Origin of the sequence: Methylobacterium sp. J-076, from assembly GCF_022829405.1 — a bacterium.
Lineage (GTDB): Bacteria > Pseudomonadota > Alphaproteobacteria > Rhizobiales > Beijerinckiaceae > Methylobacterium.
In genome coordinates, this window is the sequence record NZ_JAKSXW010000140.1 from 1 (window position 1) to 56082 (window position 56082).

The 56082-nt window shown below is 70.9% G+C and carries 48 protein-coding genes, 1 tRNA gene and 1 pseudogene; 21 read left to right on the forward strand and 29 right to left on the reverse strand.

The window, feature by feature from the left end; all coding sequences use genetic code 11:
* Positions 1-181 (reverse strand): annotated as a pseudogene (locus MKK53_RS18270) (sugar transporter); the annotation flags it as partial.
* A 386-nt stretch (positions 182-567) separates the two neighbouring features.
* On the opposite strand from MKK53_RS18270, the gene MKK53_RS18275 reads away from it, so the two are divergent.
* On the forward strand, positions 568-1911 hold the full coding sequence (locus MKK53_RS18275) for a capsule biosynthesis protein (RefSeq protein WP_243930135.1): 1344 nt from the start codon (positions 568-570) through the stop codon (positions 1909-1911).
* A gap of 69 nt (positions 1912-1980) precedes the next feature.
* Here the strand turns inward: MKK53_RS18275 and MKK53_RS18280 are convergent, their stop codons facing one another.
* Positions 1981-3957, reverse strand: coding sequence for a capsular polysaccharide biosynthesis protein (locus MKK53_RS18280; protein WP_279599131.1), 1977 nt, complete (start codon positions 3955-3957; stop codon positions 1981-1983).
* A gap of 390 nt (positions 3958-4347) precedes the next feature.
* On the opposite strand from MKK53_RS18280, the gene MKK53_RS18285 reads away from it, so the two are divergent.
* Positions 4348-5106 carry an SDR family NAD(P)-dependent oxidoreductase gene (locus MKK53_RS18285; protein ID WP_243930136.1) on the forward strand — a complete coding sequence of 253 codons (759 nt, stop codon included), beginning with the start codon at positions 4348-4350 and terminating at the stop codon, positions 5104-5106.
* Entirely contained in the window at positions 5103-5957 is an 855-nt protein-coding gene (locus MKK53_RS18290; protein WP_243930137.1) for a formyltransferase family protein, read from the forward strand. The genes MKK53_RS18285 and MKK53_RS18290 overlap by 4 nt, the downstream gene beginning before the upstream one ends.
* A gap of 94 nt (positions 5958-6051) precedes the next feature.
* Here the strand turns inward: MKK53_RS18290 and MKK53_RS18295 are convergent, their stop codons facing one another.
* Positions 6052-7452, reverse strand: coding sequence for an amino acid permease (locus MKK53_RS18295; protein ID WP_243930138.1), 1401 nt, complete (start codon positions 7450-7452; stop codon positions 6052-6054).
* A 324-nt stretch (positions 7453-7776) separates the two neighbouring features.
* Here MKK53_RS18295 and rpsO point away from each other — a divergent pair, with 324 nt between their 5' ends.
* From rpsO to MKK53_RS18315, 4 genes are all read left to right on the forward strand, one after another.
* Entirely contained in the window at positions 7777-8046 is a 270-nt protein-coding gene (rpsO, locus tag MKK53_RS18300) for a 30S ribosomal protein S15 (protein WP_243930139.1), read from the forward strand.
* Between the two features lie 197 nt (positions 8047-8243).
* The gene (gene pnp, locus MKK53_RS18305) at positions 8244-10472 is read left to right on the forward strand and encodes a polyribonucleotide nucleotidyltransferase (RefSeq protein WP_243930140.1); all 2229 of its coding nucleotides are present in this window, start codon (positions 8244-8246) and stop codon (positions 10470-10472) included.
* 147 nt (positions 10473-10619) lie between these two features.
* The gene (locus tag MKK53_RS18310) at positions 10620-11264 is read left to right on the forward strand and encodes a glutathione S-transferase family protein (protein ID WP_243930141.1); all 645 of its coding nucleotides are present in this window, start codon (positions 10620-10622) and stop codon (positions 11262-11264) included.
* A gap of 73 nt (positions 11265-11337) precedes the next feature.
* Positions 11338-11559, forward strand: a complete 222-nt coding sequence (locus tag MKK53_RS18315; RefSeq protein ID WP_243930142.1) for a YgaP-like transmembrane domain — start codon at positions 11338-11340, stop codon at positions 11557-11559.
* 69 nt (positions 11560-11628) lie between these two features.
* Here MKK53_RS18315 and MKK53_RS18320 read toward each other — a convergent pair whose 3' ends face one another.
* Entirely contained in the window at positions 11629-11892 is a 264-nt protein-coding gene (locus tag MKK53_RS18320) for a GlsB/YeaQ/YmgE family stress response membrane protein (protein WP_243930143.1), read from the reverse strand.
* Positions 11893-12107: 215 nt separating this feature from the next.
* Between MKK53_RS18320 and MKK53_RS18325 the strand changes: the two genes are divergently transcribed.
* The gene (locus tag MKK53_RS18325; protein ID WP_243930144.1) at positions 12108-12464 is read left to right on the forward strand and encodes a RidA family protein; all 357 of its coding nucleotides are present in this window, start codon (positions 12108-12110) and stop codon (positions 12462-12464) included.
* 2 nt (positions 12465-12466) lie between these two features.
* Positions 12467-13597: a polyamine ABC transporter substrate-binding protein gene (locus MKK53_RS18330; protein ID WP_243930145.1), complete on the forward strand. Its 1131-nt coding sequence runs from the start codon at positions 12467-12469 to the stop codon at positions 13595-13597.
* Positions 13598-13761: 164 nt separating this feature from the next.
* On the opposite strand, the gene MKK53_RS18335 is transcribed toward MKK53_RS18330, so the two are convergent.
* Positions 13762-14169: a DUF3597 domain-containing protein gene (locus tag MKK53_RS18335; RefSeq protein WP_243930146.1), complete on the reverse strand. Its 408-nt coding sequence runs from the start codon at positions 14167-14169 to the stop codon at positions 13762-13764.
* A gap of 748 nt (positions 14170-14917) precedes the next feature.
* Here MKK53_RS18335 and MKK53_RS18340 point away from each other — a divergent pair.
* Positions 14918-15001, forward strand: a tRNA-Tyr gene (locus MKK53_RS18340).
* Positions 15002-15089: 88 nt separating this feature from the next.
* Here the strand turns inward: MKK53_RS18340 and ruvC are convergent.
* Positions 15090-15725, reverse strand: coding sequence for a crossover junction endodeoxyribonuclease RuvC (gene ruvC, locus MKK53_RS18345; protein ID WP_243930212.1), 636 nt, complete (start codon positions 15723-15725; stop codon positions 15090-15092).
* Positions 15726-15832: 107 nt separating this feature from the next.
* On the opposite strand from ruvC, the gene MKK53_RS18350 reads away from it, so the two are divergent.
* Positions 15833-16408: a peroxidase-related enzyme gene (locus tag MKK53_RS18350; RefSeq protein ID WP_243930147.1), complete on the forward strand. Its 576-nt coding sequence runs from the start codon at positions 15833-15835 to the stop codon at positions 16406-16408.
* A gap of 4 nt (positions 16409-16412) precedes the next feature.
* Here MKK53_RS18350 and MKK53_RS18355 read toward each other — a convergent pair whose 3' ends face one another.
* On the reverse strand, positions 16413-16733 hold the full coding sequence (locus MKK53_RS18355) for a YnfA family protein (RefSeq protein WP_243930148.1): 321 nt from the start codon (positions 16731-16733) through the stop codon (positions 16413-16415).
* Between the two features lie 127 nt (positions 16734-16860).
* On the opposite strand from MKK53_RS18355, the gene MKK53_RS18360 reads away from it, so the two are divergent.
* Both MKK53_RS18360 and MKK53_RS18365 read left to right on the forward strand, forming a co-directional pair.
* Positions 16861-17256, forward strand: coding sequence for a cupin domain-containing protein (locus MKK53_RS18360; RefSeq protein WP_243930149.1), 396 nt, complete (start codon positions 16861-16863; stop codon positions 17254-17256).
* Positions 17257-17302: 46 nt separating this feature from the next.
* On the forward strand, positions 17303-18292 hold the full coding sequence (locus MKK53_RS18365) for a tyrosine recombinase XerC (protein ID WP_243930150.1): 990 nt from the start codon (positions 17303-17305) through the stop codon (positions 18290-18292).
* 48 nt (positions 18293-18340) lie between these two features.
* On the opposite strand, the gene lpdA is transcribed toward MKK53_RS18365, so the two are convergent.
* The 11 genes from lpdA to gloB form a co-directional block, all read right to left on the reverse strand.
* Positions 18341-19741 carry a dihydrolipoyl dehydrogenase gene (gene lpdA / locus MKK53_RS18370; protein WP_243930151.1) on the reverse strand — a complete coding sequence of 467 codons (1401 nt, stop codon included), beginning with the start codon at positions 19739-19741 and terminating at the stop codon, positions 18341-18343.
* 64 nt (positions 19742-19805) lie between these two features.
* Positions 19806-20561 (reverse strand): SDR family oxidoreductase, encoded by a 756-nt coding sequence (locus MKK53_RS18375; protein ID WP_243930152.1) that lies wholly within the window; start codon positions 20559-20561, stop codon positions 19806-19808.
* A 22-nt stretch (positions 20562-20583) separates the two neighbouring features.
* Positions 20584-20874 (reverse strand): DUF2442 domain-containing protein, encoded by a 291-nt coding sequence (locus MKK53_RS18380; RefSeq protein ID WP_243930153.1) that lies wholly within the window; start codon positions 20872-20874, stop codon positions 20584-20586.
* Positions 20871-21122, reverse strand: coding sequence for a DUF4160 domain-containing protein (locus MKK53_RS18385; protein WP_243930154.1), 252 nt, complete (start codon positions 21120-21122; stop codon positions 20871-20873). The genes MKK53_RS18380 and MKK53_RS18385 overlap by 4 nt, the downstream gene beginning before the upstream one ends.
* Before the next feature lie 37 nt (positions 21123-21159).
* Positions 21160-22473 carry a 2-oxoglutarate dehydrogenase complex dihydrolipoyllysine-residue succinyltransferase gene (gene odhB / locus MKK53_RS18390; RefSeq protein WP_243930155.1) on the reverse strand — a complete coding sequence of 438 codons (1314 nt, stop codon included), beginning with the start codon at positions 22471-22473 and terminating at the stop codon, positions 21160-21162.
* A gap of 116 nt (positions 22474-22589) precedes the next feature.
* The gene (locus tag MKK53_RS18395; protein WP_243930156.1) at positions 22590-25592 is read right to left on the reverse strand and encodes a 2-oxoglutarate dehydrogenase E1 component; all 3003 of its coding nucleotides are present in this window, start codon (positions 25590-25592) and stop codon (positions 22590-22592) included.
* Positions 25593-25729: 137 nt separating this feature from the next.
* A complete protein-coding gene (gene sucD / locus MKK53_RS18400; protein WP_243930157.1) occupies positions 25730-26614 on the reverse strand; it encodes a succinate--CoA ligase subunit alpha in 885 nt (294 codons plus the stop codon).
* 2 nt (positions 26615-26616) lie between these two features.
* A complete protein-coding gene (gene sucC / locus MKK53_RS18405) occupies positions 26617-27813 on the reverse strand; it encodes an ADP-forming succinate--CoA ligase subunit beta (protein ID WP_243930158.1) in 1197 nt (398 codons plus the stop codon).
* A 166-nt stretch (positions 27814-27979) separates the two neighbouring features.
* Complete coding sequence (mdh, locus tag MKK53_RS18410) at positions 27980-28942, reverse strand: malate dehydrogenase (RefSeq protein ID WP_243930159.1); 963 nt, start codon at positions 28940-28942, stop codon at positions 27980-27982.
* A 460-nt stretch (positions 28943-29402) separates the two neighbouring features.
* On the reverse strand, positions 29403-29978 hold the full coding sequence (locus MKK53_RS18415; RefSeq protein WP_313901567.1) for a TetR family transcriptional regulator: 576 nt from the start codon (positions 29976-29978) through the stop codon (positions 29403-29405).
* A 352-nt stretch (positions 29979-30330) separates the two neighbouring features.
* A complete protein-coding gene (gene gloB, locus MKK53_RS18420; protein WP_243930161.1) occupies positions 30331-31101 on the reverse strand; it encodes a hydroxyacylglutathione hydrolase in 771 nt (256 codons plus the stop codon).
* 212 nt (positions 31102-31313) lie between these two features.
* Between gloB and MKK53_RS18425 the strand changes: the two genes are divergently transcribed.
* On the forward strand, positions 31314-32048 hold the full coding sequence (locus MKK53_RS18425) for a class I SAM-dependent methyltransferase (protein WP_243930162.1): 735 nt from the start codon (positions 31314-31316) through the stop codon (positions 32046-32048).
* Here the strand turns inward: MKK53_RS18425 and MKK53_RS18430 are convergent, their stop codons facing one another.
* The gene (locus MKK53_RS18430) at positions 32049-33047 is read right to left on the reverse strand and encodes a hypothetical protein (protein WP_243930163.1); all 999 of its coding nucleotides are present in this window, start codon (positions 33045-33047) and stop codon (positions 32049-32051) included.
* 319 nt (positions 33048-33366) lie between these two features.
* Here MKK53_RS18430 and MKK53_RS18435 point away from each other — a divergent pair, with 319 nt between their 5' ends.
* Positions 33367-33528, forward strand: coding sequence for a hypothetical protein (locus MKK53_RS18435; RefSeq protein ID WP_243930164.1), 162 nt, complete (start codon positions 33367-33369; stop codon positions 33526-33528).
* Between the two features lie 127 nt (positions 33529-33655).
* Here the strand turns inward: MKK53_RS18435 and MKK53_RS18440 are convergent, their stop codons facing one another.
* The 4 genes from MKK53_RS18440 to MKK53_RS18455 form a co-directional block, all read right to left on the reverse strand.
* Positions 33656-34708, reverse strand: coding sequence for a cytochrome-c peroxidase (locus tag MKK53_RS18440; protein WP_243930165.1), 1053 nt, complete (start codon positions 34706-34708; stop codon positions 33656-33658).
* 90 nt (positions 34709-34798) lie between these two features.
* On the reverse strand, positions 34799-36943 hold the full coding sequence (gene pbpC / locus MKK53_RS18445) for a penicillin-binding protein 1C (protein WP_409564364.1): 2145 nt from the start codon (positions 36941-36943) through the stop codon (positions 34799-34801).
* Between the two features lie 85 nt (positions 36944-37028).
* Positions 37029-40451, reverse strand: coding sequence for an acyl-[ACP]--phospholipid O-acyltransferase (locus MKK53_RS18450; protein ID WP_243930166.1), 3423 nt, complete (start codon positions 40449-40451; stop codon positions 37029-37031).
* Between the two features lie 80 nt (positions 40452-40531).
* Positions 40532-40795, reverse strand: a complete 264-nt coding sequence (locus tag MKK53_RS18455; protein ID WP_243930167.1) for a hypothetical protein — start codon at positions 40793-40795, stop codon at positions 40532-40534.
* Positions 40796-41000: 205 nt separating this feature from the next.
* On the opposite strand from MKK53_RS18455, the gene MKK53_RS18460 reads away from it, so the two are divergent.
* Entirely contained in the window at positions 41001-41912 is a 912-nt protein-coding gene (locus tag MKK53_RS18460; RefSeq protein ID WP_243930168.1) for an MBL fold metallo-hydrolase, read from the forward strand.
* Here the strand turns inward: MKK53_RS18460 and MKK53_RS18465 are convergent.
* Genes MKK53_RS18465 through nthA form a run of 3 tightly spaced genes read right to left on the reverse strand, consistent with a single transcriptional unit; the run spans position 41909 to position 43547 of the window.
* Positions 41909-42238: a nitrile hydratase accessory protein gene (locus tag MKK53_RS18465; RefSeq protein WP_243930169.1), complete on the reverse strand. Its 330-nt coding sequence runs from the start codon at positions 42236-42238 to the stop codon at positions 41909-41911. The genes MKK53_RS18460 and MKK53_RS18465 overlap by 4 nt on opposite strands.
* Positions 42235-42894 (reverse strand): nitrile hydratase subunit beta, encoded by a 660-nt coding sequence (gene nthB / locus MKK53_RS18470; protein WP_243930170.1) that lies wholly within the window; start codon positions 42892-42894, stop codon positions 42235-42237. The genes MKK53_RS18465 and nthB overlap by 4 nt, the downstream gene beginning before the upstream one ends.
* A complete protein-coding gene (gene nthA / locus MKK53_RS18475) occupies positions 42891-43547 on the reverse strand; it encodes a nitrile hydratase subunit alpha (RefSeq protein ID WP_243930171.1) in 657 nt (218 codons plus the stop codon). Before nthA ends, nthB begins: the two co-directional genes overlap by 4 nt.
* Positions 43548-43731: 184 nt before the next feature.
* Here nthA and MKK53_RS18480 point away from each other — a divergent pair, with 184 nt between their 5' ends.
* On the forward strand, positions 43732-44445 hold the full coding sequence (locus MKK53_RS18480) for a sigma-70 family RNA polymerase sigma factor (RefSeq protein ID WP_409564362.1): 714 nt from the start codon (positions 43732-43734) through the stop codon (positions 44443-44445).
* A gap of 61 nt (positions 44446-44506) precedes the next feature.
* Here MKK53_RS18480 and MKK53_RS18485 read toward each other — a convergent pair whose 3' ends face one another.
* Together MKK53_RS18485 and MKK53_RS18490 are read right to left on the reverse strand one after the other, a co-directional pair.
* Positions 44507-45892 carry an amidase gene (locus MKK53_RS18485; RefSeq protein WP_243930173.1) on the reverse strand — a complete coding sequence of 462 codons (1386 nt, stop codon included), beginning with the start codon at positions 45890-45892 and terminating at the stop codon, positions 44507-44509.
* Positions 45889-47511 (reverse strand): ABC transporter substrate-binding protein, encoded by a 1623-nt coding sequence (locus tag MKK53_RS18490; protein WP_243930174.1) that lies wholly within the window; start codon positions 47509-47511, stop codon positions 45889-45891. The genes MKK53_RS18485 and MKK53_RS18490 overlap by 4 nt, the downstream gene beginning before the upstream one ends.
* 202 nt (positions 47512-47713) lie before the next feature.
* Here MKK53_RS18490 and MKK53_RS18495 point away from each other — a divergent pair, with 202 nt between their 5' ends.
* Genes MKK53_RS18495 through MKK53_RS18510 form a run of 4 tightly spaced genes read left to right on the forward strand, consistent with a single transcriptional unit; the run spans position 47714 to position 54249 of the window.
* Entirely contained in the window at positions 47714-49258 is a 1545-nt protein-coding gene (locus tag MKK53_RS18495) for an acetolactate synthase large subunit (protein ID WP_243930214.1), read from the forward strand.
* A complete protein-coding gene (locus MKK53_RS18500) occupies positions 49255-51600 on the forward strand; it encodes a penicillin acylase family protein (protein WP_243930175.1) in 2346 nt (781 codons plus the stop codon). The genes MKK53_RS18495 and MKK53_RS18500 overlap by 4 nt, the downstream gene beginning before the upstream one ends.
* Before the next feature lie 40 nt (positions 51601-51640).
* The gene (locus tag MKK53_RS18505; RefSeq protein ID WP_243930176.1) at positions 51641-53122 is read left to right on the forward strand and encodes a M81 family metallopeptidase; all 1482 of its coding nucleotides are present in this window, start codon (positions 51641-51643) and stop codon (positions 53120-53122) included.
* Entirely contained in the window at positions 53119-54249 is a 1131-nt protein-coding gene (locus MKK53_RS18510) for a M20/M25/M40 family metallo-hydrolase (protein ID WP_243930177.1), read from the forward strand. Before MKK53_RS18505 ends, MKK53_RS18510 begins: the two co-directional genes overlap by 4 nt.
* Before the next feature lie 118 nt (positions 54250-54367).
* On the opposite strand, the gene MKK53_RS18515 is transcribed toward MKK53_RS18510, so the two are convergent.
* A complete protein-coding gene (locus MKK53_RS18515; RefSeq protein WP_243930178.1) occupies positions 54368-55774 on the reverse strand; it encodes an amidase family protein in 1407 nt (468 codons plus the stop codon).
* Positions 55775-56082: the final 308 nt, after the last annotated feature.

Here is a 56082-nt window from a genome sequence, read left to right on the forward strand (position 1 = left end):
CGGCGGGGGTGACGTCGATGATCTCGTAGCGGGCCAGCAGGCCGCCGCCGGCCTCGGGCACCTCCGCCCCCGCCTGGATCGCCGTGGCCGTCGGTCCCGCCGCGGGCAGGAGCGTGCAGCCCGACAACGCCGCCGCGGCGATGCAGGCCGACGAGACGGCAAGGTTGCCCAAACGCATCATCCAGAAATCCGTTGTGCCGGGCCCGTCGACGCGGCCCGCCGACCCATAAGCGGTCGTGAAGACTGCTATCAGCTTAACGGTGAATTGAGGCCGGTTCGAGGATCGCAACTCATTGGCCGGACGAGCGTGCCCTCTCGGCAACAATGCCGCCCGACCCACCGCCCTTTCGTCCCGCGACCATCATGCTGCCGCGTTTTCCGCGCCAGGACGGAGACAGGAATGCGGTGGCGACCGGCGCGACGACGCGTCGACCCCGCCCAGACGGTGCGCGATCGGAAAGTGTTGCTTTCATGGCATTGATCCCCGCTCACGGCTCTGTAGCCTCTCCCCTGGACGACGATGCCGCGCGCAGCCTTCGCGACGCCGGCCGGATGGGCGGCGGTGACATGAGCAACGAGCGCAGCGCGCCTCCGAAGGCCGGCCAGCGTCAGGCCGGGCGGCAGGTCTTCCTGTTCCTGCAGGGGCCGATCACCCCGTATTTCGCGCATACCGCCGACGCCCTCGAGGCGCGCGGCCACCGTTGCCTGCGGGTCAACCTGTGCTTCGGCGACACGCTGTTCTGGCGCCGCCCCGGCGCCGTCAACTACCGCGGCCGCCGGGAGAACTGGCCCGCCTTCATCGCCGATCTGATCGACCGCGAAGGCGTGACCGACCTGATGCTCCTCGGCGAGCAGCGCTTCTACCACAAGGTGGCGATCGCGGCGGCCAAGGCCCGGAACCTCAACGTCACCGTCACCGATTTCGGGTACCTCCGGCCGGACTGGATCACCCTGGAGCGGGACGGCATGTCGGGGGACAGCTGCTTCCCCCGCGATCCCGAGGCGGTGATGGCGCTGGCCGAGGGCCTGCCCGAGCCGGACCTGGAGCCGCGCTTCAAGGACAGCTTCAAGACCCAGGTGTTATGGGACATCGCCTACCACATGCTCACCAACTGGCTGTGGTTCCTGTTCCCGTTCTACCGGTCCCACCAGCTCTACCACCCGGCGCTGGTCTATATCGGCACGGGCCTGCACATCCTGCGGGCGAAGTTCAGCACGCCGAAGGTCGATCGCTACGTCGACACGCTGAAGGCGGAGAAGGCCCCGTACTACGTGCTGCCCCTGCAGATGGAGAACGACTTCCAGCTCAGGGCCTATTCGCCGTTCTTCGACTTCAAGGCGCCGATCCACACGGTGGTCGCCTCCTTCGCCAAGCACGCCCCGGCCAATACCCGCCTCCTCATCAAGGCCCATCCCCTCGATCCGGGCATGCGCAACTGGGCGCGGATCGTGCGGCGCTCGGCGGCCAAGCACAACGTGTCCGGCCGGGTGGACTTCGTGGACGGCGGCAACCTCGCGATGATGCTCGATGCCTCGAAGGGCTGCATCACGGTCAACAGCACGGTGGGCCTCTGGGCCATGCGCGTGGCGGTGCCGACGATCACCCTCGGCACGGCGGTCTACGACATCGAGGGCCTGACCTTCCAGGGATCCCTCGACCGGTTCTGGACGGAGGCGCGCCCGCCCCGGAAGGACCTCTGGCACGCCTTCGTGCGGGCCATCGTCGGCCACATCCAGATCCGCGGCGTGTACTACGCCAAGGAAGGCCTCGCCGCGGCCGTCCAGGCGACGGCCTCCCGCCTCGACCTGACCGAGGGCGCGTGGCTGGAGATGCGCTCCCGCGCCCGGCGCAGCGCACCGGCCGGGGAGCCCGCCCTCCCCGAGCACGGCTTCGGCCTCCAGAACGTCTGAAAGACCGGGCCCGCCGAGGGGAGATCCCTCCGGCGGGATCCCCCCGCGGTAATCCCCGCGGGGGGACGGCTACCGCCGCCTGAGCAGGTGCCGCGAGGCCAGCGACCAGACCTGCTTCATCGCCGCCTCCACGGTCGGCTCCCGGCGCGTCAACCCCGCATCGCCCTCGGCCAGGCGCTGGATGATCAACTCCGGCGGGCAGGGCAGGCCGGTGCGCGGATCGACGTAGTGCGGGTAGACGATGAGCGCCGCGGCGACCAATTCGTCGAGGGTGATCCTCCGGGTTCGGCGCGGGCAGGCGGGGCTCTCGGTGAGGCCCCAGCCGGCGTAGAACGGCAGCCCGTGGGTGGTGACGCTCTTGCCCCGCAGCAGCGCCTCGAAGCCGATCAGCGACGAGATCGTCTCGACATGGTCGCTCGCGTCGATGGCGTCGGCCGCCGAGACGTCGCGCAGGACGATGTCGGCCAGCGCCGAGACCGCCTCCGGCGGGACCCGGCCGGGGCGCAGGCCCGCCTCCACGTCCGGATGCGGCTTGAAGGCGATCACGGCGTCCGGGTGGCGCTCGCGGGCGAGGCGCAGGAGGTCGGCGTTCCGGGTCACCGTCGCCGCGCAGAGCTTGACCGAGGCGTCGTTCTCCACCTGCCCGGCGACGAGCACCACCCGGCCCGGCCGCGGCATCGGCGGCAGGGCCGCGGCGCCGACATTGTACTTGCTGAGCCGGGCCTCCACGACCGCCACCCGCAGGCGCTGCGCCCGCTCCAGCACGTCGGCGGGAAAGCCGCCCCGCTCCAGCAGGGTCTCCAGGTCGCTGGGCGCCGTGGCGTCGTAGTAGATGCCGGTGGCGTCGACCACGTGCGAGGCGCCGGGCCGCAGGGCGACGCCGAGCCCGATGGAGCGGATGAACCCGTCCTCCATGCGCAGCAGAGGCACCTGCGCCTTGCCGCAGGCCCGCGCGAGGTTCAGCGGCGCGCGGCTCGCCCAGGCCACCACCCGCTCATAGCGGGCGATCTCGGCGGGCTTCGGATCGTGGCGCGGCGCGGCGATGGCGGGCACCCGGCCTGGCGAGGCCAGGGCCTGGGCCAGCCAGCGCCGCTTCCACGACGCGAAGCCGATGCACAGCGTCCGGGGGGCGTTGGCGCGCTGCTCCTCGACGATGAGGCGCAGGATCGCCGCCGCCTCCTCGAACCGGCAGCTCTCGCCGCCATAGGGTTCGAAGTAGCGCGAACAGATGAGGTAGGCGCCCGCGAAGACCTCGGCGGGGGTGCGTGCCCGGGTCCGGCGGATGGGGTCCAGCCGGTCGTCGGTGAAGCCCCAGCCGGCGTAGAACGGCACGCCGAAGCAGGCGACCGGGCGCCCGGCCAGGGCCGCCTCGAACCCGATATGGCTCGTGACGACGTAGAGCCGGTCCGCCGCCTCGATGGCCGACCACGCCTCGACGGGCTGCGTGACGACCTGCGCGCCCGATGCCTCGATCTCGGCCCTGGCGAGGTGGCCGCCGGTGCCCGGCCGGGCGGCCGGATCCATCACGACCACCCGGTCCGCCTCCGGGTGCTCGGCGGCGGCGGCGGCGAGCATGGTCGAGAACGCCGTCTCGCTGGCGAGGCCGAAGCCGATGGTCGGGTCCCTCGGCACCTGATCCACGATGACCACGAGGGGCCGGGTGCGGTCGCGCGTGGCCAGGAGAGCCGCGAGGTCGGCCCGGCGGGGGTCGTTGTCCAGGCTCAGGCGCGCCTTGCGCAGGAGGGCGATGCCGGCCTCGGCGCGGGTGAGGATCTCGTCGCTCTCCCAGCCGCCTTCCTGCAGCATCGTCTCCAGTTCGCTGCGCGCCGTGGCGTCGTAATAGATGCCGAGCCCGTCGATGATGGAGCTCAGCGGCCGCAGCGTGCGCGCGCCGGGCAGGCGGAGGAAGCCCTCGTCCCAGCGGTCGGCATGGCCGACCCGGCGGGAGACCGGCTCGCTTCCCAGGCGCCGCACCGGACGGCCCCCGGGCATCTCACGCTCCGAGAGTGTCCGCGGCCACAGGCGCTTGAGCTTGCCACCTTCCATCCGAATGTCATCCATCTCCGGAGCTGAGAGAGCCTTGCCTGCCGAGGGGACGTGCGGCTCGAAACGGCGGGTGCGGGGGAAACCGAGACCGGTGCCGCGCGACCCGAATGTGTCGCCGTCGGGCATAGCACCAGAGCGGCCCGCGCCGAAATCGGCTTCCCCTCCGGCGGGGAGCACTCTACGAGGCCCGCGGCGGGGGGCGTTCCATATCGCCGTCACAGCGTCAAGCGAAGCGGAGGCGACCACCGGCCCGGCCGGCGGCGGGCTCGTGCGGGGAAGGTCGGGCGCGCCGCGCGCCGGAGACGGGAAGGCGGGGATGATGGCGGGACCAATCAGTGCAGGGCCGGGCGGCGTTTGCCCCGCCGCGGCCCGCCGCCGGATCGTCGCCCGGTGAGGACGATCGTCATCACGGGGGCATCGAGCGGGATCGGCGCCGCCCTCGCCCGCCACTACGCCGCGGCCGGCACCCGCCTCATCCTCGTGGCGCGCAACGCGACGCGCCTCGAACGCGTGGCCGAGGAATGCCGCGCCCGGGGCGCCATCGCCGAGGCGGCGCAGGGCGACACCCGCGACCGGGCGGCGATCCGCACGCTCCTGCGTGAGGTGGATGCCCGCACGCCCATCGACCTCGTGGTGGTCAACGCGGCGATCAACGGCGGCGGGCGCGAGGGCCGGGTCGAGACCGAGGAGACCGCCTTCGAGACCGCCGACACCAATTACACCGGCTCGCTCAACGTGATGCTGCCGGCGCTGAGCCTGATGCTCGAACGGGGCCGGGGGCAGATCGCGCTGATGTCGTCATTGGCCGCCTACGCGCCGCTGGCCGACGCCCCGACCTATAGCGGGGCCAAGGCGGCCCTCGTCGCCCACGGCCTCGCCCTGCGCCAGAAGGTCCGCCCCCTCGGCGTGAAGATCAGCGTGGTGACGCCGGGCTACGTGAAGACGCCGATGGGCGGCGAGCTGAAGGGGTGGCGTCCCCTGGAGATGAGCGCCGACCGGGCGGCCGTGGTCATCGCCCGGGGCCTCGCCCGCGACCGCGACGTGGTCTCCTTCCCCCTGCCGCTGGCCGTCCTGGCCCGTTCGGTGCTGCTGTTGCCCGAATGGGTGCGGCGGATCAGCCTGTCGGCTTTCCGGTTCAACAAACGGTGACGGCTTTGCGGATCGCCCTCCTCGTCCTCGAGGCCCTGCCGAACGCGAGGGTCGTGCGGCGGCTCGTCGCCGACCGGGCGCACGAGATCGTCCTCGTCGGCCTCTCCAACGCCGAGCGCCCGTCGAGCGGCGGCCTGACGGGGCAGGTGCGCCGCCACCTCTCCCGCTCGGGGGTGGGGATCCTGCCCTATCTGGCGGTGAATTTCGGCCTGCCGGACCTGCTGAGGCCCCTCGCCCCCCTCACCCAGATGGCGACCGGGAGCGGCGACCTCCCCGAGGCGACGCCCCTCGCCACCCTCTGCCAGCGGCTCGGAATCCGCACCGCGAAGGTGGACGACGTGAACGGGCCCGAGATGCACCGCGCCCTGCGGGAGGCCGCCCCGGACCTGATCCTCACCTACCATTTCGACCAGATCCTGAAGCCGGAGACCATCGCCCTGGCCCGGCTCGGCGGAATCAACGGCCATCCGGGGCTCCTGCCCCGCCACAGGGGGCCGGTGCCGACGATCCACGCTTTGGCGGACGGGCCCGAGACCTTCGGCATGACCCTCCACCGGCTGGCGGCGGCCATCGATGCGGGGGCGATCCTCGATCAGGAGGCGGTGCGCCTGCCCGCCGACGTGACGGCGACCCGCGCCGCGGTGATGCTGCACGCCCACGGGCGGGGGATGCTCGACCGGCTGCTCGACACGGTCGCCGCCACGGGCGCGCTGCCCGAGGGCAGGATGGCCGACGTGCTGCCCTACTGCCCGTTCCCCGACCGGGCGATGCTGGCCGGCCTCCGCCGCCGGGGCCTCCGGCTCACCGATGCGGCGGACCTCGCGGCGGCGGCGAAGCTGTCGCTGCGGTAGGGGCGGCCTCCGTCGTCCCCTCCCCGACTTCGCGGGCGGAGCGACGCCAGGCATGGTGGCGGGCGCCCCCGAACTCGGCGGGTGCGCGTCGGGTTCAGTCCGGTCGTGCTATCCCGCTCCGGCCGACGGCGCGCCTGCGCCCGTATCCGTAAAAGATCGCCAGCCCGATCCCGAGCCACGCGGCCAGCCGAAGCCACGTCTCCGGCGGCAGGGAGGCCATCAGGGCGAGGCAGGCCAGGAGGCCGAGCCCGGCCACGAGGTCGGCGGCCGGCACCCGGAACGGGCGCCTCCGGTCGGGCTGGGTCCGCCGGAGGATCGACACGCTCGCGCAGACGAGGCCGAAGGCCAGCAGGGTGCCGATGCTGACCAGTTCGCCGAGGACGTCGATGGGCACGAGGCCCGCCACCACGGCGGTGCAGAGCCCGATGGCCCACTGGCTTGCGGCCGGCACGCGGGTGCGGGGATGGACCCGCGCGAAGGCATCCGGCAGCAGGCCGTCCCGGGCCATGGCGTAGAAGATCCGGCCCTGGCCGTAGAGGGCCGTGAGCGTCGCGGTGGTGAGGCCGACCAGGGCGCCGAGCTTCACGAACAGGGCGAAGCTGGGATGGCCGATCCTGTCGACGGCGAGCGCGATCGGGTCCGGCACGCCGAGCTCTTGGTAGGGCACGAGGCCGGTGAGGATCGCCGCGACCGCGACGTAGAGCAGCGTGCTCAGGGCGAGGGACCCGAGCAGACCCACCGGGGCGTCGGACTGGGGGTCGCGGCACTCGCCGGCCGCCGTCGAGACCGTCTCGAAGCCGATGAAGGCGAAGAACACCACCGCCGCCCCGCGGAAGATCCCGCTCGTCCCGAAATGGCCGAAGGACCCGGTGTTCTCGGGCACGAAGGGGTGCCACAGGTCCGGCCTCACCGAGCCGGCGCCGAGGCCGACGAAGGCCAGGATGATCGCCACCTTCAGGGCGACCAGCGCCGCGTTGACGCCGGAGGCCGCGCGGATGCCCCGCGTCAGCAGGAGCGTGAGCGCGAGCACGATCCCCGCGGCGGGCAGGTCGATCACGCCCCCCGCCCCCGGCGCGGCGGCCAGCGCCCGCGGCAGGTGAAGGCCGAAATCGGCCATCAGGGATTGTGCGTAGCCCGACCATCCGGAGGCGACGGTGGCCGCCGCGAAGGCGAATTCGAGGACGAGGTCCCAGCCGACGATCCAGGCCGGCAGCAGGCCGAGGCTGACGCGGGTATAGGCGTAGGTGGAGCCGGCCTCCGGGATCATCGCCGCCAGCTCGGCGTAGCACAGGCCGACCAGCCCGCTGACGAGGCCGCCGACCACGAAGGACAGGATCAGCGCCGGCCCGGCATAGTGGGCCGCCGCGGTGCCGGTGAGCACGAAGATGCCCGCGCCGATCGTCCCCCCGAGGCCGATGCAGACGAGGCCGGGGGCGGTGAGCGCCCGGGCGAGGCCCCGCTCCGGTGTCGCGGCTATACCGTCCGTCATCGCCATCCCGGATCCCCCGCCCACTCGTCATCGTGCACGCAGCGACGCGCGAGGGGAGCGCCTCCCCCGCCCACGTCCCGCTTCCCCCGGTCGCGACGCCTGCGACGACGGCGGGCCCGCGCAATTCCCGGGCCCGGGCCCCCGCCGCGCCCCGGGGGTGGCAACCGCACCGGTTTCGTGTATGCATCGCCGGACCTCGACCCGGTGACGGGCGGGGCTTGAACCGCTTGCGGCAGACCGTGCTGGACGACATCCCGGCACAGGCCGTTCCGCAGGCAGCGGCGCTCCGATGGGGCGCTCTACCGAACTCAAAGACCCGAAAGGTATGCGATGTCGATCACGGCAGAGCGCAAGACCGCGCTCATCAAGCAGCACCGCACCGATGCGAAGGACACCGGCTCCCCCGAGGTGCAGGTGGCCATCCTCTCGGAGCGCATCTCCAACCTGACCGGCCACTTCAAGACCCACAGCAAGGACAACCATTCCCGCCGTGGCCTCCTGAAGCTGGTTTCCCAGCGCCGTTCGCTTCTGGATTACCTGAAGCGCAAGGACGAGTCGCGCTACCGCTCGCTCATCGAGAAGCTCGGCATCCGCCGCTGATTCTCCTTTGACGCGGCTCCGGGCTCCGGGGCCGCGTTCCACGATGGCAGGTCCGGGCATGGGGCTCGGGCAGGCCGCGGGCCGCTTCGAGGCACGAGAGCGGGGCAGGATCACAGGGGGCTTTCCGAAGCCTCCCGTCGTCTTGCCCCCGCCGTGCCGGGCCGGGCCCGCCGCATGAAGGCAAGGATAGACAGACCATGTTCGACGTACAACGCGAAGAGTTGATGTGGGGCGACCGTAAGCTCGTCCTCGAGACGGGCAAGGTGGCCCGCCAGGCGGACGGCGCCGTCGTCGCCACCTACGGCGAGACCTCGGTCCTCGCCTGCGTCGTCGGCGCCAAGGAGCCGAAGGCCGGCATCGACTTCCTCCCGCTCACCGTGAACTACCAGGAGCGCGCCTACGCCGCCGGCCGCATCCCGGGCGGCTACTTCAAGCGCGAAGGCCGCCCCTCGGAGAAGGAGACGCTGGTCTCCCGCCTCATCGACCGGCCGATCCGCCCCCTCTTCGTCGAGGGCTGGCGCAACGACACCCAGGTCACGGTCACGGTGCTGACCCACGACCTCGAGAACGACCCCGACATCGTCGCCATGGTGGCGGCCTCGGCGGCCCTCACCCTCTCGGGCGTGCCGTTCATGGGCCCGATCGGCGGCGCCCGCGTCGGCTACATCAACGGCGGCTACAAGCTGAACCCGCTGGTCACCGAGACCAAGGAGGAATCCTCCCTCGACCTCGTCGTCGCCGGCACCCAGGACGCCGTGCTGATGGTCGAGTCCGAGGCCAAGGAGCTCTCGGAAGACGTGATGCTCGGCGCCGTGATGTTCGGCCACAAGCACTTTCAGCCGGTCATCGAGGCGATCATCCGGCTGGCCGAGAAGGCCGCCAAGGAGCCGCGGGACTTCAAGGCCCCCGAGAACGCCGACGTGGAGTCGGCGGTGCTGGAGGTCTGCGAGGCCGAGCTGCGCGCCGCCTACACCAAGACCGTCAAGCAGGAGCGCTACGCCGCCGTCGACGTCGTGAAGACGAAGGTGATGGCCGCCCTCTGCGCCGAGGGTGCCGAGCGGTTCCCCGCCGAGAAGGTCAAGGCCGCCTTCAAGGAGGCCCAGTCGAAGGTGGTCCGCTGGAACATCCTCGACAGCGGCGCCCGGATCGACGGCCGTGACGTGAAGACGGTGCGCCCGATCCTCTCCGAGGTCGGCGTGCTGCCCCGCGCCCACGGTTCGGCCCTGTTCACCCGCGGCGAGACGCAGGCCCTCGTGGTCGCCACCCTCGGCACCGGCGAGGACGAGCAGTTCATCGACGCGCTGGAAGGCACCTACAAGGAGCGCTTCCTGCTCCACTACAACTTCCCTCCCTATTCCGTCGGTGAGACCGGCCGGATGGGCTCCCCGGGCCGCCGCGAGATCGGCCACGGCAAGCTGGCGTGGCGGGCGATCCGCCCGGTGCTGCCGCCGGCCCACGAGTTCCCGTACACGATCCGCGTCGTGTCCGAGATCACGGAGTCCAACGGCTCGTCCTCGATGGCCTCGGTCTGCGGCGGCTCCCTGTCGCTGATGGATGCGGGTGTCCCCCTGCGCCGTCCGGTGGCCGGCATCGCCATGGGCCTCATCCTCGAGGGTGAGCGCTTCGCGGTGCTGTCCGACATCCTCGGCGACGAGGATCACCTCGGCGACATGGACTTCAAGGTGGCCGGCACGGACGAGGGCGTGACCTCGCTCCAGATGGACATCAAGATCGCCGGCATCACCGAGGAGATCATGCGGGTCGCCCTCGACCAGGCGCGGGACGGGCGTGCCCACATCCTCGCCGAGATGGCTAAGGCCCTCACCGACGCGCGTCCCGAGCTCGGCGAGTATGCCCCGCGCATCGAGACCATGCAGATCCCCACGGACAAGATCCGCGACGTGATCGGCACCGGCGGCAAGGTGATCCGCGAGATCGTCGAGAAGACCGGCGCCAAGATCAACATCGAGGATTCCGGCACCGTGAAGATCGCCTCGGCCGACGGCAAGGCGATCAAGGCGGCCTATAACTGGATCCGCTCGATCGTCGCCGAGCCTGAGGCCGGCATGATCTACGACGGCACCATCGTGAAGTGCATGGAGTTCGGTGCCTTCGTGAACTTCTTCGGCGCCAAGGACGGTCTCGTCCACATCTCGGAGCTCGCCGCCCAGCGGGTCGCCAAGGTGACCGACGTCGTCAAGGAAGGCGACAAGGTGAAGGTGAAGTTCCTCGGTCAGGACGACCGCGGCAAGATCCGCTTGTCGATGAAGGTCGTCGATCAGCAGACCGGCGAGGACATCACCGAGAAGGTGAAGGCCGAGCGGGCCGATCGCGGTGAAGAGCCCCGCGAGCCTCGGGAGCCCCGCGAGGGCCGCGAGAACGGCAGCCGCCACCGCGGCGAGCGCCGCCGCGAAGCGGGCGAGTAATCGCCCCTTCCCCCTCCCCACACCGAAGTCGGAGCGCGGTCCCCCCCGGGGGCCGCGCTTTCGTTTTGGGCCCTGCCGCGGGCCGACATGACGCGGTGATCGCCCGTCCGGTAAACTCTTCCCTCAAGGCGAATCGCGGAGAGCGGCATGGCGGGCGAACTCGTTTTCTACACCCACCCGATGTCCCGCGGGCGAATGGTCCGCTGGATGCTGGAGGAGGTGGGCGCCCCCTATCGGACCGAATTGATGGCCTACGGCCCGTCCATGAAGGACGGGTCGTTCCGGGCGGTGAACCCCCTGGGGAAGGTGCCTGCGCTCCGCCATGGCGACGCGACCGTGACCGAGACGGCGGCGATCTGCGCCTACCTCGCCGACGCCTTCCCGGAGGCCGGGCTCGCCCCGCCGCCGGGCGATCCGGCGCGGGCGCCCTATTACCGTTGGCTGTTCTTCTGTGCCGGGCCGGTGGAGGCTGCGGTGACGAACAAGGCGCTCGGCGTCGTCGTCCCGGACGATCCGCGGATGCGCGGCATGGTGGGATACGGCTCCCTGCCGGAGGTGCTCGACGCCCTGGAGCGTGCGGTGACCGGGGTGCGCTGCGTGGCGGGGGACCGCTTCTCGGCGGCCGACCTCTACCTCGCCTCGCATCTCGGATGGGGCATGGCGTTCGGCGGCATCGAGAAGAGGCCAGCCTTCGAGACCTATGTCGCCGCGCACTACGGGCGGCCCGCGGCGGTGCGGGCACGGGCCATCGACGATGCCCTCCTCGCCGAGCCGCAGCGGGCGGGCGGCTGAGGTGAGGCCGACGGTACGCGGAACGCCCTGGCCCCCTCCGCGTTCGCCGTGCGACCCGTAGCGGAGGAACCTGATGGCCAACGACATGATCCACGACATCTTCAGCGGCGAGCCGAACCTGACCACCACGGAGCGGGCGGTCTCGGTGGCGCTCGGCCTCGGTATCGCGGCGGCGGCGGCCCAGCCGCGTCCGAACAAGTGGCTGAGCCTCGCGGCGCTGGTGGTCGGCGTCGGGCTGGCCATGCGCGGCGCGACGGGCCATTGCGCCGTCAAGGCGATCGCGCACGAGATCTGAGGCCGCCGGAACCGACAAAAAAAGGGGCGCCCTGGGGCGCCCCTTTTCTCGTCCCTCCGGGTGGAAGTCTCAGTAGGTCGTGGTGCGGCGGCTCGCGATGAAGCCGTAGATGAACAGCACGACCACGGCGCCGACGATGGCACCGATGAAGCCTGCCCCCTGGTTGGGCCCATACCAGCCCACCGCCTGGCCGATGAAGGTCGCCACGAAGGCGCCGACGATGCCGAGAATCGTCGTCAGGATGAAGCCCGCAGGCTCGTTCGGCCCGGGCATGATGAACTTGGCGATGACGCCCGCCAGAAATCCGATGATGATCGTCCAGAGAATGCCCATAAATCTCCCCGCGTTTGGGCCGCTGACGCCTTTTGAACGTCTGGCTTTTCCAACCGGTTGCCCGGAAGCGTCGCCGTAAGCGGGTTTTTTTTCGCAGGTTCCCGTCTGCGACAACGTTTGCCGGCCCGGCCCTTTACGCCGGGCCGTCCTCGACGGCAGATACGCCGCCGCCGGGCCGTCGTCCGTGACGGCCTCAGGACGGATGGAGAGAGCGTATGGCGATCAGGCGGATCGAGCCCGGGGCGCGGATGTCCCAGGGCGTGGTGTATGGCGATACCGTCTACTTGGCCGGGCAGGTGGCGAACGAGCCCGTCGGCATGGGCGTCACCGCCCAGACCCAGAACATCCTGGAGCAGATCGACCGGCTGCTCGCCGCCGCGGGCACCGACAAGGAGGGCCTCCTGACGGCCACGATCTACCTCGCCGACATCGCCCACTTCGCCGAGATGAACGCCGCCTGGGACGCCTGGGTGTCGAAGGACAACCCGCCGACCCGCGCCACCGTCGAGGCGAAGCTCGCCGCCCCCGAATATCTCGTGGAAATCGTCATCGTCGCCGCGCGGGCGGCCTGACCATGGCGGTCCGTCTCCCGGGGCGGGGGCGGCTCGCCGCCCTCGGCGCCTGCCTCGCCGTGGCGCTCGGCACGGCCCTGTTCGCCGGGGCCGCGCGCCCGGCGAGCGGGAAGGTCGTCAACATCTACAACTGGTCGGACTATATCGACCCGCAGGTGCTCGACGCCTTCACCCGGGAAACGGGCATCAAGGTCGTCTACGACACCTACGACAACAACGAGATTCTGGAGACGCGGCTCCTGGCCGGCCGCTCGGGCTACGACATCGTGGTCCCGTCCGGCCCCTATCTCCAGCGTCTCATCCGGGCGGGGGCCTTCCTGCCCCTCGATAAGGCGAGGCTGAAGAACCTCGGCAACCTCTGGCCGGAGATCACGAGCCGCCTCGCGGGCTACGATCCCGGCAACGTCTACGCCATCGATTACATGTGGGGCACCACCGGCATCGGCTACAACGTCGCCATGGTCCGGGAGAAGCTGGGCGCCGGCACGCCGGTCAATTCCTGGAACGTCGTGCTCAACCCCTCCTCGTCGGCCAAGCTGAAGGAGTGCGGGCTGATGATGCTCGACAGCCCGGAGGACCTGATCCCCAGCATGCTGCCGTTCTTCGGTGCCAAGGCGGACAGCAAGCGCTGGGACGACCTGACCCTCGTCACCGATGCGCTCTTCAAGGTGCGCGGCAACGTGCGGAAGTTCCATTCGTCGGAATACGTTCAGGCGCTCGCCAACGGCGACATCTGCATGGCCGTCGGTTATTCGGGCGACGTGCTGCAGGCGAAGAAGCGCGCGGACGAGGCCAACAACGGCGTCGAGGTCGCCTACGTGGTCCCCCGGGAGGGATCGCTGATGTGGTTCGATTCCTTCGCGATTCCGAAGGACGCGCCGCATCCCCAGGAGGCGCTGGCCTTCCTCGACTACATGATGCGGCCGGAGGTGGCGGCGGCGAACACGAACTTCGTGTCCTATGCCAGCGGCAACCTCGCCGCGAAAGCGCAGGTGAAGCCGGAGATCTTGAACAATCCCGGGATCTATCCGGACGAGGCGACGATGCAGCGCCTCTCGGTGAACACCGCCTGGGACGAGCGCACCCAGCGGTTCGTCACACGGCTGTGGACGCGGGTGCGGACGGGGCGCTAATGCATCGATCCAGACGAAGGCGTCAGCCGCGTCTGGATAAATTGATGCAAGACAAGGAGCTAGGGCAGATACGCATGAACGGAGTGAGTGCGTCCCTGCGCTAGAGCCGCCCCGCCCTGCCCCGTTCCCCCCGCGATCCGGGGATCGCGGGAGGGGGCCGGCGCCTAGTGCTTGAGGTCGTCCGGCACCTTGCCGCCGTTCTCGGCGAGCTTCTGCATCACCTGCTTGTGCAGCCAGATGTTCATGGAGGCCGAATCCTCCTTGTCGCCGGTGTAGTGCAACTCGTCGGCGAGCTGCTTGCGCGAGGCGAGGCCCGAATCGAGGCTCAGGAGCTTCATCAGGTCCACGATCGAGTGGCGCCAGTCGAGCTTCTGCGCGTTCTTCTCCGCCATCCCCGTGAGGACGGCCTCGACGTCCACCGGCTCGCCGCCGCCGCCGCCCCCTGCGCTGCCGGTCGGGGCAGGCGTGCTGGTCTGGCCGGAGCTGGACGTGGTCGCCGACGGAGACGCCTCCGCCTCTCCGCCGCCGAACGGGTGGAGGATCTTGCTGACGATGTTGCCGAGAAGGCTCATGGGGGTCTACTCCGTCCTGCACTGCGCCCGCTGCGGCGCAGTACCCCGACAACATGTCGCATCGCCCCAGCGTTCCACCAGGGGGCGCATCAGCGGGAACTGCGTAGGGCGACGCCCAGGAGGCAGAGGCCCACGACGAGGCAGACGCCGCTCCAGCGTTCGAGAAATCCCGCCCGCACGGGGTCCTTCAAGGACAAGGCGGCGAGAATCACGCCGGCCAGGAGGCTCCCCAGGCAGATCACGATCGCGAAAGCTTCGAATTCGGTATGAGCAGGCACCCTGCATCCATAGTTGCCAACGCAGCCTACGCGAAGCCAGAATTTACGAGTACGACTGCGTATTCGCAATGACCGATTGTATGAGACGATTCACATCACAAGTCGACCCAATGAATATCAATTCAAGTTGCTCGTAGCAGTATCGTACAATCACGAGTTGCTTCGTGTGTGTTCGCCGATCATGTGGGGTGGCCCGCGAGTACAGCGGGTCTGATCGATCGGGTTCTCTGCGTCGAGTGTTCGGCCGGACAAGACCTTGCACCTGAGACGGCGGCCCCCGGCACAGGCGCGGCGGCGCAATCCTTGGGCGCGACCCGGTTGCGCAAAGATCTGTCGTCCAATTGCCAAATGTGCCCGCCCGTCCCCCGCCGGTGGACGAACGGCGAAGGTTGCGGCCACGGAGCGTTGACAGGAGCCGACCCCCTGACCATAAGGGCGGCGCGGGGCGCCGAGCAGGCGTCTTCGACCTTGGGGGAATGTCCCGAGCGGCAAAGGGGGCGGACTGTAAATCCGCTGCGTAAGCTTCGTAGGTTCGAGTCCTACTTCCCCCACCAAGTTCTTCGCATCACCGCAGGCTCTTCGCATCACCAATGAGAGCGCAACGGTCCGGGTGACCGCGCGCCCGGGTGAGACGTTCGCCCTTCAGCGCGCCTTCGCCAGGGCGGCCTCGATCCGGGCGGCGGCGGCGGCGGAGTAGCCCTTCCCCTCCAGAGTCTGGCCCGCCTGCGCGACGCCCGACAGGTTGCGCGGTGCCCGGCCCGGCAGGTGGCGGGCCCGGAGGGCATGGGCGTCCCTGTGGCTCGAGTGGGTCACGGCGATGGCGAGGGCGTCCGCCGCGTCGGCCACGCGGAATTCCGCCTTCGGGAGCAGGAAGCGCACCATCGCCTGGATCTGCGCCTTGTCGGCATGGCCCGAGCCGGCCACCGTCTTCTTGATGAGGTTGGCCGCGTATTCGAACACCGGCACACCGGCCAAGGCCGGGATCAGCAGGGCCACGGCTCTGGCATGGCCGAGCTTGAGGGTGGCCTGCGCATCCTTGTTGACGAAGGTCTCCTCCACGGCGACCTCGTCCGGCTGAAGCGCGTCGCAGATCCGCTTCAAGCCCTCGAACAGCTCGCGCAGGCGCAGGGCCAGGGGCAGCTCGCCGTCGGAGGTGACGACCCCGCAATCGTGGTAGGTAAGGCTCGTTCCGCGGGCGGTGATCAGGCCCCAGCCGGTGCGGCGCAGGCCCGGATCGATCCCGAGGATCCGGATCGGCGTGTTCGTGCCCGTCTTCATGGCGGTGCTCATGGTGCGCTTTCAGGGCTGTCAGACACCCGGTTCGAGGACGACCGCCGGCGGGCCTCCCTAGCGCGATCGCCCGCCCCCGCCAAACGAGGACGACCATGCGCCAAGAGGGTCCGATCAGCCGTTTCCCGGTGCCGGCTCTGGCCGAGATGCCGGACGATCTGCGGGCGCGGATCGCGCAGGTGCAGGAGAAGGCGGGCTTCGTGCCCAACGTGTTTCTGGCCCTGGCCCACCGGCCCGACGAGTTCCGCGCCTTCTTCGCCTATCATGACGCCCTGATGGACCGGCCCGGTGGCCTCACCAAGGCGGAGCGGGAGATGATCGTGGTGGCCACCAGCGCGGCCAACCAGTGCCTCTACTGCGTGGTCGCCCATGGGGCGATCCTTCGGGTGCGGGCCAAGGACCCGCTCCTGGCCGACGAGATCGCGGTCAACTACGCCAAGGCCGCCATCACCCCGCGGCAGAAGGCGATGCTGGACTTCGCCGTGACGCTCGCCCGGGATCCCGGCGCGGTCGGTGCGGCGGACCACGCGGCCCTGGAGCGCGAGGGCTTCTCCGCCGACGACATCTGGGACATGGCCGCGATCACCGGCCTGTTCGCCCTGTCGAACCGCCTCGCCAGCGCCGCCGACCTCCGGCCCAACGGGGAGTTCTTCGGCATGGGCCGGGGCTGATCCCCTATCGCCCCCGGCCGGAGAGGATGAGCGCCGCGCCCGCGAGGCAGATCGCCCCGCCCAGCCCGTCCCGCATATCGGGCCGCTGCCCCTCGGCGAGCCACATCCACAGAAGCGAGGCGCAGATGTAGATGCCGCCATAGGCCGCGAAGGTGCGGCCGGCGGCCTCGCTCTCCACCAGCGTCAGGAGGCCGGCGAAGGCGATGAGCGAGACGGTGCCCGGAAGCGCCCACAGGGCCGAGCGCCCGAGGCGAAGCCACGCCCAGAAGGCGTAGCACCCGGCAATCTCCGCCAGCGCCGCCGCCGCATACACCGCGTATGACATGATACAAAATACACTAAGTTTCTTTGTCTATCATATGCTTTTTGCGACTTGTGTCACCCGAAAGAGATACGTCCATATCAACATAGGTGAATATAACCGTACGGTTGGACGATAAAGGGTGGATCTCGTGGAGATCAGACGGAGCGGTGCGCGGTCGTGCAGGATCGGGACCGAGGAGTGGTTCACGGGCCGCGTCGAGATCGATCCCCTGTTCGGCCCCACGGACGCCTCGCGGGCGGGAGGGGCCTGGGTCACCTTCCAGCCCGGGGCACGGACGGCGTGGCACACCCACCCCCTCGGCCAGGCGCTGATCGTCACCGCCGGGGTGGGCTGGGCGCAATCGCGGGGCGGACCGGTGGAAGAGATCAGGCCGGGGGACGTGGTGTGGTTCGGCCCGGACGAGATGCATTGGCACGGGGCGAGCGATACTGTGCCGATGAGCCACATCACCGTGCAGGAGGCCTTCTACGGCTCCCCCGTCGTCTGGCACGGCAAGGTATCGGACGCGGATTACCGGCGCTGACGCCACTGGAAGCGGGGCGTTAACGGCGGCGGGTTCTGATGGGCCCATGCACCCCGCGCCAGACCACGCCGCCATCGCCGCCTCCCTGCTCCCGCCGGGGGGTGCGGATCTCCGCAGGGCGATCGAGGGCTGGAGGGTGGCCCTCGCGCAGGAGCGCCGGATGGCCGACAACACGGTCGAGGCCTATACCCGCGACCTGCGCCAGTTCCTCACCCACCTCGTCGGGCGGCGGGGTGTCCCCACGATCTCCCTGCTCACCGACCTCAAGGTCCGGGACATCCGCGCCTTCATGGCGGCCCGGCGGGCCGACGAGATCTCCGGCCGCTCGCTGATGCGGATGCTGGCGGGGCTGCGCTCCTTCGCCCGCCATCTGGAGCGGGAGGGCCACGGGACGGTCTCGGCGCTCGCGGCGGTGCGGTCCCCGAAGGTGCCGCGGCGCCTGCCGCGCCCCCTGCCCATGGCGGCCGCGGTGGCCCTGACGGATGTCGCCACCCGGGCCGGTGAGGACCGCGAGCCCTGGATCCTCGCCCGCGACGCCGCTGTCCTGGCCCTGCTCTACGGCGCGGGCCTGCGCATCTCAGAGGCCCTGGGCCTTCGGCGGATCGACGCCCCCGTCCCCGGCACGGATCAGGTGACGGTGCTCGGCAAGGGTGGAAAGGAACGGATGGTGCCGATCCTGCCGGTGGTGGCCGAGGCGGTGGCCGCCTACCTCGCCGCCTGTCCGCTGCCCCTGCCGCCGGAGGGGCCGCTCTTCGTCGGCGCCCGGGGCGGCCCGCTTTCGCCGCGGATCATCCAGTATGCCGTCGCCCGCCTGCGGGGCTCCCTCGGCCTGCCGGATGGCGCGACGCCCCATGCCCTGCGCCACTCCTTCGCGACGCATCTGCTGGCGCGCCAGGGCGAGCTGCGGGCGATCCAGGAGTTGCTCGGCCACGCCTCCCTCTCGACCACGCAGCTCTACACGCAGGTCGACGGGGCCCGCCTGATGAGCGCCTACGAGGCCGCACATCCGCGGGCGCGGATGCGGGCGGCAACGTGAGTAGCGCCCTTCCGCCCCCGAAGCCGGGGCGGGAGGGCCATGGTCGCCTCACACGTGGATGGCGCGCTTGGACACCGCCAGGGCGGCTTCCTTGATCGCCTCGGTGAGGGTCGGATGGGCGTGGCAGGTGCGGGCGATGTCCTCCGACGAGGCGCCGAACTCCATCGCCACCGCCACCTCGGCGATGAGGTTGCCCGCATCCGCCCCGACGATATGGACGCCGAGCACCCGGTCGCTCTGCGCGTCGGCCAACACCTTCACGAAGCCGTCCGTGGTGCCGTTGGCCTTGGCGCGGCCGTTGGCGGTGAAGGGGAACTTGCCGACGTTGTAGGCGGTGCCGGCCTTCGTCAGCTCCTCCTCGGTACGGCCGACCGAGGCCACCTCGGGGAAGGTGTAGACGACGTTCGGGATCACCTCGTAGTTCACGTGGCCCGACTGCCCGGCCAGGATCTCGGCCACCGCGACGCCCTCGTCCTCGGCCTTGTGGGCGAGCATCGGCCCGGCGATCACGTCGCCGATGGCGTAGATGCCGGTGACGTTCGTGGCGAAGTGCGAATCCACCAGGATCCGGCCCTTCTCGTCCTTCTGGACGCCGGCATTCTCCAGGCCCAGGCCCTCGGTGTAGGGCACCCGCCCGATGCAGACGAGCACGACATCGGCCTGAAGCGTCTCGGCGGCGCCGCCCGCCGCCGGCTCGACGGTGACGCTCGCGCCCTTCTTGCCGACTTCGACGCCGGTCACCTTGGTGGACAGGCGGAATTCCATGCCCTGCTTGCCGAGGATGCGCTGGAACTGCTTGCCGACCTCGCCGTCCATGCCGGGCAGGATCCGGTCGAGATACTCGACCACCGTCACCTCCGCCCCGAGGCGCCGCCAGACCGAGCCCAGTTCCAGGCCGATGACGCCCGCGCCGATGACGAGGAGCTTCGTCGGCACCTGATCCAGCTCAAGGGCGCCGGTGGAGGAGACGACGACCTTCTCGTCCACCGTGATGCCCGGCAGGTTCGCCACGTCCGAGCCCGTCGCGATGACGACGTTCTTGGTCTCCAGCATCCGGTTGCCGCCGTCCTCGGACAGCACCTCGACGCGCCCCGCCCCGGCGATCCGGGCGGTGCCGTGGAAGGTATCGACCTTGTTCTTCTTCAGCAGGAACTCGACGCCCTTGGTGTTGCCGGCGACGCCCTCGGCCTTGAAGCCCATCATCTTCTTCAGGTCGAGCTTCACGCCGCTCACCTCGATGCCGAGGGTGCCGAAGTGCTTGGTGGCCTCCTCGAACGCCTCGGAGGCGTGCAGCAGCGCCTTCGACGGGATGCAGCCGACGTTGAGGCAGGTGCCCCCATGGGTCGCCCGTTTCTCGACGACGGCGGTCCGCAAGCCGAGCTGCGCCGCGCGGATCGCGCAGACGTAACCGCCGGGGCCGGTGCCGATGACGACGAGGTCGTAGGACATGGTGGTTCGTTTCCTTCGCTCCGGCCGCGGGGCCGGACGGGTTGTCCGCGCGCGGATGTGGCGGTCAGCGACCGCCGGAAATGTCGAGGTTGGCGCCCGTCATGTAGGCGGCCTCGTCCGAGAGGAGCCACACGATCGGTGCCGCCACCTCCTCGGCCGTGCCGGCCCGGCCCATCGGCTGGTCCGGCCCCATGCGCGCGACCCTGTCGGGCTGGCCGCCGCTCGCATGGATCTCCGTATCGATGATTCCCGGTGACACGGCGTTGACACGGATCCCCTCCCCCGCGACCTCCCGGGCGAGGCCGCGTGTGAAGGTGTCGATGGCGCCCTTGGAGGCGGCGTAATCGACATACTGACCGGGTCCGCCGAGGCGCGCCGCGGCCGAGGACACGTTGACGATTCCCCCGCCCCGACCGCCGTGCCCCGTGGACATCCGCCGCACCGCCTCGCGGGCGCAGAGGAAGCTGCCGACGACGTTGGTGGTCATCATCCGCTGGAGCCGCGCGGCGCTCATCTCGGTCACGCGGGCGGCGACATCGACGACGCCGGCATTGTTGATCAGCGCCGTGACGGTGCCGAGCCGGTCCGCCGCCTCGAACAGGGCGACCACGTCCGCCTCGACGCCGACATCCCCGCGCACGGCGACGGCCGTGCCGCCCCTGCCCGTGATCGCCTCCACCACCGCCCGGGCGGCGGCGTCATCGGACACGTAACTGAGGGCCACCGCGTAGCCCCGCTCGGCGAGCAAGAGCGACACGGCGCGGCCGATGCCGCGGCTGCCGCCTGTGACGACGGCGACGGATGGGGATTGTCCGCTCACGTCCGCGCTCCTGAGCTTCCTGTCAGCCGACCATCAGTTTGTGAATTTCTGCCTGCCGCTCACAGTCGCGACGCAGACCGTCTGCACTGAGATCGACCACGTATCCGCTGTCATCGGTCCAGCTGATCGAGTGGCCGTACTCGTCGATGCGGACCGTACGAAAATTCTCCGGCGTGCGAAGCCACCCGAAGACCTTGCCTTTGGCAAGAAGCGGGCGAAGATCGACCACGCCTTCGTAGCCATCGACGAAGACCAGTTTCAGCACGCCGTGGATGACCGGCTCGGCCGACGTAACCCGCGGCAACCGCTTCATGCGATCGGCTCCACCTTCTCCTGAGACGTGGCTTGTATGAATGCCCGACGAAGTGCGTCTTGCCGAGTCGCGGCCCAGCGCAAAACCTTCTTCCGTTTGGCGACAGGAAGGAAGCCTTCGGTCACGGTCAACGTTTCGATGTCGATGACGGCCCGATGCTCGGCGAACCAAGCGTGGAAATGGGGTGGCGGATGCTCGTTCGCGTAGAGCATGATCCGCACCCCATCCAGTTCCGCCACGACCGGCATGGGTCACATCGGTCGCCGCGCCGCCCGCGATGCCCGATCAGAGATCCAGCACGAGCCGGGCCGGGTCCTCCAGAGCTTCCTTCACCCGCACGAGGAAGGTGACGGCCTCCTTCCCGTCCACGATCCGGTGATCGTAGGACAGGGCGAGGTACATCATCGGCCGCGCCTCGATCTTGCCGTTGCGGACGACCGGGCGCTCCTCGATGCGATGCATCCCGAGGATGCCCGATTGCGGGGCGTTGAGGATCGGCGTCGACATCAGCGAGCCGTAGATGCCGCCGTTGGTGATGGTGAAGGTGCCGCCCTGCATCTCCTCGATGGAGAGCTTGCCGTCGCGGGCCTTCTTGCCGAAGCCGGCGATCTTCTTCTCGATCCCGGCGATGGACAGGTCGTCGGCGTCGCGCACCACCGGCACCACGAGGCCCTTATCGGTCCCGACGGCGATGCCGATGTGGTAGTAGTTCTTGTAGACGAGGTCCTGCCCGTCGATCTCGGCGTTCACCGCCGGCACGTCCTTGAGGGCGCCGATCACCGCCTTGGTGAAGAAGCCCATGAAGCCGAGCTTCGTGCCGTGCTTCTTCTCGAAGATGTCTTTGTACTGGCTGCGCATCGCCATCACGGCGGACATGTCGACGTCGTTGAACGTCGTCAGCATCGCCGCCGTGTCCTGCGCGTCCTTGAGGCGCCGGGCGATGGTCTGGCGGAGCTTGGTCATCCGCACCCGCTCTTCGCGGGAGGCGTCGTCCGGGGCGGACGGGGCGCGCGGCATGGTCGGGCGTGCCTCCTTCGCCGGGGCGGCGGTGGCCCCCCTGGCGATGGCGCCGAGCATGTCGCCCTTGGTGACGCGGCCGTCCTTGCCCGAGCCGTTCACCCCGGACGGGTCCATGCCGGATTCCCGGGCGAGCCTGGCGACGGCAGGGCCGTTGTCGCCCACCGGGCGCTGCGGGGCCGGGGCGCCCTCGCTGTGGTTGCCGTAGCCGGCGCCACCTTCGGGGGCCTTCGCCTCCGGCGCCTTCGCCTCGGCGGGCTTCGGGGCCTCGCTGCGGCTCTCGCTCTTGGTCTCGGCGGCCTGCTTCGGGGCGGCCTTGAGCTCGGCCTTCTTGGCGCCGCCCGAGCCTTCGACGATCGAGCCGAGGATGGCGCCGGGCTCCACCGTCTCGCCGTCCTTCACCAGGATCTCGCCGAGTTCGCCCGCCGCCGGGGCGTTGACCTCCAGCGTGACCTTATCGGTCTCGAGTTCCACCAACGGCTCGTCGGCGGCCACCGCGTCGCCCGGCTTCTTGAACCAGCGGCCGATCGTGGCTTCGCTCACGGATTCCCCGAGCGTCGGGACGAGGATGTCGGTTGCCATGGTCTCGCTCTGTCAGGTCGGTGGGTCCGCAACGGACCCGGGCAGGTCGGCGGGTCCACCGGGGACCCGGGATCGGTTCGGCGGCCGCTGAGCGCAGCCGCCGAGGTCTCGGGGGATCAGACGGCCAGCGCCTCGTTGAGGAACGCCTGCAACTGCGCCTGGTGCTTGGACATCAGCCCCACGGCAGTGGAGGCCGAGGCCGGGCGGCCGACGTAGCGGGCGCGGGATACGGGGGAGTTGGCCTGGCCCAGCACCCATTCGAGGTAGGGCTCCACGAAGGCCCAGGCGCCCATGTTCTTGGGCTCCTCCTGGCACCAGACCACGTCCGCGTTGCGGAAGCGGGCCATCTCGTGGGCCAGCGCCTTGAGCGGGAACGGGTAGAGCTGCTCCACGCGCATCAGGTACACGTCGGTAATGCCGCGCTTCTCGCGCTCCTCCAGCAGGTCGTAATAGACCTTGCCCGAGCACAGCACGACGCGGCGGATCTTGTCGTCGCGGACCAGCTTGTACTCGCTGCCCTCGGTCTCGGCCTCGTCCCACAGGACGCGGTGGAAGGTCGAGCCCTCGGCGATGTCGGCCAGCGTCGAGACCGCCCGCTTGTGGCGCAGCAGCGACTTCGGCGTCATCAGGATCAGCGGCTTGCGGAAGTCGCGCTTCAGCTGCCGCCGCAGGATGTGGAAGTAGTTTGCCGGGGTGGTGCAGTTGGCGACCTGGATGTTGTCCTCGGCGCAGGCCTGCAGATAGCGCTCCAGGCGGGCCGAGGAATGCTCCGGCCCCTGCCCCTCGTAGCCGTGCGGCAGCAGCAGCACGAGGCCGGACATGCGCAGCCACTTGCGCTCACCGGAGGCGATGAACTGGTCGAACACCACCTGCGCGCCGTTGGCGAAGTCGCCGAACTGCGCCTCCCACAGCACCAGGGCGTTGGGCTCGGCCAGCGAGTAGCCGTACTCGAAGCCGAGCACCGCCTCCTCCGAGAGCATCGAGTTGATGATTTCGATGGAGGCCTGCCCGTCGCGGATGGCGTTGAGCGGGGTGAAGCGCTGCTCGTTCTCCTGATCGATCACCACCGCGTGGCGCTGGGAGAAGGTGCCGCGCTCGACATCCTGGCCCGACAGGCGGACCCGGTTGCCGTCGAGCAGCGTCGCGCCGAAGGCTAGGGCCTCGGCGGTCGCCCAGTCGATCCCGGCGCCGGTCTCCACCGCCTTGGCGCGGTTGTCCATGAAGCGCTGGATGGTGCGGTGCAGGTGGAAGCCGGGGGGCGCCTGGGTGATCTTGCGGGCGATCTCCTGCAGGGTCTCGGTCGGCACGGCGGTGCGGCCCCGGCGCGGATCGTCCACATCCTCGTGGACGGCCTTCATGTTCGACCAGCGCCCGTCCAGCCAATCCGCCTTGTTGGCCTTGTAGTTGGTGGCGATATCGAACTCGCTGTCGAGCATCCCGCGGAACTCGGCCTTGCGGGCGTCCAGCGCCTCCTGGGTGAGGGTGCCGTTCTCCACCAGCTTGCGGCCGTAGGTCTCCAGCGCGGTCGGGTGCTTGCGGATCCGCTGGTACATCTTCGGCTGGGTGAAGGCCGGCTCGTCACCCTCGTTGTGGCCGAAGCGGCGGTAGCACAGCATGTCGATGACGACGGGCTTGCCGAACTTCTGGCGGTACTCCACCGCGATCTTGGCGGCGAAGGTCACGGCCTCCGGGTCGTCGCCGTTGCAGTGGAAGATCGGCGCCTCCACCATCTTCGCCACGTCCGACGGGTAGGGCGAGGAGCGCGAGAACCGCGGATCGGTGGTGAAGCCGATCTGGTTGTTGATGATGAAGTGGATCGAGCCGCCGGTGCGGTGGCCCTTCAGCCCCGAGAGGCCGAAGCACTCGGCCACCACGCCCTGACCGGCGAAGGCGGCGTCGCCGTGGATCAGCAGCGGCAGGACGGTGCGGCGCTCGACATTGGGCTTCGCCCACTGGTCCTGCTTGGCGCGGACCTTCCCCAGCACCACCGGGTCCACGATCTCGAGGTGGGACGGGTTGGCGGTGAGCGAGAGGTGGACGGTGTTGCCGTCGAAGGCGCGGTCGGACGAGGCGCCGAGGTGGTACTTCACGTCGCCCGAGCCCTCGACCTCGGCCGGGGAGGCCGAGCCGCCCTTGAACTCGTGGAACACCGCCCGGAAGGGCTTGGCCATCACGGTGGTGAGGGTGTTCAGGCGGCCCCGGTGGGCCATGCCGAACACGATCTCGCGCACCCCCAGCGCGCCGCCGCGCTTGATGATCTGCTCGAGGGCCGGGATCATCGCCTCGCTGCCGTCGAGGCCGAAGCGCTTGGTGCCGGTGTACTTGAGGTCCAGGAACTTCTCGAAGCCCTCGGCCTCGATCAGCTTGTTGAGGATCGCGCGCCGGCCCTCGGGGGTGAAGGAGATTTCCTTGTCCTTGCCCTCGATGCGCTCCTGGATCCACGCCTTCTCGGCGGGATCCGAGATGTGCATGAACTCGACGCCGAGCGTCTGGCAGTAGGTCCGCTCCAGGATGTCCACGATCTCGCGGATCGTCCCGAACTGGAGGCCGAGCACGTTGTCGAGGAAGATCGGCCGGTCGTAATCGGCTTCGGTGAAGCCGTAATGCTGCGGATGAAGCTCCTCGTGGTCGCCCCGGGGGGCGAGGCCGAGGGGATCGAGCTTGGCGTGGAGGTGGCCGCGCATCCGGTACGAGCGGATCAGCATGATCGCCCGCACGGAATCCTTGGTGGCCTGCTCCACGGAGACGCCCGTGGTCGCCAGCACGCCGCCGGAGGCGGCATCGACCGGCTTGCCCGGCAGGGCGTCGGCCTTCTTTTCCTTGGCGACGATCTTGTCGCCGATGGCCTTCTCCAGGGCGGCCCAGTTGCCGTCCATGGCCGAGACCAGCTCGCCGTTCAGCGGCACCGGCCAGTTCGGCTTCTCCCAGGAGGCCCCCTTGGCGTTCTTCTCGACGAGGGTCTCATCCTCGCCCAGCGCCTTGAAGAAGTTCTGCCACTCGGGATCGACGGAGTGCGGATTGCGCGCGTAGGCGGCCTGCAGTTCCTCGATGTAGGCGGCGTTCGCGCCGTAGAGGAACGAGGTTTCGAGGAGCGCTTCGTTCACGTCCTGGCGTGCCATGGTCCGTCCATCCTGTCGCTCGGGCGAGCGGCGGAGCCACCCGCATCGCGGTGCCGGGTCTTCGCCGGCTCTGAAAGCGGTGAAGGGCGCCGCGCGCCCCTCACCCGGTTGTCGTGTCTCCGATCGGGCCGGAGCGCTCAGCCTTTCAGCACCTCGACCAGGGTCGAGCCGAGGCGGGCCGGCGACGGGGAGACGCGGATGCCCGCCGCCTCCATCGCCGCGATCTTGTCCTCGGCCCCGCCCTTGCCGCCGGAGATGATGGCGCCGGCATGGCCCATGCGGCGGCCCGGAGGCGCCGTGCGGCCGGCGATGAAGCCCACCATCGGCTTGCTGCGGCCGCGCTTGGCCTCGTCGCGGAGGAACTGCGCCGCCTCTTCCTCGGCCGAACCACCGATCTCGCCGATCATCACGATCGACTCGGTCTTGTCGTCGGCCAGGAACAGCTCCAGCACGTCGATGAACTCGGTGCCCTTCACCGGATCGCCGCCGATGCCGACGGCGGTGGTCTGGCCGAGGCCGGCGCTGGTGGTCTGGAACACGGCCTCGTAGGTCAACGTGCCGGAGCGCGAGACGATGCCGACCGAGCCCTGCCGAAAGATGTTGGCAGGCATGATGCCGATCTTCGACTGGCCCGCCGTGACGATGCCGGGGCAGTTCGGGCCGACGAGGCGCGACTTCGACCCCGTGAGCGTTCGCTTCACCCGCACCATGTCGAGCACCGGGATGCCCTCGGTGATGCAGACGATCAGCGGGATCTCGGCCGAGATCGCCTCGCAGATCGCGTCCGCGGCGCCGGGCGGCGGCACGTAGACCACGGAGGCGTCCGCGCCGGTGGCGTCCCGCGCCTCGGCCACGGTGTCGAACACCGGCAGGCTGAGATGGGTCGAGCCGCCCTTCCCGGGGGAGGTGCCGCCGACCATCTTCGTCCCGTAGGCGAGGGCCTGCTCGGAGTGGAAGGTCCCGTTCTTGCCGGTGAATCCCTGGCAGATGACCTTGGTGTTCGCGTCGATCATCACCGACATGATCAGGCTCCCTTCACGGCGGCGACGATCTTCTGGGCGGCGTCATCCAGGTCGTCGGCCGGGATCACGTTGAGGCCGGAGGCGCGGATGATGTCCTTGCCCTGCTCGACGTTGGTGCCTTCGAGGCGCACCACCAGCGGGACCTGAAGGCCCACCGCCTTCACCGCGGCGATCACGCCGTTGGCGATCACGTCGCACTTCATGATCCCGCCGAAGATGTTGACGAGGATGCCCTTCACGTTCGGGTCGGCGGTGATGATCTTGAACGCCGCCGTCACCTTCTCCTCCGAGGCGCCGCCGCCCACGTCGAGGAAGTTGGCCGGGCTTTCGCCGTAGAGCTTGATGATGTCGAGGGTGGCCATGGCCAGCCCCGCGCCGTTGACCATGCAGCCGATGGTGCCATCGAGCGCGATGTAGGCGAGGTCGTACTTCGACGCCTCGATCTCCTTGGCGTCCTCCTCGGTCTCGTCGCGCAGCGCCACGATGTCCGGGTGCCGGTAGAGGGCGTTCGAATCGAAGGCCATCTTCGCGTCGAGGCACTTGAGGTGCCCGTCGCCGGTCAGGACCAGCGGGTTGATCTCCAAGAGGCTCATGTCCTTGGCGACGAACGCCTTGTAGAGCTTGTCGGTGACGTCGGCCGCCTCCTTGGCCTGGGCTCCGGTGAGCCCCAGCGCCTTGGCGACCGCGCGGCCGTGATGGGGCATGACGCCCGTGGCCGGATCGACCGGGATGGTGTGGATCTTCTCCGGCGTGTCGTGGGCGACCGCCTCGATGTCCATGCCACCCTCGGTGGAGACCACGAAGGCGACGCCGCCGGTCTCACGGTCCACCAGCATCGACAGGTAGAACTCGGCGGCGATCTGCGCGCCTTCCTCGATGTAGAGGCGGTTCACCTGCTTGCCGGCCGGGCCGGTCTGGATCGTCACCAGGGTCTGGCCGAGCATCTCGCCGGCATACTGCTTCACCTCGTCCACGGACTTGGTGACGCGCACGCCGCCCTTGGCGCCGGCCGGGGCGCCGACGAAGGTGCCCTTGCCGCGGCCGCCCGCATGGATCTGGCTCTTCACGACCCAGACCGGGCCGCCGAGCTCCCTGGCCGCGGCTTCCGCCTCCGCGGCGTCGAAGATCGCCACGCCGCGGGAGACCGGCAGGCCGAATTCCTTCAGAACCGCCTTGGCCTGATATTCATGGATGTTCATCGGGGCCTCTTTCAGAGGAGCGAATAGGGGGGCGAATAGCGAATAGCGAATAGGGAGTAGCGCATAGCGAGGAGTTGGGACGGTGCGGCGGGGCCAAGGCGCCCGCTTTTCGCTACTCCCTATTCGCTATTCGCCCATCCCTCCCTGTTCGTTGGTCGCGAATGAATTACGCCAGGCTGGAGTCCACACCCTTGCACGCCTCGATGAGGCCGGTGACGGAGCCCACCGACTTCTCGAACATCGCCTTCTCGTCGGCATTGAACTCGACTTCGAGGACCTTCTCCACGCCGCCCGCGCCGATCACCACCGGCACGCCGATGAACATGCCGCTGACGCCGTACTGGCCGTCCAGGTAGGCGGCGCAGGGCAGCACGCGGCGCTTGTCGCGCAGGTAGCTCTCGGCCATCGCGATGGCCGAGGAGGCGGGGGCGTAGAAGGCCGAGCCGGTCTTGAGCAGGTTGACGATCTCGCCGCCGCCCTTGCGGGTGCGCTCGACCATCGCGTCGAGCTTCTCCTGGGTGGACCAGCCGAGCTTGATCATGTCGGGGAGCGGCACGCCCGCGATGGTGGAGTAGCGCACCAGCGGGACCATGTCGTCGCCGTGGCCGCCGAGCACGAAGGCCGTGACGTCTTCCACCGAGACCTTGAACTCCTCGGCCAGGAAGTGGCGGAACCGGGCCGAGTCGAGCACGCCGGCCATGCCGACGATCTTGTTCTTCGGCAGGCCGGAGAACTTCTGCAGGGCCCACACCATCGCATCGAGGGGGTTGGTGATGCAGATCACGAAGGCGTCCGGCGCGTGCGCCTTGATGCCCTCGCCCACCGCCTGCATGACCTTCAGGTTGATGCCGATGAGGTCGTCGCGGCTCATGCCGGGCTTGCGCGGCACGCCGGCGGTGACGATCACCACGTCGGCGCCGGCAATGGCGGAGTAATCGCTCGCGCCGGCATATTTGGCGTCGAAGCCCTCGACCGGGGCGGCCTCGGCGATATCCAGCGCCTTGCCCTGGGGCACGCCGTCGACGATGTCGAACAGCACGATGTCGCCCAGTTCCTTGAGGCCGGCCAGCAGGGCCAGGGTTCCGCCGATCTGGCCGGCACCGATGAGGGCGATCTTGCTGCGTGCCATGTCGGTTCTGCTCCTCCTGAAACCCTGCGTCCCGGCCTTGGGGGGCTTGCGCCTGCGTGCGTTGGGCCGGGTCGGTCGAGTCCGAAAATCTGCGCGGCTGTGTGGCGGAAAAGCACCGTCCCATCAAGCCGATGCAGCTTGGCCAAATGGCCGGTTCGAAGTGCCGGGCGGCGGCCGCGGCAACGACGACGCCGGGGAAATCGCTGTGGTGCGAAGGTTTTAGGTGCGGTGCAGCGTGATCGGCCACGCGCAATGACAGAATCTTTCGGCTGTCATTTTGGTTTTCGTGGGAGGGCCGGCCACCTCCATCGGGCGGGGTGACGGCGCCCCATCCAAGCGGGGCGCGACTCGCCACATCCGGTCCTCACGGCGCGCGCCGTGACGGCGGCGGCCGATGCGGTCCGATTGGGGCAAGCCGTCGTGGCAGGGGCCGCGCGGACGCGGCCCCGGGTTCGCCAGGCTAGAGGATGCCGGCCCGGAGGACGCGCTGGATGGCGTGGATCACGGCACCGAAGCGGGCTTCGATCAGGTCGCGCGGCACGTCGGCGTCGTGCTGGATCGCCAGGGGGTGGGTGAAGCGGTAGCTCGCGTCGAAGATGTAGGCGATCGCCCGCTCCCGGTCCCGTGCCGAGAAGATGCCGGAGGTGATTCCCTCCTCCACCACCCGTTCCACGAGGCTGCGCAGGCGCACCCGGTGGCGGCGGGCGATGGGCCGGGCGGCGACCGTGGCGTCGAGGTGGACCGCGAACAGGTTCGGCTCGTGGGCGAGGGCATCCCGCTGCAGGGCGGCCAGCGCTACCAGCAGCCGCTCGATCTTGTCGTCGGCGGGATCCGGCGCGTCGGCGATGCCGGCGAGCCGCGTCTCCACGTCCCGCAGCCAGCGGCCCGCCACCGCGTCGAGCAGGGCATCCTTGGAGGGGAAGTAGCGGTAGACGTTGGCGTGCGTCATGCCCGCTTCCGCCGCGACGGCGACCACCGTCACGCGTTTGGGGCCGAGCCGGGCGAGGTGCTCGGTTGCGATGCCGAGGAGGCGGATATCCGCGGAAACCGGGGCGCGCGGCGCCTTGGCGGGTCCGCCAGCGTCTGCGCCTTCACGCGGGGAGGCCGGGACAGCGCCATCGGTGCCGGGAAGGGTACCCCTCAGGTCACCCTCGTCATCCTTGGACGGTTCGACCTCTGGCCTGAGAAAAGGAAGCGGGAGGCGGGAGGAGGACAGGTGGTAGGGCGAGGCGGACCCCCATCGTTCCGGATGAAGCGCTCACACGCTTCTGGTTGACGTCGCGGCTTCCCCCCGGGATCCCGCATGCTTGCGCGGCTTCATGACCGCTTATTTGTCGTATGTTCAAAAAGATTTGAGAACGCAACAAATTTTTCCCGCGAATTCACGATCAGAAACGATCTTTCCACGACCTTAAAGTGACGAAGACCTGCTCCGGGGTGCTGCCTGCTGGCAGATCCACGCGGCGCGCCAGTTCTGGCGCGCCGCTCCTGAGGAAGGGATTGGTCCTTCGCTCCGTCCCCAGGCTGGACGGGATGAGGAAGCGCCCCTCCCGCGCGGCCGTCTCGGCCTCCGCGACACGGGCGCGCAGGGCGGCGTTGTCGGGGTCGGCGGCGAGGGCGAAGCGCCCGTTGGATAAGACGTAGTCGTGTCCGCTGAACACCATCGCCTCGTCCGGAAGGGCCGCGAAGCGCTGGAGCGAGCGCCAGAGCGTCTCCGGCGGTCCTTCGAGGACCCGGCCACAGCCCAGGGTGAACAGCGTGTCGCCCGCGCAGACGATGCCGGCCTGCGCGAACCAGTAGGTGATGTGGTCGTCGCAGTGCCCCGGCGTCTCCCAGACCTCCGCGGACAGGGACCCGACGCTGACCACGTCCCCCTCCCCCACGCTCACATCCACCTCGGGGATCGCGCCGCCGGCCTTGCGCGGGGCGGTGACCCGGGCGCCGGTCGCGGCCTTCACCTCGGGGATGCCGGCGATGTGGTCGCCGTGGCGGTGCGTGACGAGGATGTCGGTGAGGCGCCAGCCGGTCTCGTCGAGCGCCTTGAGGACGGGGGCCGCCTCCGGCACGTCGATGGCGGCGCAGGCACCGGTCTCCGGGTCGCGGATCAGGACGCCGATGTTGTCGGACCGGCAGAGGAAAGTGCGGACCTGAGCTTCCACGTCGTCGTCTCTTCCGTTTCCGCCGGGCGGGACCCGTCGCCCCTCCGTGCGTGCCTGTGGCGAAAAACCGGGTTTCGCAAGTCGGGGTTCCGCCACGGCTTGTCGCAAGCGCCTCCGGCACCCATTGATGGCGCTGGATGCGGCGCGCTTGCCCTGGGCCGGGCCGGGGACGCGCCAGGGGAGCGGTTCAGCCCGCAGCGCGTAGAACGGCCATGCGTCTCGACGTCAACGGCCTGAGGGCCTTCTATGCCTCGCCGCTGGGCGCCACGACCCGCCGGGTCGTGGGCCGGTCGGTGCACGCCTTCCTCGGCTCGGTCTCGGGCCTGCGGGTCCTGGGGATCGGTTACGCCACGCCCTACCTCGCCCCGGTGCATTGCATCGCGGAACGGACGCTGGCCTTCATGCCGGCCTCGCAGGGCGTGGTGAACTGGCCGGGGAGCGGGCGGTCCTGCACCGCGCTCACCGACCCGACGATGATGCCCCTGCCGGAGGCGGCCATCGACCGGGTGATCCTCGTCCACGCCCTCGAATCGGTGGAGAGCCCGACGGAGCTGCTCCAAGAGGTCTGGCGGACCCTGACGCCGGGCGGGCGGATGGTGCTCGTGGTGCCGAACCGGCGGGGGATCTGGTCCCGGCGTGAGGCGACGCCCTTCGGGCATGGCCAGCCCTACAGCCGCTCCCAGCTCGGGCGGTTGATGCGCGACACCCTGTTCTCGCCGGAGGGCTGGGCCGAGACCCTGTACATGCCCCCCGTGCGCTCGCGGGTGCTCCTCCGGACCGGGCCGATCTGGGAAGCCTGCGGCACGAGCCTCGCCATGCCCTTCGCCGGCCTGCACGTGATCGACGCGACCAAGCAGCTCTACCGCCCGATCCCCGTGGCGCAGGTGCGGCGTTCCCGCCGCCTCGCCCCGGCCCGGGTGCTCGTCCCGGCGCCCGCCCCAGTGTGATCAGATCACCGGCAGTTCCGAGAGACCGCCGTAGATGGCGGCGTGGCCGAGGTAGTAGAGCAGCAGGAAGCCCGCGAGGGAGGCCGCGTACCAGGCCGGCGCCAGCACGGTATCCCGCACCCGGACCTTCACCCGCATGTCGTCGGCGGCGATGCCGAGCAGGACCACGATGATGCCGGAATGGCCGATCGCGTCGATCTTGCCGAACTCGAACACGGCGGAGACGAACACGCCGGCCAGGATCAGGGCGGAGGTGCGGCGCACCAGGGGGGTCCAGACCAGGGCGAAGGCCAGGGTGAACTCGACGACGCCCGCCGCCTGCATGAAGAGCGCGGGGGTCGCCCCCATGGTCATCGACGGCTTGGCGGCGATCAGCGGGTCGGTCCACTGGGGGTAGGCCCACTTCTCGACGGAGGCCCACATCAGCGTGACGGCGGCCGTCCAGCGCACGATGTCCAGGGGGCGGATGCCGAAGGGGGCGACGTCGAGGCCGCGCAGGATCAGGTACACGGCCACGCCGAGGAAGATCGGGTAGTCGGCGAGGTGGAACACGCCGTACTGGGCGGTGGCGAAGGCGAACAGGAACACGATCCCAAGCCCGGTGAGCGGCATGGTCCGCCGCCAGATCAGACAGCCCGCGAGGCCGAGCTGCAGCCACGGGATCCAGGCCACATCGGTCGTCAGTTCCGGCGTCAGGATGACGTTGCCGAGGTTCCAGAGCGACACGAAGAAGAACCCGACCGTGGCCCGCACCAGAAGCTCGGTGTCCGTGCGGATCCGCGTCGTCACCCGGTCGAGGGCGTTCATCAGCGCCGTGCCGAGGGACGTGCCCTCGGCGAGGCAGCCGACCATCAGGCAGAGCAGCGCGAGGCCCACCAGCCATTCGAAATCGAGGCAGAGGACGTTCTCCAGCCCCCGCGGCTGCCCGGCGACGTCGTAGGCGCAGAACCATTTCACGTGCGCGCTCGCCTCACCGATCGACAATGGCGTCGATGCCATCGCCAGCCCCAGCGCGGTGAGAGGTCCAGAAAACGATTTCCTGGGGGACTGCATAAGACCCTCGCCCTGAGCGGCAGCGTTCTATGAAATCAATTTAAGTCGATTCCGGTCACCGGCGCTAAGTGTTTATTAACGGGCGTGGCCAAAAGGTTAACGCTGTGGATTCTGGTGAACGCCCCGGCCCCCATGCGGGGCGGGCCCCGGTCCACCCCCGACCATCGCAGGAACGCTCCCAGGAAGCCTTGGGTTAAGGCTTGGCGGTTAGCGTGGCCCGTGGCCGCGTGAACACGACCCGAGTCGCGTAAGGGGGACATCTTTGATGATCGGATTGGCGAGCGTCGTCAGCCTCTGCCTCGGTGTGGCGCTGGCGGCCAAGGCACCGTCCGCCGGCCTGCGGGCGCAGGCTTTCGAGACGTCGGGCGGGGTCTTCCTCGTCTCGGGGCTGATCCTGCTCGGATCCGGGCTCCCGGTCTTCCACTGATCCCGTCGCGGTGGGGCCTCCCCCTCCCGGCCGGAGCCCTCGTCCCGCGGGATGGAAGGGCGGCTTCCCCGTCAGACCTTCAGGCGCTGCGGCAGCCCGACGGAGAAACCCTGCGGGGTGTGCCGGATCAGGGCTTCGGCGCGGCCGGCGGGAACACCGCCGAGGTCTCGTCCCGGTCGGCGCCGGCCGTCAGGGTCGAGAGGAAGGCGAGCAGGTCGGCCTTCTCGCCGTCGCTCAGATGCAGGGGCTTGATCTGGCGGGAACGGCTCGGGCGCGCGATGCCGCCGCGGTCGTAGAGGTCGATCACCGCCGAGAGGGTGGCGACGGAGCCGTCATGCATGAAGGGCGCCCGCTTGTCGACGTCGCGCAGGGTCGGCGTCTTGAAGGCGTAGCGGAGGGCGGGGGAGGTCGGCATCAGCCGCCCCCGGCCGATGTCGGCGCCCTGGCCGACGCCGATGTCGTGGAACGAGTTGTCGGTGAAGGTCCAGCCGGAATGGCAACCCGCGCAGCCGGCGCGGCCGTTGAATAGGTCGAAGCCCCGCTTGGCGGTTTCGGGAATGGCCGCCTCGTCGCCGCCGATCCAGCGGTCGAACGGGGCCTTGCCGGCCACGATCAGGCGCTGGAACGTCGCCAGCGCCGCCTCGAGCCGGTCGGCGCTGACGGTGGGGTCGCCGAAGGCCGTGGCGAAGGCCTCGCGGTAGCTCTCGTCCGCGGAAAGGCGTGCGACCGCCTCCGTCATCGACAGGTTCATGTTGCCGGGGGCGGAGATCGGCGCCCGCGCCACCGATTCGAGGGTGCGGAACTTGCCGTCCCAGCCGAGCGGCCCGTCCTGCCACGCGACGTCGAGGAGGGTGGGCGTCCGCAGGTCCATGTCGCCGCTGCCGCGGGTGGCGGCCCGGGCGCGCCCGTCGCCCCAGGCGAGGTCGGGCCGATGGCAGGTCACGCAGGCGCGGGTGTTGTCCCCCGACAGGACGGGATCGAAGAACAGCCTGCGGCCGAGCTCAGCCTTGGACGGCGAATACGGGTTGGATTCGGGGAACGGGATGGCCTCGGGCGGACGATAGTCGGCCCGCCACGTGGCGCGGCGCGATTCGTCCTCCGTCCCTGCCGAACCGGCAACGGCGGCCAAACCCATGAGCGCCACCGCGGCGGCGCCGAATGTCTTGAGCCTCGACAACATCACAATCGTCTTACCGACGCGGACGTTGATATTTTGTAAAATCGTTCTCGCGGTTTACAGCAACAGTGCTTCGAGAATGAGCACTTGGCCTCACTCGATGCGCACGGAGACGCTGTCGCTGGCGCCCGTGGCGTCGAGGACCGAGATCCGCGCGAAGCCTGCGCCCTCCGGAACCCAGCTCGACTGCCGCCGGATCGTGCGGGCGACGGGCATGCCGTCGATCATCCACGTCAGCGGCGGCACACCGCCGGACGCCTTCAGGACGACGCCCTCCCCCTCGGGTCGGGCCCCCCTCCCCGCAGGCGAGGCCAGCCCGAGATCGACCCGCGCCCCGTCCGGCGGGTAGGCGATCCGCAGGCCGGCTCCCCCCTCCGCGGGCTGGTCCTTCGCCAGGCGACGCAGGGGCGGCGGCAGGTCCGCGCTGGCGGCGAGCAGCGCCTCCGGCGGGCGGGGGCCGATGACGGTCTCCCCGCCGTAGCGGGCGAAGGCGTCGAACAGGATGGGGGCGGCGACGAGCCGTCCCACGAGGCCCGGCACCGCCGCCCCGTCCGGCCGGCCGACCCAGACCGCGATGGTGACGCGGCGGTCGAACCCCACGGCCCAGGCGTCCCGGTAGCCGAAGGAGGTGCCTGTTTTATAGGCGAGGCGGTTCGGGAGGGCGTTGTCCGGCGGCGGTGTCCCGCGCAGGATATCGGCGACGTACCAGGCGGAGACGGGCCCAGCGATCCGCCGGCCGGAGGCGGCCGGGGCCGGGCCGGTCCCGGCTTCGGGGGCGAGGGGCGGCATCTCCCCGTCGCGGGCGAGGCCGGCATAGAGGCGGGCGAGGTCGGTGAGGGTGAGGCCGAGGCCCCCGAGGGCGACGGGCAGGCCGGGGGCGGCCTCCCGGGGCAGGCGCAGGTCCGCGCCGGCGCTGCGCAGATGGGCCACGAACCGCGCCGGCCCCACCGCCTCCATGAGCGCGACGGCGGGCACGTTGAGGGAGAGCTGCAGGGCGCGCCGCGCGGTGACGGTGCCCTGGAAGGTGAGGTCGAAATTCTCCGGGGCGTAGCTCGCCGAGAAGCGAGAGGGCCGGTCCTCCACCAGCGTCTCGGGGTGGGCCAGCCCGGCCTCGAAGGCCATGGCGTAGACGAAGGGCTTCAGCGCCGAGCCGGGGGAGCGGATGGCCCGGGACATGTCGATGGCGCCCCGGCGGCCCGCATCGAGGTAGCCGGCGCTGCCGACGCGGGCGAGGGTGCGGCCGTCGCGGTTGTCGAGCACCACGATGGCCGCCGACAGGGCCGGGCCGGCGGCGGCGGCGCGTTCGGCGGCCAGGGCCTCCAGGCTCGCCTGGAGGCGCCCGTCGAGGCCGAGGCGGATCACCTCGCGCGACGGCTCGGCGGCCAGCGCCTCCTCGGCGGCGTGCGCGGCGAGCATCGGGAATGGGCGCCGGGCCGTGGGCACCGGCTCGGCCCTCGCCTCGCGAGCCTCGTCGTCGCCGAGGAGTCCGCGCCGCCGGGCGATCTCGATCACCCGGTCCCGGGCCGCCCGCGCCCGGTCGGGGAAGCGGTCCGGCCGGCGGGCCTCGGGCGATTGCGGCAGGGCGACCAGCAGGGCCGCCTGCGCCGCGGTGAGGCGGGCCGGCTCGCGCCCGAAATAGGCGAGGCTCGCCGCCCGCACCCCTTCCAGGGACCCGCCGAACGGCGCGAGCGCGAGGTAGAGGTCGAGCACCTGCGCCTTGCCGAGCCGCTGTTCGAGGCCCACCGCGCGGATCGCTTGGCGCAGCTTCGCCACGGCCGTGCGCTTCGCCCTCGGCTCGACGAGGCGGGCCACCTGCATCGACAGGGTCGAGCCGCCGGACACGATCCGGCCCTGGCGAAGTCCCTGGACGGCCGCCCGCAGCACGGCGACCGGATCGATACCGGAATGGCGCGCGAAGCGACGGTCCTCGTAGACCTTCAGCATGGCGAGGTAGCGCGGATCCACGGCCCCGGCGGTCGCGGGAAGCCGCCAGCGTCCGTCGGCGGTGGCGAAGGGGCGCAGCAGCTCCCCCGCCCTGTCGAGGACCACCACCGAGCGCGCCCGGGCGGCGCTCAGGTCCAGGGGCGGCAGGGTGGCGGCGTAGATCGCCACGGCGGCGAGGGGGGCCGCGGCGCAGGCCAGGAGGAGCGGGAGCCACCGCCGGGCCGGCACGATTCGGGACCCGCCTCCGCGCACGCCGTCACCCCCGCAAGCCGGGTCGGTCCCGGCCCGGGGCAGGATGCCGGTTCCAGGCCCGGAGGCAAGCGGACCGAGCCCGCTCACCGTTTCCGCGCGTGGGGGCCACGGCCGCGACCGTCCCGGCTCAGGCGGCCTGCGCCTCGGCCCGCTCCCGGGCGAGCTTCGCCACCGCCACGAGATCGACCTTGCCCGCCCCGAGCAGGGGGATCGCGTCCAGCACGACCACCTCGGCGGGGATGGACACGTCCGAGGCGCCCTTGCCCTTGGCGAAGCTCTGGAAGGCGGAGCGCGTGGCGTCCTTGGCCTGGGTGAAGAGCACCAGACGCTCGCCCTTGCGCGGGTCGGGAACCGCGGCCACCGCGCTCGGGCGGTCGGGCCACAGCTCGGCGGCGAGGGCCTCCACGGCGGCGAGCGACACCATCTCGCCCGCGACCTTGGCGAAGCGCTTTGCCCGGCCCTTGATGGTCACGAAGCCCGCACCGTCGATGGCGACGATGTCCCCGGTGTCGTGCCAGCCCTCCGGCGGCGGTTCGAGCACGCCGGGCCGCTCCGCCCTGAGGTAGCCGAGCATGATGTTCGGCCCCCGCAGCGACAGGCGGCCCCCATCCTCGATGCCGGGCACGGGGGCGAGCCGGAACTCGATGCCGGGGAGGATGCGGCCCACCGTGCCGAAGCGGTTGAACATCGGCGTGTTGAGGGCCACCACCGGCCCGCATTCGGTGACGCCGTAGCCTTCGAGGATGCGAAGGCCGAACTTCTCCAGCCACGTCCGGCGGGTCGTGTCCTTGATCGCCTCGGCGCCGGCCACGACGTAGCGGAGGGAGCGCAGGTCGTAGGCGTGCGCCGCCCGGGCGTAGCCCTGGAGGAACGTGTCCGTCCCGAACAGGACGGTGCTGTTCGTGCCGTAGATCAGCTCCGGCACGATCCGGTAGTGCAGCGGCGACGGGTAGAGGTAGACCGGCACGCCCGAGACGAGGGGCAGCACCAGCGCCGCCGTGAGGCCGAAGGCGTGGAACACCGGCAGGACGTTGAACACCTTGTCCATCGGGCCGAAATCGATCCGCGCCGCCACCTGCGCCACGTTGGCGAGGATGCAGCGGTTGGCGAGCACGACGCCCTTGGGCGTGCCCTCGCTGCCGGAGGTGAACAGCACCGCCGCGGGGTCCGCGCCGACCCGCGGCACGAGGGGCCGCCGCGGTGCCAGGAAGCCGCGGACCTTGTCGGTGGGGGTGATGCCGGCCCGGATGTCTTCGAGGTAGACGAGCTTCACCGCGCCGGCCATGGCCTCGGCGAGGGGGCCGAGGCGTCCCTTCTCGATGAAGGCGCGGGAGGTCAGCACCGTGCCGACCTCCGCCGTGGCGCAGGCCGAGAGCACGTTCTTCACCCCCGCCGAGAAGTTGATCATCGCCGGCACCCGCCCCGCCGAGGCGAGGGCGAAGAACGTCACCGCCGTGCCGTTGGCGTTCGGCAGCATCACGCCGATCCGCCCGCCCTCCGGGGCCAGCGGCATCAGCTTGCGGCCGAGGATGTTGGCCGCCATCACGAGGCGCCCGTAGGTGAGGCGACCCGAGACCGGGTCCTCCAGGGCATTGCGATGCCAGCCGTGGGACTCGCCGGCATCGATCAGCGCGGCCATCAGCCCACGGTCGATGATGGAGGTGCGGAACAGCAGCTCGGACATGGCATCGTAGAGCTGCGCGCCGGCGGCCTGCCGCCGGTTCTTGCCCTTCAGGGCCGGATCCACGGTCAGCCGCAGGGGCGGCATGACGGTGACGGTCACCTTCGGCCACCAGCGGCGGCGGACCTGCCGCCGGGACAGGCGCGAGAAGACGGTCTGCTCCAGCCCGTCGATCTTCACCGGCACCACCATCACGCCGGACTTGTCGGCGATCAGGCCGGCGCCGTCGTAGACCTTCATCAGGCTGCCGGTGACGGTGAGCCGCCCCTCGGGGAAGATGATCAGCGTCTCGCCCGACTTCACCGCATTGATGAGCGTGCGGGTCGCCAGCGGCTTGGTCGGGTCGAGGGGCATCGCCCGGGTCATGCTGAGGAAGGGGCGGACCCACCAGCGCCGGGCGATGCCGCTGTCGATGGCGAAGACCGGCTCCTGGTCCAGCAGCGACAGGGCGAGCGGCGCATCGAGGAACGAGACGTGGTTCAGCGCCACGATGCAGTTGGGCCCGGCCTTCTCGATGTTGTCGAGCCCGCGCACCTCCAGGCGGTAGAAGGCCCGGAACAGGATCGACAGGGCGTCCCGGAACGGGCTCGTCGGCAGGGTCGCGAGCACCACGGCGCCGACCACGAGGTTGAGCACGGCCACGATGGCGAACAGGCTCGCGATCGACAGGCCCGCCGCCTGCATCGCCGCCAGCGCCAGGGTTCCGCCGACCATGAAGGCCGCGGTGATGACGTTGACCGCACCGATGATCCGGGCGCGCATGGCCTTCTCGGCCCAGGCCTGCACCGCCGCGAAGGACGGGACGATGTAGAGCCCCCCCGCCATGGCGAGGCCGAGGAAGTCCACCACCGTGCGCAGGCCGTGGCCGCTCTCGAGGAAGGCCAGGGGGCCCACCATCTCCGCGGGCGGCGGCGGGACGTGCCCCACGGTCCAGGCGAGGTCGAAGCCGAAGGCGGCCATCAGCACCGCGCCGACGGGGGTGGGCAGCAGCACGATCCGCCCGCTGGCCAGCCAGGAGGCGAGGCCGGAGCCCAGCGCGATGCCGATGGAGAAGGTCGCCAGCAGCAGGGTGATGACCGTCTCGGAGCCGTTGAAGGACTGGCGCACCAGCACCGGCAGGAGGGACAGGATCACCACCCCCACCAGCCAGAACCAGCTCACGATCAGCGAGCCGCGCCACAGCCGGGTGTCGATCCACAGGTCGTGCAGGAGGGAGGCCGTCGAGCGGGCGATGTTCACGTCCACCTTGAGGTCGGGGGCGCCCTCGCCGGTCTCCGGGATCATCCGCGCCGAGAGCCAGCACAGCACGGCGAAGGCCATCACCAGCGTGCCGAACAGCAGCCCCGAGCCGCCCATGGCCGAAGCGGTCCCCGCGGCGATGGTGCCGAGCAGGATGGCGAGGAAGGTCGCGGCCTCCACGAGGGCGTTGCCGGCGGGAAGCTCCTCCCGCCGGAGGTGGTCGGGCAGGATGCCGTACTTGATCGGGCCGAACAGGGCCGCGATCGTCCCGAACAGGCCGAGCGCCACGAACAGCACCGGGATCGAGTGGAGCAGGAAGCCGGCGACGGCGCAGGCCGCGGCGAAGATCTCGGCGAACTTCAGCCGCCGGGCCATCAGCGCCTTGTCGTAGCGGTCGGCCCATTGGCCGCCGAGGCCGGAGAGGATGAAGAACGGGCCGATGAACACGGCGCTCGCCAGGGTGACGAGCACGCCCCCGTGGCCCCCATCACCCGCCCCCGCCTCGCCGCCGATCCCGAAGAGGATCAGGAAAGCCAGGGCGTTCTTCAAAAAATTGTCGTTGAAGGCCGAGAAGAACTGGCACCAGAACAGCGGCGCGAAACGTCGCGCGGTCATCAACGAACGGAACATGGTGGTCTCCGGCCTCCCGCCATGACTGACCCAGGCGCGGCGCCGAGGTCAAATCTGGCGTGATCCGGAAAGGGTCCGGCTCAGCGGCGGCCGATCCACAGCGGCTTGGCGCCCCGCCCCCATGGCAGCGCCCGGCGGTCGAACCCCGCACGCAGGGCGGTGCCGAGGTCGTAGGACCGGTAGGCGTGCTGCACGAGGATCACGGCCAGGGCCAGGACGAGCGCCGCCGCGACGCAGGGCAGCGCCAGCAGGAGGACCAGCACGGAGCCGACCGCGGTGCGCTCCCCGAGGGAGGCCTGGGGCCAGGGGTCGATCGGGAGCCTGAACGGGCGTGCTGTCGGCATGGAGGTGTGCCCCCTTCGCCTCGGACCACGAGGGTGTCGCACCGGCCCGGTCGGATCGGGCCGCGTTCCGAGTGGCGATACTGTGCCCAAGGGTCTCCGGCGTCGAGGACGATTTTTGGGCAGCGTTGTCGCGGTGCAACGCCCGCTGGACAGGACGGAGTTCGGGCACAGTTTCTGGCGAACCCTTCGCCGAGGATGCGAGACGATGCCCGGATACCTGCCCTTCGCGGGCGCGCTCAACCTGCCCGCCTACACCTGCGACAATTGCGGGTTCTGGCAGCGCCACTTCGCGCCGCCGCCCTCCTGCCCGATGTGCCTCGATGCGCGCCACGTCGTGCCTCAGGACGGTTGGCGCTTCCGCACCGCCGCCGAGGCGCAGGACGCCTTCCCCTGCCACTGGCGGGAGCTCGAGCCGGGGGTCTGGCGGTTCTGGAACGAGCCGGTCTCCGGCATCGGGCCGTCGGCCTATCTGATCCGGACCGACGACGGGAACATGGGCTTCGAGGGCTGCCCGGTCTTCAGCGAGGCGGCCCTCGACCAGATCGCGCGGCTCGGCGGCATGAGGGTGCTCTCGGCCTCGCATCCGCATTCCTACGGGGCGCTGGTGCAGCTTCAGGACCGGTTCGATCCGGAACTCTGCCTCCCGGCGGCGGACTTCACCTGGAGCGCCGCCCTTCAGGTGAGCTGGCCCTACGACGACTTCCTCGAGCCGCTGCCCGGCCTCGAACTGCACCGCACGGCGGGGCATTTCGACGGGCACGCGGTGCTGTTCGACCGCACGCGCAAGATCTGCTTCTGCGGCGACGCCCTGAAGTTCGAGCTGGCGCCAGGCGATTTCCGGCGGGCGCGGACGATCTCCGCGCACAAGGCCTTCGTGCGCGGGGTGCCGCTGACGGTGAACGAGCTGCGCCGCTACCGGGACGTCTTCGAGCGGCTGGACTTCACCCAGACCTGGACGCCCTTCGAGCCCGCCGCCAATTGCGGCCGCCCCGAGGTGCTGGCGCTGATCGACGGGATGCTCGCCACCCGGCCGCACGCGGCACCCGTGCCGCTGGAGGAGCTGGCGCGGTCGGTTCCGCTCCTCCCCCCCCAGCGGGGGAAGGAGGATGGCGCCTAGGTCGCCGCGAAGTTCGGATCGTTCTCCAGCCGGATCGGCTGGCCGTGCGGCGTGGCGTGGGCGGCCCGGTGCCAGGCGGCGGTCCGGGAGTCGAGGCTGGCGCCGTCCGCCACGCCGCGCTCGGCCAGGAGGCGTTCCAGCGTCTCCAGCCAGCGTCCGTAATCGGCCGCCTGCTCCCCCTGCCCCGCGGGGCGGATCGTGCGGCCGAGGGCGGCGGCCCACTCGGTCCACGTGAACAGCCCCGCCTCCTGCAACGAGACGACGAGGCCGAAGACCTGCGCCTCCCACGGCGCGGAGAAGGGGCCCTGTGGTGCGGGGGTGCTCATGCCGGGTCGAGGTAGGGTTCGAAGGCGGCAATGGTGACGCGCCCGCCGGGATCCGCCTCCGGCCCCCACAGCTCGGCCGCGTCGAAGGCCACCGTGTAGAGCCAGGCGGGGTTCTCGCCCTGTTTGGAGGCGTTGGTATCGGGGAAGACGAAGGCCCCGTGGACCGCCTCGACCCGGCCGCGCCGGCCGCGGACGTAGCGCGGCAGGCGCGTATGCCCGACCGGGTTCATCACCTTCGCGATGACGGCATCGCCGAGGGCGAAGCGGGCCGGGCCGCCGGGGGGCCGGTCGCTGGGAAAGCCGGCCCGGAAGCGCGGTGCGAGGATGTCGGCGGTGAGCACCCGCGCGACGGGCGCCGGGGGTTCGAGGGACCGGCCGGCGGCGACCTCGTCGCGGGTGGCGAGGCCGGACGCGAGGATCTGCTTCTCCAACGCTTCGAACCAGATCTCATAGTAGCTCGACGCGAGATACTCCGCCGGGGGCAGCGATTCCCGCATGGCGCGGCTGCCGTCGAGGTTCCAGGTGCCGGTGAAGCCCATCGCCATCGCCATGGCGAAGACGCGCTTCTCCCATTCCGCATGGAAGACCGGCTCGCCGGGCTCCGGCATGACCGGCCCGAAGCCGTGGCTCCCGCCGAGGTCCTGCGGGCCGTTCATGCCGGGATCTCCGAGCCGGGGGAGAGGGGCAGGCCGGTCCCGATCATCGAATCGCGGGTCACCAGGGCCGCCAGCGCCTCTTCCGGGAACCCCTCCGTGCCGGCCGGGCGCATGGGCAGAACCATGAACCGCGTCTCGGCGGTGGAATCCCACACCGTGATTCGGGTGGTCTCGGGGAGGCCGACCCCGAAGTCGGCGAGCACCCCGCGGGGGTCGATCACCGCCCGGGCCCTGTAGGCGGGCGCCTTGTACCAGACCGGCGGCAGGCCGAGCACCGGCCAGGGGTAGCAGGAGCACAGGGTGCACACGACCATGTTGTGCGTGTCCGGCGTGTTGGCCACCACCACCATGTGTTCGCCGCCCCGGCCGCCGATGCCGAGTTCGGCGATGGCCGGCGTCGCGTCGGCCAGGAGCCGGTCGCGGTAGGTGGGGTCGACCCAGGCGCGGGCGACCACCCGGGCCCCCAGATGCGGCCCGACCTTCGTCTCGTACATCTCGACCAGGGCATCGAGGGCGGCGGGGACGATGTACCCCTTCTCCACCAGCAGCGATTCGAGGGCCTTCACCCGGGCTTCGACCGGGGTCAGGTCGCTGCCGTGCCCGTGGTGATGGCCATGGCCCGAACCGTGGGCGTGGTCGTGATCGTGCGTCATGCCGGCGTCCTCGGCCCGAGGATGCACATTCGCCCACCTCCGCGCCACCCCCCTCGCCCCGGGCTTCGCGGCGGCCACCGGGACGATCCGGCAATCGTGGCCGGGCTTGTTTAGCAACGGTTCATCCGAAGCCAGTTAGCCGTGATTAGACCAGTTCCAGAATGCAGTATTTCAGGGGGAGCGAATGCCCATCGCACTGCCGGGATTTCCAGGGGATCGGAACCCCCAGGCCGCGGGTCCGCGGGGCGCCAGCGATGTCGGACGCCACCTGATGGCACCGCTGCGGGACTATTTCGCCGTCACCCAGAACGATCCGATTCCCGAGCGCCTGTCGGGGCTCGTGGGCCGGGTCGAGGCTCTGCTCGCGGCATCGGCCGCCGCATCGGCGTTCGATTTCCGGGCGGACATCATCAAGGCCCTGCCGGCCCTGCGGACCTTCGCCCTGTCCCTGTGCGGGGATGCGACCAGGGCCGACGACCTCGTGCAGGAGGCCTTCGCCCGGGCCTGGGCGAATCAGCACCGCTTCCGCCCCGGCACGAACTTTACGGCGTGGGTGTTCACGATCCTGCGCAACCTGTTCTACTCCGACCTTCGCAAGGCCAAGCGCGAGGTGGAGGACGCCGACGGCTCCCATGCCGAGCGGCTCGTCGCCCTCTCCGACCAGGAGGACGTGAGCACCCTCAACACCGTGCGGCAGCACCTCGACCTCCTCCCCGTCGCGCAGCGGGAGGTGCTGCTCCTCGTCGGCGCCGAAGGCTTCACCTACGAGGAGGCTGCCGACCGGATCGGCTGTCAGGTGGGGACGGTGAAGAGCCGCGTCAGCCGTGCGCGGGCGACCCTCCTCGCCGGCCTCGGCCTTCCGGGGGCGGATAGCGCCAGTCGCCCGACGATCCGGTAGCGGCCGGACGGCCCCGGCGCCGTCCCGGCGGACGCCGCGAGGCCTTCCAGGGGAGCGAGCCTTACAGAACCGGCTCCCGCAGGTGCCACTGCGTGGCGCCCTGGTAGGCCTGCCCGATGCGCAGGGCCATCGCCTCGTCGTAGCCCCGGCAGGCGATCTGAAGCGACATCGGCAGGCCCCCGGCCGTGAAGCCGGCCGGCAGCGCCAGGGCGCAGAGGTCGAGCAGGTTGCCGAAGCGGGTGAAGCGCGAGGGCATCATCCCCTCGTCCACCGCGTCGAGGGGGATCGCCGCGCTTTCCGTCGTCGGGGTCAGGAGGGCGTCGATTCCCTCCATTGCGGCCGCGAACCGTGCCTTCATCTCCGCCCGGCGGCGCTGGGTGCGCAGATAGGTCTCCGCCGAGACCGAGGCGCCGGCCAGGATCCGCGCCCGCACCGCGTCGCCGAGGGGAGAGGCCGCGTCCTCGGCCAGGGCGCCGTTCTCCAGATAGGCTTCCGCGCTGGTGATCCCGTTCATGGCGACGATGTCGGCGAACCGGAACGGCAGGGCGATCTCGACGATCTCGGCCCCCTCCCCCGCCAGCACGGCGAGGGCGCCGTCGTAGGCCGCGAGCACCTCCGGCGCGGTGCCCTGGCGCTCGGCCTCCGGCATGCGGGCGAGGCGCAGGCCCCGGACACCGCGGTTCAGGACGCCCCACGGGTCGGCCGGCACGACGCCCCGCGTCGTCGGGTCGAGGGGATCGGGGCCGGAGATCGCCTCGTAGAGCAGGGCCGTGTCCTCGACGGTGCGGGCCAGGGGGCCGGGGGTGTCGAGGGTCGCCGAGAGCGGCACGATCCCGGAGGTCGAGACCCGGCCCACCGTGACCTTGAGCCCGGTGAGGCCGCAGAACGCGGCGGGCAGGCGCACGGAGCCGCCGGTGTCGGTGCCGATGCCCCACGGAGCGAGGCGCGCGGCGACGGCGACGCCCGTGCCGCTCGATGAGCCGCCGGGGGTGCGCGCCACCTCCGGATCCCAGGGGTTCCAGGGCGTGCCGAGATGCTGGTTCGTGCCCCAGCCGCCATAGGCGAATTCGACGGTATGGGTCTTGCCGAGCACGATCATGCCCTGCGCGATCAGCCGCCGGGCGACGGTGGCCGTGCGGGTGGCCCGGCGGGTCCGGTGGGCGGCCGAACCGCCCATGGTGATCCGGCCCTCCATGTCGATCAGGTCCTTCAGCACGACGGGCACGCCGTGCAGGGGGCCGACCGCGTGCCCCGACCGGATCGCCCGGTCGGCGCCCTCGGCGGCCAAGCGCGCATCCTGCCAGAAGACCTCGGTGAAGGCCTGCAGCTTGGGCTCCAGCCGCTCGATCCGGCCGAGCATGGCCTCGACGGCCTCCACGGGCGAGACTTTCCGGGCGGCGATCGCGCGGGCCAGGGCCGCGGCGGAAAGGGTGTGCAGGTCGGTCATGGCGTGGCGGTTCCCGCTCCCTGGACGCTGACGAGGGTGAGATCGACGAACCAGGATTGGGGCGAGACGAAGCCTTTCACCGTCTTCGCCATGCCCCTCGGGTTGAGGTCGTGGACGATGTAGAGCCAGGGCGGGTTGTCCACGAGGCGCTCGTGGGCGATCCGCGTCTGCGCGTCGATCACCTTCTGGTCCGTGGTCTCGGCCAGGGCCTTGAGCGCCGCGTCGAACCGGTCGTCCTTCCAGTTGGGGAAGTTGAACCCGCCGGGCGGGAACCGGGACGAGGAGAAATAGCGCTCCATCACCGCCGCGTCGGAGGAGGGCGAGGAGACGTTCAGGGCGTTCGCCCCCTGGAGCCCGCCGGCATCCGGCGGCAGGCGGCTCGAATTGAGCAGGACCTGCCATTCGACCACGTTGAACGACACGTCCACATTGCAAGCCTGCTTCAGGTTCTCCTGAAGGTACTCGTTCATCGGCATCGGCAGCATCTGCCCGGAGCCCGAGGACGAGACCATGACCTTGAGGGCCAGCGGCTTGCCGGGACCGTAGCCCGCCGCCGCCAGGAGCGCCTTCCCCTTCGCCGGATCGGAAACGTAATGATTCTCCGGCGAGCCGAAATTCGGGTCCTTGTCGTTGAGCCAGCCCGAGGCGGGCTCGGCGGTGCCGTTGAGCAGGGCGACGATGCCGCTGCGGTCGACGCAATAGTTGAGCGCCTGCCGCACCCGCACGTCCTTGAGCGGGCTGTCGGCGGCGGCGATGTTGAAGATCCACGGCCAGACATGCGGGTAGGAGCCGGCGGTGATCGTGAAGCCGGCCTGCTTGAGCGAGGGGATCGCGTCGGGGGCCGGCACTTCGATCCAGTCCACCTGCCCCGAGCGCAGGGCGGCCACCCGGGCATTGGCCTCGGGGATCGGCAGAAGGCGGACCCGGTCGACCTTCGCCATGCGGTCGGGATCCCAGTAGCCGCCGTTGCGGGCGAGATCGACCGATTCCCGGGGGCTGACCTTCACGATGCGGAACGGGCCGGTTCCGGCGGCGGGCAGGGCCGGCACCTTCGTCCAATCCCGGCCCGCCTTCTCGAAGGATTGGGGCGAGGTGAACAGCAAGTACACCGCCATGTAGGGGAAGTACGAGGCGACCTGCGTCGTGGTGATCTGCACGGTGGCGTCATCGACCTTGCGGTAGCTCGCGACGATCGGCGCCCGCGCCCGGGAGATGCCCGCCGCCTGAGGCTCGAATTGCGGGCTGCCGTTCTTGAAGTAACGGTCGAGGTTCCAGACCACGGCGTCGGCGTCGAAGGGCGTGCCGTCGTGGAACGTCACGCCCTGGCGCAGGTGGAAGGTCCAGACGTGGGCGTCGGCCGGGTCCTGCTCCCAGCTCGTGGCCAGGGCGGGCTTGATGCCGGAGGGCTTGTCGGTGCTCCTCAAATCCCACTGCGTCAGGCCCTCGAAGATCGGGTAGCCCAGGAAGCGCATGCCCTCGAAGCCGTTGTTCGGCATGCCGGTGGCGGTGGGCACGTCGGTCGCCGTCATGGCGATGCGCAGGACGCTTTCGGCCCGGGCGGGGGCGGCGAGGGCGAGGAGCCCGGCGAGCGTCAGGGCAGTCCGTCGGTGAAGCTGCATGGCATGTCCGGTGACCGTGGCAGACGCGCCGCCCCCGGCAAGTCCCGCGCCATCACGGCCGCCGCCGTCGGGGGGCCGCGCCCGTCCGGCGTGCATCCGAGGCCCCTTGCGCCGGAGCCCTGCCGTGCGACGATGCCGGGGTTGCGACTGGCGCAGGAGGGACCGCGTGGCTGAACCGACGGTGGAGGCGGCGGCGGCGTCGATGAACGGCGCCGAGAGCCTGGTGCGGACCCTGGTGGCAGGCGGCGTCGAGGTCTGCTTCACCAATCCCGGCACCTCCGAGATGCACTTCGTGGCCGCCCTCGACCGGGTCGAGGGGATGCGCTGCGTGCTCTGCCTGTTCGAGGGCGGGGCCACCGGCGCGGCCGACGGCTACGCCCGCATGGCCGACAAGCCGGCCTCGACCCTGCTCCACCTCGGGCCCGGCCTCTCCAACGGGTTGGCCAACCTGCACAACGCCCGGCGGGCGCGCTCGCCCCTCGTGAACATCGTCGGCGAGCACGCCACCTACCACCGGCAGTACGACGCGCCCCTCACCTCGGACATCGAGGGGCTGGCGCGTCCCATGTCGGCCTGGGTGCGGACGGGGATGAGCGCCGAGGCCATCGCCCGCGACGGTGCCGACGCCATCGCCGCCGCCCGGACGGCGCCGGGGCAGGTGGCGACGCTGATCCTCCCGGCCAACACCGCCTGGGACCCCGGCACGGGCGTCGCCCCCGTGCCGCCGGTGCCGGAGCGGGCGCGGGTGGAGGACGACGCGGTCTCGGCCGCCGCCCGGGCGCTGGCGAGCGGCGAGCCGGTGCTGCTCCACCTCGGCGACCGGGCGGTGCGCGGGCAAGGCCGCGTCCTGGCCGACAGGATCGCCCGGAAGACCGGCGCGAAGCTGCTCGCCATGACCTCGAACGCCCGGATCGACCGGGGCGCGGGCACGGTGCCCATCGAGCGCCTGCCCTACCCGATCGATCAGGCCATCGAGGCGCTGAAGGGCTTCCGCCACATCATCCTCGTGGGCGCCACGCAGCCGGTCGGGTTCTTCGCCTATCCCGGCAAGCCGAGCCTGCTCGCCCCCGAGGGCTGCCGCACCCTCACCCTCGCCACCCCCGCCGAGGACCAGATCGACGCCCTCGCGCGGCTCGCCGAGGCGGTGAATGCGCCGGAGGTCGCCCTCCCCGATCTCGGCCGGCGGCCGGAGATCCCCTCATCCGGTGCCCTCGAACAGGACGGCATCGGGGCCGTGCTCGGCGCGCTGATCCCGGAGGGCGCGGTGATCTGCGACGAGTCCCTCACCACGGGCCGCAACTTCTTCGGGCTCACCAAGGCCAGCGCGCCGCATTCCTGGCTCCAGCTCAGCGGCGGCTCCATCGGCGTCGGCATCCCCATGTCCACGGGGGCCGCGGTGGCCTGTCCCGGCCGGAAGGTGATCAACCTCCAGGCCGACGGCAGCGGCCTCTACACGGTCCAGGCGCTCTGGACGCAGGCCCGGGAGCGCCTGGACGTGGTGACGGTGGTCTGGTCGAACCGCGCCTACGCGATCCTGCGCGGCGAGCTCGCCAATGTCGGCGCCCACAATCCCGGCCCGAAGGCCATCGGGATGCTGAGCCTCGACGATCCGGCCATGGACTGGGTCTCCCTGGCCCGGGGCTTCGGCGTCGATGGGCGCCGGGTCGAGACGCTGGCCGAATTCGCCGACGCCCTGCGGCACGGCCTCGCCGAGAGGGGGCCGTACCTCATCGAGGTGGTCTTGTGAGTTCCGGCTTCACCCTGCCGGGCCTCGGCGGCCCGGCGGAGATCCGCATCGACCGCTGGGGCCTCGCCCATATCCGGGCGGGGAGCGCCCTCGACGCCTACCGCGTCCAGGGCTTCAACGCCGCCCGGGACCGGCTGTGGCAGCTCGACCTCTGGCGCAAGCGCGGCCTCGGGCTGCTGGCGGCGGATTTCGGGCCGGGCTTCCTCGCCCAGGACCGGGCGGCACGCCTCTTCCTCTACCGGGGCGACATGGAGGCCGAGTGGGCCGCCTACGGCCCGCAGGACACGAAGGCCATCGTCACCGCCTTCGTCGACGGCCTCAACGCCTTCGTCGCCCTGACCGAAGGGCGGCCGGACCTCCTCCCGCCGGAATTCGCCCTGACGGACACGGTGCCCGCCACCTGGGCGCCGGAGGACGTGGTCCGCATCCGCAGCCACGGGCTGGTGCGCAACGTCCTCTCCGAGGTGGCGCGGGCGAAGGTGCTGGCCCGGGGCGGCGGCCTCGCCACCGACGACCTGCGCAAGCGCCTGAGCCCGCCGCACGAGCCCGTGGTGCCGGAGGGTCTCGACGCCTCCGACTGGCCCGACGACCTCCTCGACACGTTCCGCCTCGCCACGGCGCAGGTGAATTTCTCGCCCGCGCGGATGGCGGCCACCCGCGCGGAGGCGTGGGACTGGTCGAAGGTCGATGCCCACGGGGCCGTGGGCCGCCGGGGCGCGGCAGCCCCGCCGGAGCTGAGCGAAGGCTCGAACAACTGGGTGGTCGGCCCCGGCCGCACCGTGACCGGGCGGCCGATCCTGGCGAGCGATCCGCACCGGATCTACCTCAACCCCTCCCTGCGCTACGCCGTGCACCTGACCGCGCCGGGTCTCGACGTCATCGGGGCGGGCGAGCCGGCCCTGCCCGGCATCTCCATCGGCCATAACGGCCACGCCGCCTTTAGCCTCACCATCGCGCCGATGGACCAGGAGGACCTGTTCGTCTGCGCGAAGCACGCCGACGACCCGGACCTCGTCCGCCACGGCGACGGCTGGGAGCCGATCCGTCGCGTGGCCGAGACCATCCCCGTCCGGGGGGGACCGGACGAGGCGGTGACCTTCGGCTTCACCCGCCATGGCCCGGTCGTCGCGGAGGATGCGGCCCGCGCCTTCGCCCTCTCCACCGTCTGGTCCGCGCCGGGCTCCGCCGCCTATCTCGGCAGCCTTGCCTATCTCGGCGCCACCAGCCCCGAGGCGTTCGGCCAGGCCCTGCGCCACTGGTCGGCGCCCTCCGTGAACCAGCTCTACGCCGACCGGGACGGGCGGATCGCGTGGTTCATGGCGGGCAAGGCACCCCGGCGCCCGGCCCATGACGGGCTGCTCCCCGTCCCCGGCGACGGCCGCTTCGACTGGTCCGGCTTCCTCGACGCCGCCGAGCTGCCCTGCGCCATCGACCCGGCCGAGGGCTGGATCGCCACCGCCAACGAGATGAACCTGCCGCCCTCCTACCCGGCCGAGGCGCGCAAGATCGGCTTTGAATGGCATGAGCCCTGGCGCGCCGACCGCATCCGCGCGGTGCTCGGCGGGCAGACGGCCCACCGCCTCGCCGATTCGCAGGCTCTCCAGGCGGATGCCTATTCCGAGCCGGCCCTGCGGATCGCCCGGATCGCCTGCGCCGTCCCGGCCGGGGAGCGGGGGGAAATCCAGCGGGCGCAGGCTCTGCTCCGGGGCTTCGACGGCGTCCTCGCCGCCGACAGCGTCGCCGCCGCCCTGGTCGAGGTGCTGTGGGTGCGCCACCTGCGCCCGGCGCTGATCGCGGCCCTGGTGCCGGACGGGGCGACGGCGAGGCTGATCCCGCCCGGCGACGCGCAGAGCCTGATCGAGCGCCTGGAGACGGGCCTCGCCCCGGAGCGCCGGGCGCCCCTGGTGGCACAGGCCCTCGCGGCGGCTTGGGAGACCTGCCGGGCGACGATGGGCGAGGACCCCGCCGTTTGGGCCTGGGGGCGTCTCCACCGGGCGCTGTTCGCCCATCCCCTCTCGCCCCTCGGCGGGGACGGGGCGTGGGATGTCGGCCCGTTCCCCCTCGGCGGGGCCGGGGCCAGCCCGATGAACGCCGAGTACCGGACGGACACGTTCCGGGTCACGAACGGCGCGTCGTTCCGCATGGTGGTCGATGTCGGCGCCTGGGACGCCTCGGTCTTCGTCAACGTCCCCGGCCAGTCGGGCGACCCCCGCAGCCCGCATTACCGCGACCTCGCGGGGGTCTGGTCCCGGCAGGACCACGTGCCGATGCCCTACACCCGCGAGGCGGTGGAGGCGGCGACGCGGACGACGATCCTCCTCACCCCGGAAGCCGGCGCGTGACTTGCTGGTTGCCCGCACGCAAAGACACGAAGGACGACCTTTGAAGATCTTCATCGCCGGGCTCGCCACCGAGACCAATACCTTCGCCCCCCTGCCCACCGGCCGCGCGGCCTTCCTGGCCGACTATTCCCGCCGGGACGGCACCCGCGCCCCGCCCTCCCTGAGCAACATCGGCCTGAAGGCGTGGCGGGAGTTGGCCGAGGCGGACGGGCACACGGTGGTGGAAAGCCTCTCGACCTTCGCCCAGCCCGGCGGCACCACCCTGCGGGCCGTCTACGAGGAGTTGCGCGACACGCTCCTCGACGACCTGCGCGCGGCGATGCCGGTGGATGCCGTGCTGCTGTTCATGCACGGGGCGATGGTGGCCGAGGGCTACGACGATTGCGAGGGCGATACGCTGGAGCACGTCCGGGCGGTGGTCGGGCCGGAGGTGACGGTCGGCGTCGAGATCGACCTGCACTGTCACCTCACCGAGGCGATGCGCCGATCCTCCGACGTGATGGTGATCTACAAGGAATACCCGCACACCGACATCGTGGACCGGGCGCGCGACCTCTACCCCCTCGTGGTCGGGGCGGCGCAGGGGCGCATCCGCCCGGTGATGGCCTATGCCGACTGCAAGATGGTGAGCATGTGGCGCACCACCCGCGAGCCGGTGGCGGGCTTCGTCCGCCGGATGACCGCGCTGGAGGGGCGGGACGGGATCCTCTCCGTCTCCTTCGGGCACGGCTTCCCCTACGCCGACGTGGCCGATGTCGGCGCCAAGATGCTCGTCGTGGCCGATGGCGACGGGGCGAAGGCGCAGGCCCTGGCGGACACCCTCGCGGGCGAGGTCTGGGCGATGCGCGAGGCCGCCTCGACCGCCTTCGACACGATCGACGCCGCCATCGACGCGGCGCTGGCCTCCGACGACCCCCGGCCGATGGTGCTCGCCGACACCGCCGACAATGCCGGGGCCGGGGCGCCCTCCGACAACACCGCGATCCTCGCCCGCCTCGTCGCCCGCGGGGTGAAGGGGGCGGCGCTGGGGATGATCTGGGACCCCGGTGCGGTGGGCATCTGCCACGAGGCGGGGCTCGGGGCGACGTTCGACCTGCGGATCGGCGGCAAGTGCGGCCTGACCTCGGGGGATCCCGTGGACCTGCGCATCACCGTGCGCGGCCTCTCGGAGGACCACAGCCAGGGCGGGCTCAGCGGCGGGCGGGCGAATCTCGGCCCGGCGGCCTGGGTGGAGGCGGACGGGATCCACCTCGTCCTCACCCACAAGCGCCAGCAGCCCTTCGCCCCGGATGCCTTCACCGGCCTCGGCCTGGCCCTGGATGACAAGCGCATCGTCGTCGTGAAGTCGATGCAGCACTTCTATGCGGGCTTCATCCCCATCGCCTCGGCCGTGCGCTACGTGGCGGCGCCGGGGGCGGTGCCGCCGGATTACGGGGCGATCCCCTATACCAAGCGGGACCCCCGCTACTGGCCGCGGGTGGCGGACCCGTTCTCCGGCCCGGCCTCGGAGGGCGCCCGATGACCCTGCAACTGCACTTCGCGGTGGACGAGATCCTGGCGAACCTGCGCGCCTGGGTGGAATGCGAGAGCCCCACCCACGATGCGGCGGCGGTCAACCGCATGATGGCGCTCGCCGCCCGCGACCTCGCCCTGCTCGGCGCGCAGGTTGAGACCATCCCCGGCCATAGGGGCCTCGGCGACTGCGTCCGCGCGCGCCTGCCCCACCCGCGCCGGGACGAGCCGGGCATCCTGATCCTCGGCCACCTCGACACGGTCCATCCCGTCGGCACCCTGGCGCGGATGCCCTGGCGGATCGAGGGGGACCGCGCCCACGGCCCCGGCGCCCTCGACATGAAGGGCGGCAACGTCATCGCGCTGGCCGCGATCCGCGCCCTGGCCCGCGCGGGGGCGCGGACGCCCCTGCCGGTGACGGTGCTGTTCACCAGCGACGAGGAGGTCGGCAGCCCCTCGACCCGCGACCTCATCGAGGGCGAGGCCGCCCGCCACGCCTTCGTCCTCGTGCCCGAGCCCGGCCAGCCCGGCGACGGGGTCGTGACCGGCCGCTACGCCATCGCCCGGTTCGACCTGGAGGCCCTGGGCCGGCCGAGCCATGCGGGGGCGTCGCCCGGGGAGGGTCGCTCGGCGATCCGCGCCATGGCCCGCAAGGTGCTCGCCATCGACGCCCTGTCGGACGCCGACTGCACGGTCTCCACGGGCATCGTGTCCGGCGGGCAATGGGTGAACTGCGTGCCCACCACCTGCCGGGGCCAAGCCCTCAGCATGGCCAAGCGGCAGGCCGACCTCGACCGGGTGGTGGAGCGGATGCTCGCCCTCTCCGGCGAGGAGGACGGCGTGCTCTTCACCGTGAGACGGGGCGTCACCCGCCCGGTCTGGGAGCCCGATGCGGGCACCCTGTCCCTCTACGCCCTGGCGAAGGAGATCGCGGCGGAGGCCGGCGTCGCCCTCACCCACGGGAGTGCGGGGGGCGGGTCGGACGGCAACTTCACCGGAGCCGTCGGCATCCCCACCCTCGACGGCCTCGGCGCCCTCGGCCGCGGCTACCACACCCTGGAAGAGCACGTCCTCATCGATTCGCTCCCGAGCCGGGCGCGGCTCTTCGCCGGGATGCTGATGCGGCTCGGGGGCTGAGGAGGCCCGCGCCGCCGCCGACCCCTCTCCGCCCTTGCGAGCGGAGCGATCCGGTGCGGCGCGGCATGGAAAACCGTTCCGCCGCCCTGAGTCGCGTCGCTCGCGATGACGCCGCGGGTCAGTCCCGCCCGGGGCCCACCGGATCGACTGGCATCGGCGGCACGCCGCCCGCCTCGATGGCTTCACCCGCCGCGAGGCACAGGTCCTCCCGGAACCGGGCGGCGACGATCTGGACGCCGACGGGGGTGTGGCCCACGAGCCCGGTCGTCACGGTCAGGGCCGGGACGCCGAGGGGTGCGAGCCCCACCTGCAGCAGGTTCGCCTCGAAGGCCCGGGCGATACCCTCCGGCGTCCGGTCGAGCCCGTCCGGGAACGGCAGCTCGGCGGAGACCGGCACCAGCAGCACCGGGTGCTCGGCCAGGAACACGGACCATTGCCGGGCCAGCGTCGCCCGGCGGACGAGGGCCTGGGGAATCGCGTCCGGCGTCAGGGCTTCCGCCGTCGCCCGGAAGGCTTCGAGCAGGCCGATGGCCTCCGGGTCGCCCTCCCGCTCGGCCAGCGCCCGGACCGCGGCGTAGCCGTCACCGAGCCAGAGGATCAGCTGGATGTCGTTGGCCTCGCGGATCGGCGGCGTGTCGGCGATCTCCTCCACCTGCCAGCCGGCTGCGTCGAGGCGGGCGGCGGCGTCGCGCAGGGCCGCCTCCACCTCGGGCACGATGGCGAGCCCGCCCGGCCGCAGACAAAGGGCCGCCCGGCGCGGCCGGGCCGGGCCTTCGAGGGGGGCGGGCACCCACCACGGATCGCGGGGGTCCGGCGCGGCCATGGCGGCCAGCGTCAGGCGGATGTCGCCGATGCTGCGCGCCAGGGGCCCGGAGACGGCCATCAGCTGCGGGCCGATCCCGCGCTCGGGGGAGGAGGCGTTCCAGGCCGGGATGCGGCCGAAGCTCGGGCGAAGGCCGTGGACGCCGCACGCATAGGCCGGGTAGCGCACCGAGCCGGCGATGTCGGTGCCGTGGGCGAAGGCGCCGATCCCCGCCGCCACGGCGGCCCCGGCCCCGCCCGACGAGCCCCCCGGCGTCAGGGACGGGTCGCGCGGATTCTTCGTCGCCCCGTGCAGCTGGTTGGTGGTGAACCAGCGCAGCGAGAAGGCTGGGGTGTTGGTCCGCCCGAGGATCACCGCCCCCGCCCGCTTGAGGTTGGCCACCACCGGGCTGTCGGCCTTGGCCACCAAATCCTTCTGCAGGCGGAGCCCGTTGGTGGTGGCGTAGCCGTCCTGGTCGGCATTGACCTTGGTCGTCACCGTCACCCCGGCGAGCGGACCCAGGGTCTCGCCCCGCTGGCGCGCGGCATCGACCGCCTCGGCCTCGCGCAGCACTTCCTCGGGCCGATGCTCCACCACGGCGTTGATGGCGCCGTTCACGGCGGCGAGCCGATCGAGGGCGTCCACCGCGACCTCCCGGGCGGAGACGTCACCGGTGCGGATCCGGGCTGCGAGGTCTGTCGCGGACAGGCGCCAGAGTTCCATGCATCGCTCTCCAGGTTGTTGAGACTTGGGTGATTCGGATGGTGTTGATCCGGCTAAATCACTGCGTCTTCGCTTTATTCAAAATGCACGCACTGTGCCGTTAATTTGGGCATCGTCAGGATTGCACGGAGAATCAAGCGTTTCCCGCATTGCAACGTCGGCGCGCTCGGTACTTCACCACAGCCCGGCCTTGCCTCCAAGCGGCCATTGCCTAACCTCACCTCGTGACGTGCGTTCGAAACGGCGCCGGCCCAGAACGGGTGCTGCGCCTCGTGAAAACCCTGCGGCAGCTTTCTCCAGCAAGAGGC

Coding starts and splice junctions, on each gene's coding strand:
- MKK53_RS18485 (WP_243930173.1), bottom strand. CDS start 45,892: ATGACCGACCTGCACACCCTTTCCGCCGCGGCCCTGGCCCGCGCGATC.
- MKK53_RS18365 (WP_243930150.1), top strand. CDS start 17,303: ATGCACCCCGCGCCAGACCACGCCGCCATCGCCGCCTCCCTGCTCCCG.
- MKK53_RS18465 (WP_243930169.1), bottom strand. CDS start 42,238: ATGAGCACCCCCGCACCACAGGGCCCCTTCTCCGCGCCGTGGGAGGCG.
- MKK53_RS18275 (WP_243930135.1), top strand. CDS start 568: ATGAGCAACGAGCGCAGCGCGCCTCCGAAGGCCGGCCAGCGTCAGGCC.
- MKK53_RS18280 (WP_279599131.1), bottom strand. CDS start 3,957: ATGGAAGGTGGCAAGCTCAAGCGCCTGTGGCCGCGGACACTCTCGGAG.
- MKK53_RS18320 (WP_243930143.1), bottom strand. CDS start 11,892: ATGGGCATTCTCTGGACGATCATCATCGGATTTCTGGCGGGCGTCATC.
- MKK53_RS18450 (WP_243930166.1), bottom strand. CDS start 40,451: ATGTTCCGTTCGTTGATGACCGCGCGACGTTTCGCGCCGCTGTTCTGG.
- MKK53_RS18425 (WP_243930162.1), top strand. CDS start 31,314: ATGCGTCTCGACGTCAACGGCCTGAGGGCCTTCTATGCCTCGCCGCTG.
- nthA (WP_243930171.1), bottom strand. CDS start 43,547: ATGACGCACGATCACGACCACGCCCACGGTTCGGGCCATGGCCATCAC.
- MKK53_RS18435 (WP_243930164.1), top strand. CDS start 33,367: ATGATCGGATTGGCGAGCGTCGTCAGCCTCTGCCTCGGTGTGGCGCTG.
- MKK53_RS18395 (WP_243930156.1), bottom strand. CDS start 25,592: ATGGCACGCCAGGACGTGAACGAAGCGCTCCTCGAAACCTCGTTCCTC.
- MKK53_RS18480 (WP_409564362.1), top strand. CDS start 43,732: ATGCCCATCGCACTGCCGGGATTTCCAGGGGATCGGAACCCCCAGGCC.
- MKK53_RS18380 (WP_243930153.1), bottom strand. CDS start 20,874: ATGAAGCGGTTGCCGCGGGTTACGTCGGCCGAGCCGGTCATCCACGGC.
- MKK53_RS18490 (WP_243930174.1), bottom strand. CDS start 47,511: ATGCAGCTTCACCGACGGACTGCCCTGACGCTCGCCGGGCTCCTCGCC.
- MKK53_RS18430 (WP_243930163.1), bottom strand. CDS start 33,047: ATGGCATCGACGCCATTGTCGATCGGTGAGGCGAGCGCGCACGTGAAA.
- MKK53_RS18335 (WP_243930146.1), bottom strand. CDS start 14,169: ATGAGCCTTCTCGGCAACATCGTCAGCAAGATCCTCCACCCGTTCGGC.
- nthB (WP_243930170.1), bottom strand. CDS start 42,894: ATGAACGGCCCGCAGGACCTCGGCGGGAGCCACGGCTTCGGGCCGGTC.
- MKK53_RS18325 (WP_243930144.1), top strand. CDS start 12,108: ATGGCGATCAGGCGGATCGAGCCCGGGGCGCGGATGTCCCAGGGCGTG.
- MKK53_RS18315 (WP_243930142.1), top strand. CDS start 11,338: ATGGCCAACGACATGATCCACGACATCTTCAGCGGCGAGCCGAACCTG.
- rpsO (WP_243930139.1), top strand. CDS start 7,777: ATGTCGATCACGGCAGAGCGCAAGACCGCGCTCATCAAGCAGCACCGC.
- MKK53_RS18440 (WP_243930165.1), bottom strand. CDS start 34,708: ATGTTGTCGAGGCTCAAGACATTCGGCGCCGCCGCGGTGGCGCTCATG.
- sucC (WP_243930158.1), bottom strand. CDS start 27,813: ATGAACATCCATGAATATCAGGCCAAGGCGGTTCTGAAGGAATTCGGC.
- MKK53_RS18350 (WP_243930147.1), top strand. CDS start 15,833: ATGCGCCAAGAGGGTCCGATCAGCCGTTTCCCGGTGCCGGCTCTGGCC.
- MKK53_RS18455 (WP_243930167.1), bottom strand. CDS start 40,795: ATGCCGACAGCACGCCCGTTCAGGCTCCCGATCGACCCCTGGCCCCAG.
- MKK53_RS18495 (WP_243930214.1), top strand. CDS start 47,714: ATGAACGGCGCCGAGAGCCTGGTGCGGACCCTGGTGGCAGGCGGCGTC.
- MKK53_RS18460 (WP_243930168.1), top strand. CDS start 41,001: ATGCCCGGATACCTGCCCTTCGCGGGCGCGCTCAACCTGCCCGCCTAC.
- pnp (WP_243930140.1), top strand. CDS start 8,244: ATGTTCGACGTACAACGCGAAGAGTTGATGTGGGGCGACCGTAAGCTC.
- MKK53_RS18515 (WP_243930178.1), bottom strand. CDS start 55,774: ATGGAACTCTGGCGCCTGTCCGCGACAGACCTCGCAGCCCGGATCCGC.
- MKK53_RS18385 (WP_243930154.1), bottom strand. CDS start 21,122: ATGCCGGTCGTGGCGGAACTGGATGGGGTGCGGATCATGCTCTACGCG.
- MKK53_RS18295 (WP_243930138.1), bottom strand. CDS start 7,452: ATGGCGATGACGGACGGTATAGCCGCGACACCGGAGCGGGGCCTCGCC.
- MKK53_RS18330 (WP_243930145.1), top strand. CDS start 12,467: ATGGCGGTCCGTCTCCCGGGGCGGGGGCGGCTCGCCGCCCTCGGCGCC.
- odhB (WP_243930155.1), bottom strand. CDS start 22,473: ATGGCAACCGACATCCTCGTCCCGACGCTCGGGGAATCCGTGAGCGAA.
- lpdA (WP_243930151.1), bottom strand. CDS start 19,741: ATGTCCTACGACCTCGTCGTCATCGGCACCGGCCCCGGCGGTTACGTC.
- MKK53_RS18510 (WP_243930177.1), top strand. CDS start 53,119: ATGACCCTGCAACTGCACTTCGCGGTGGACGAGATCCTGGCGAACCTG.
- mdh (WP_243930159.1), bottom strand. CDS start 28,942: ATGGCACGCAGCAAGATCGCCCTCATCGGTGCCGGCCAGATCGGCGGA.
- sucD (WP_243930157.1), bottom strand. CDS start 26,614: ATGTCGGTGATGATCGACGCGAACACCAAGGTCATCTGCCAGGGATTC.
- MKK53_RS18355 (WP_243930148.1), bottom strand. CDS start 16,733: ATGTCATACGCGGTGTATGCGGCGGCGGCGCTGGCGGAGATTGCCGGG.
- ruvC (WP_243930212.1), bottom strand. CDS start 15,725: ATGAAGACGGGCACGAACACGCCGATCCGGATCCTCGGGATCGATCCG.
- MKK53_RS18310 (WP_243930141.1), top strand. CDS start 10,620: ATGGCGGGCGAACTCGTTTTCTACACCCACCCGATGTCCCGCGGGCGA.